The sequence below is a fragment of the Streptomyces specialis genome (assembly GCF_001493375.1).
GTDB lineage: Bacteria > Actinomycetota > Actinomycetes > Streptomycetales > Streptomycetaceae > Streptomyces > Streptomyces specialis.
Window position 1 is genome coordinate 50,708 of record NZ_LN929763.1, and the last position, 56,456, is coordinate 107,163.

General features: G+C 74.4%; 52 protein-coding genes and 1 pseudogene (1 of these 53 cut by a window edge). 21 read left to right on the top strand and 32 right to left on the bottom strand.

Translation table 11 applies throughout. The annotated features are described in order from the left end of the window. A partial coding sequence (locus tag BN2279_RS03910; protein WP_234347405.1) for a hypothetical protein occupies positions 1–788 on the top strand: 788 nt, incomplete at its 5' end. A gap of 41 nt (positions 789–829) precedes the next feature. Continuing rightward, positions 830–1,252 (top strand): YjbQ family protein, encoded by a 423-nt coding sequence (locus BN2279_RS03915; RefSeq protein ID WP_059006733.1) that lies wholly within the window; start codon positions 830–832, stop codon positions 1,250–1,252. A 44-nt stretch (positions 1,253–1,296) separates the two neighbouring features. Here the strand turns inward: BN2279_RS03915 and rpsR are convergent, their stop codons facing one another. After that, a complete protein-coding gene (gene rpsR, locus BN2279_RS03920) occupies positions 1,297–1,545 on the bottom strand; it encodes a 30S ribosomal protein S18 (RefSeq protein WP_059006448.1) in 249 nt (82 codons plus the stop codon). Positions 1,546–2,196: 651 nt separating this feature from the next. On the opposite strand from rpsR, the pseudogene BN2279_RS30185 reads away from it, so the two are divergent. After that, a pseudogene (locus BN2279_RS30185) lies at positions 2,197–2,262 on the top strand (YjbQ family protein); the annotation flags it as partial. A 39-nt stretch (positions 2,263–2,301) separates the two neighbouring features. Here BN2279_RS30185 and BN2279_RS03925 read toward each other — a convergent pair. From BN2279_RS03925 to BN2279_RS03955, 7 genes are all read right to left on the bottom strand, one after another. After that, positions 2,302–2,982, bottom strand: a complete 681-nt coding sequence (locus BN2279_RS03925; RefSeq protein ID WP_059006450.1) for a response regulator — start codon at positions 2,980–2,982, stop codon at positions 2,302–2,304. Beyond that, positions 2,979–4,115 (bottom strand): sensor histidine kinase, encoded by a 1,137-nt coding sequence (locus BN2279_RS03930; protein ID WP_059006451.1) that lies wholly within the window; start codon positions 4,113–4,115, stop codon positions 2,979–2,981. The genes BN2279_RS03925 and BN2279_RS03930 overlap by 4 nt, the downstream gene beginning before the upstream one ends. Positions 4,116–4,120: 5 nt before the next feature. After that, a complete protein-coding gene (locus BN2279_RS03935) occupies positions 4,121–5,032 on the bottom strand; it encodes a hypothetical protein (RefSeq protein ID WP_159037043.1) in 912 nt (303 codons plus the stop codon). Positions 5,033–5,173: 141 nt separating this feature from the next. Continuing rightward, positions 5,174–6,007 carry a universal stress protein gene (locus BN2279_RS03940; RefSeq protein ID WP_059006455.1) on the bottom strand — a complete coding sequence of 278 codons (834 nt, stop codon included), beginning with the start codon at positions 6,005–6,007 and terminating at the stop codon, positions 5,174–5,176. A 98-nt stretch (positions 6,008–6,105) separates the two neighbouring features. After that, complete coding sequence (locus BN2279_RS03945; protein ID WP_107115507.1) at positions 6,106–6,810, bottom strand: hypothetical protein; 705 nt, start codon at positions 6,808–6,810, stop codon at positions 6,106–6,108. A 130-nt stretch (positions 6,811–6,940) separates the two neighbouring features. Then, positions 6,941–7,630, bottom strand: coding sequence for a universal stress protein (locus tag BN2279_RS03950; RefSeq protein ID WP_059006457.1), 690 nt, complete (start codon positions 7,628–7,630; stop codon positions 6,941–6,943). A gap of 84 nt (positions 7,631–7,714) precedes the next feature. After that, the gene (locus tag BN2279_RS03955) at positions 7,715–8,287 is read right to left on the bottom strand and encodes an Rv1733c family protein (RefSeq protein ID WP_059006459.1); all 573 of its coding nucleotides are present in this window, start codon (positions 8,285–8,287) and stop codon (positions 7,715–7,717) included. 223 nt (positions 8,288–8,510) lie between these two features. On the opposite strand from BN2279_RS03955, the gene BN2279_RS03960 reads away from it, so the two are divergent. Together BN2279_RS03960 and BN2279_RS03965 are read left to right on the top strand one after the other, a co-directional pair. Then, on the top strand, positions 8,511–9,200 hold the full coding sequence (locus BN2279_RS03960) for a response regulator (RefSeq protein ID WP_059006460.1): 690 nt from the start codon (positions 8,511–8,513) through the stop codon (positions 9,198–9,200). A 16-nt stretch (positions 9,201–9,216) separates the two neighbouring features. After that, on the top strand, positions 9,217–10,236 hold the full coding sequence (locus BN2279_RS03965; protein WP_059006735.1) for a 2-hydroxyacid dehydrogenase: 1,020 nt from the start codon (positions 9,217–9,219) through the stop codon (positions 10,234–10,236). Positions 10,237–10,258: 22 nt separating this feature from the next. Here BN2279_RS03965 and BN2279_RS03970 read toward each other — a convergent pair whose 3' ends face one another. Next, positions 10,259–11,131 carry a universal stress protein gene (locus tag BN2279_RS03970; RefSeq protein ID WP_234347409.1) on the bottom strand — a complete coding sequence of 291 codons (873 nt, stop codon included), beginning with the start codon at positions 11,129–11,131 and terminating at the stop codon, positions 10,259–10,261. A gap of 207 nt (positions 11,132–11,338) precedes the next feature. On the opposite strand from BN2279_RS03970, the gene BN2279_RS03975 reads away from it, so the two are divergent. Continuing rightward, a complete protein-coding gene (locus BN2279_RS03975) occupies positions 11,339–12,016 on the top strand; it encodes a CBS domain-containing protein (protein ID WP_059006464.1) in 678 nt (225 codons plus the stop codon). 31 nt (positions 12,017–12,047) lie between these two features. After that, the gene (locus BN2279_RS28315) at positions 12,048–12,503 is read left to right on the top strand and encodes a Crp/Fnr family transcriptional regulator (RefSeq protein WP_059006737.1); all 456 of its coding nucleotides are present in this window, start codon (positions 12,048–12,050) and stop codon (positions 12,501–12,503) included. A gap of 5 nt (positions 12,504–12,508) precedes the next feature. Here BN2279_RS28315 and BN2279_RS03985 read toward each other — a convergent pair whose 3' ends face one another. The 3 genes from BN2279_RS03985 to BN2279_RS03995 all read right to left on the bottom strand — a co-directional run bounded on the left by BN2279_RS03985 (position 12,509) and on the right by BN2279_RS03995 (position 16,332). Next, a complete protein-coding gene (locus BN2279_RS03985) occupies positions 12,509–14,239 on the bottom strand; it encodes a sensor histidine kinase (protein WP_059006465.1) in 1,731 nt (576 codons plus the stop codon). A 124-nt stretch (positions 14,240–14,363) separates the two neighbouring features. Further along, positions 14,364–15,239, bottom strand: a complete 876-nt coding sequence (locus tag BN2279_RS03990; protein WP_059006467.1) for a universal stress protein — start codon at positions 15,237–15,239, stop codon at positions 14,364–14,366. 220 nt (positions 15,240–15,459) lie between these two features. Beyond that, positions 15,460–16,332: a helix-turn-helix transcriptional regulator gene (locus BN2279_RS03995; protein WP_059006469.1), complete on the bottom strand. Its 873-nt coding sequence runs from the start codon at positions 16,330–16,332 to the stop codon at positions 15,460–15,462. A 173-nt stretch (positions 16,333–16,505) separates the two neighbouring features. Here BN2279_RS03995 and BN2279_RS04000 point away from each other — a divergent pair, with 173 nt between their 5' ends. The 3 genes from BN2279_RS04000 to BN2279_RS04010 all read left to right on the top strand — a co-directional run bounded on the left by BN2279_RS04000 (position 16,506) and on the right by BN2279_RS04010 (position 22,080). Continuing rightward, positions 16,506–17,507, top strand: coding sequence for an aldo/keto reductase (locus BN2279_RS04000; RefSeq protein ID WP_104530927.1), 1,002 nt, complete (start codon positions 16,506–16,508; stop codon positions 17,505–17,507). A gap of 66 nt (positions 17,508–17,573) precedes the next feature. Next, positions 17,574–21,620, top strand: a complete 4,047-nt coding sequence (locus tag BN2279_RS04005; protein ID WP_059006471.1) for a CHAT domain-containing protein — start codon at positions 17,574–17,576, stop codon at positions 21,618–21,620. A gap of 76 nt (positions 21,621–21,696) precedes the next feature. Then, entirely contained in the window at positions 21,697–22,080 is a 384-nt protein-coding gene (locus BN2279_RS04010; protein ID WP_059006473.1) for a CATRA system-associated protein, read from the top strand. Between the two features lie 7 nt (positions 22,081–22,087). Here the strand turns inward: BN2279_RS04010 and BN2279_RS04015 are convergent, their stop codons facing one another. From BN2279_RS04015 to BN2279_RS04030, 4 genes are all read right to left on the bottom strand, one after another. Beyond that, on the bottom strand, positions 22,088–23,611 hold the full coding sequence (locus BN2279_RS04015; protein ID WP_059006474.1) for an asparagine synthetase B family protein: 1,524 nt from the start codon (positions 23,609–23,611) through the stop codon (positions 22,088–22,090). Further along, a complete protein-coding gene (grrM, locus tag BN2279_RS29070) occupies positions 23,608–24,738 on the bottom strand; it encodes a cyclophane-forming radical SAM/SPASM peptide maturase GrrM/OscB (RefSeq protein ID WP_059006476.1) in 1,131 nt (376 codons plus the stop codon). The genes BN2279_RS04015 and grrM overlap by 4 nt, the downstream gene beginning before the upstream one ends. Next, positions 24,735–25,574, bottom strand: a complete 840-nt coding sequence (locus tag BN2279_RS29075; protein WP_059006478.1) for a hypothetical protein — start codon at positions 25,572–25,574, stop codon at positions 24,735–24,737. The genes grrM and BN2279_RS29075 overlap by 4 nt, the downstream gene beginning before the upstream one ends. Positions 25,575–25,650: 76 nt before the next feature. Then, positions 25,651–25,848 carry a hypothetical protein gene (locus BN2279_RS04030; protein ID WP_059006480.1) on the bottom strand — a complete coding sequence of 66 codons (198 nt, stop codon included), beginning with the start codon at positions 25,846–25,848 and terminating at the stop codon, positions 25,651–25,653. 176 nt (positions 25,849–26,024) lie between these two features. Here BN2279_RS04030 and BN2279_RS04035 point away from each other — a divergent pair, with 176 nt between their 5' ends. The 3 genes from BN2279_RS04035 (at position 26,025) to BN2279_RS04045 (ending at position 29,408) form a co-directional block, all read left to right on the top strand. Next, a complete protein-coding gene (locus tag BN2279_RS04035) occupies positions 26,025–27,407 on the top strand; it encodes an AfsR/SARP family transcriptional regulator (protein ID WP_059006482.1) in 1,383 nt (460 codons plus the stop codon). Continuing rightward, positions 27,394–27,690 carry a CATRA system-associated protein gene (locus tag BN2279_RS04040; protein WP_059006484.1) on the top strand — a complete coding sequence of 99 codons (297 nt, stop codon included), beginning with the start codon at positions 27,394–27,396 and terminating at the stop codon, positions 27,688–27,690. The genes BN2279_RS04035 and BN2279_RS04040 overlap by 14 nt, the downstream gene beginning before the upstream one ends. 71 nt (positions 27,691–27,761) lie before the next feature. After that, entirely contained in the window at positions 27,762–29,408 is a 1,647-nt protein-coding gene (locus BN2279_RS04045; protein ID WP_059006487.1) for a CATRA conflict system CASPASE/TPR repeat-associated protein, read from the top strand. Between the two features lie 11 nt (positions 29,409–29,419). On the opposite strand, the gene BN2279_RS04050 is transcribed toward BN2279_RS04045, so the two are convergent. The 8 genes from BN2279_RS04050 to BN2279_RS04090 form a co-directional block, all read right to left on the bottom strand. Continuing rightward, positions 29,420–30,430 carry an AraC-like ligand-binding domain-containing protein gene (locus BN2279_RS04050; RefSeq protein ID WP_059006489.1) on the bottom strand — a complete coding sequence of 337 codons (1,011 nt, stop codon included), beginning with the start codon at positions 30,428–30,430 and terminating at the stop codon, positions 29,420–29,422. A 461-nt stretch (positions 30,431–30,891) separates the two neighbouring features. Beyond that, a complete protein-coding gene (locus tag BN2279_RS04060; RefSeq protein WP_059006494.1) occupies positions 30,892–31,818 on the bottom strand; it encodes a bacteriocin fulvocin C-related protein in 927 nt (308 codons plus the stop codon). Between the two features lie 221 nt (positions 31,819–32,039). Beyond that, positions 32,040–32,585: a peptidase inhibitor family I36 protein gene (locus BN2279_RS04065; protein ID WP_159037044.1), complete on the bottom strand. Its 546-nt coding sequence runs from the start codon at positions 32,583–32,585 to the stop codon at positions 32,040–32,042. A 397-nt stretch (positions 32,586–32,982) separates the two neighbouring features. Further along, complete coding sequence (locus BN2279_RS04070; RefSeq protein ID WP_234347415.1) at positions 32,983–35,874, bottom strand: SpoIIE family protein phosphatase; 2,892 nt, start codon at positions 35,872–35,874, stop codon at positions 32,983–32,985. Between the two features lie 171 nt (positions 35,875–36,045). Continuing rightward, positions 36,046–36,951, bottom strand: coding sequence for a class I SAM-dependent methyltransferase (locus tag BN2279_RS04075; RefSeq protein ID WP_059006498.1), 906 nt, complete (start codon positions 36,949–36,951; stop codon positions 36,046–36,048). A 26-nt stretch (positions 36,952–36,977) separates the two neighbouring features. Next, positions 36,978–38,081: an NAD(P)-dependent alcohol dehydrogenase gene (locus tag BN2279_RS04080; RefSeq protein ID WP_059006499.1), complete on the bottom strand. Its 1,104-nt coding sequence runs from the start codon at positions 38,079–38,081 to the stop codon at positions 36,978–36,980. After that, positions 38,078–39,481, bottom strand: coding sequence for an aldehyde dehydrogenase family protein (locus BN2279_RS04085; protein ID WP_059006501.1), 1,404 nt, complete (start codon positions 39,479–39,481; stop codon positions 38,078–38,080). The genes BN2279_RS04080 and BN2279_RS04085 overlap by 4 nt, the downstream gene beginning before the upstream one ends. 8 nt (positions 39,482–39,489) lie before the next feature. Continuing rightward, positions 39,490–40,245: a (5-formylfuran-3-yl)methyl phosphate synthase gene (locus tag BN2279_RS04090; RefSeq protein ID WP_059006744.1), complete on the bottom strand. Its 756-nt coding sequence runs from the start codon at positions 40,243–40,245 to the stop codon at positions 39,490–39,492. 554 nt (positions 40,246–40,799) lie between these two features. On the opposite strand from BN2279_RS04090, the gene BN2279_RS04095 reads away from it, so the two are divergent. Next, a complete protein-coding gene (locus BN2279_RS04095) occupies positions 40,800–41,270 on the top strand; it encodes a hypothetical protein (RefSeq protein ID WP_059006503.1) in 471 nt (156 codons plus the stop codon). A 25-nt stretch (positions 41,271–41,295) separates the two neighbouring features. Here the strand turns inward: BN2279_RS04095 and BN2279_RS04100 are convergent, their stop codons facing one another. Then, positions 41,296–41,988, bottom strand: coding sequence for a FadR/GntR family transcriptional regulator (locus BN2279_RS04100; RefSeq protein WP_059006746.1), 693 nt, complete (start codon positions 41,986–41,988; stop codon positions 41,296–41,298). A gap of 290 nt (positions 41,989–42,278) precedes the next feature. Here BN2279_RS04100 and BN2279_RS04105 point away from each other — a divergent pair, with 290 nt between their 5' ends. Both BN2279_RS04105 and BN2279_RS04110 read left to right on the top strand, forming a co-directional pair. Further along, positions 42,279–43,988: a 2-isopropylmalate synthase gene (locus BN2279_RS04105; protein ID WP_059006505.1), complete on the top strand. Its 1,710-nt coding sequence runs from the start codon at positions 42,279–42,281 to the stop codon at positions 43,986–43,988. Beyond that, the gene (locus tag BN2279_RS04110; protein ID WP_059006507.1) at positions 43,985–44,800 is read left to right on the top strand and encodes an ABC transporter ATP-binding protein; all 816 of its coding nucleotides are present in this window, start codon (positions 43,985–43,987) and stop codon (positions 44,798–44,800) included. Before BN2279_RS04105 ends, BN2279_RS04110 begins: the two co-directional genes overlap by 4 nt. Positions 44,801–44,815: 15 nt before the next feature. Here the strand turns inward: BN2279_RS04110 and BN2279_RS04115 are convergent, their stop codons facing one another. Further along, positions 44,816–45,286, bottom strand: a complete 471-nt coding sequence (locus BN2279_RS04115; RefSeq protein WP_234347439.1) for a GNAT family N-acetyltransferase — start codon at positions 45,284–45,286, stop codon at positions 44,816–44,818. A gap of 109 nt (positions 45,287–45,395) precedes the next feature. Between BN2279_RS04115 and BN2279_RS04120 the strand changes: the two genes are divergently transcribed. Further along, a complete protein-coding gene (locus BN2279_RS04120; RefSeq protein WP_059006510.1) occupies positions 45,396–46,040 on the top strand; it encodes a LysE family translocator in 645 nt (214 codons plus the stop codon). 83 nt (positions 46,041–46,123) lie between these two features. On the opposite strand, the gene BN2279_RS04125 is transcribed toward BN2279_RS04120, so the two are convergent. Continuing rightward, positions 46,124–46,756: a DUF6801 domain-containing protein gene (locus BN2279_RS04125; RefSeq protein ID WP_159037045.1), complete on the bottom strand. Its 633-nt coding sequence runs from the start codon at positions 46,754–46,756 to the stop codon at positions 46,124–46,126. A gap of 584 nt (positions 46,757–47,340) precedes the next feature. Continuing rightward, positions 47,341–48,903, bottom strand: a complete 1,563-nt coding sequence (locus BN2279_RS04130; RefSeq protein ID WP_234347416.1) for an MFS transporter — start codon at positions 48,901–48,903, stop codon at positions 47,341–47,343. A 113-nt stretch (positions 48,904–49,016) separates the two neighbouring features. Here BN2279_RS04130 and BN2279_RS04135 point away from each other — a divergent pair, with 113 nt between their 5' ends. Next, positions 49,017–49,916: a helix-turn-helix transcriptional regulator gene (locus BN2279_RS04135; protein ID WP_059006514.1), complete on the top strand. Its 900-nt coding sequence runs from the start codon at positions 49,017–49,019 to the stop codon at positions 49,914–49,916. Positions 49,917–49,991: 75 nt separating this feature from the next. Here BN2279_RS04135 and BN2279_RS04140 read toward each other — a convergent pair whose 3' ends face one another. Next, a complete protein-coding gene (locus BN2279_RS04140; RefSeq protein ID WP_059006516.1) occupies positions 49,992–50,642 on the bottom strand; it encodes an SGNH/GDSL hydrolase family protein in 651 nt (216 codons plus the stop codon). 54 nt (positions 50,643–50,696) lie between these two features. After that, on the bottom strand, positions 50,697–51,716 hold the full coding sequence (locus BN2279_RS04145) for a DUF7973 family transport facilitator (RefSeq protein ID WP_059006519.1): 1,020 nt from the start codon (positions 51,714–51,716) through the stop codon (positions 50,697–50,699). Positions 51,717–52,442: 726 nt separating this feature from the next. On the opposite strand from BN2279_RS04145, the gene BN2279_RS04150 reads away from it, so the two are divergent. Further along, the gene (locus BN2279_RS04150; protein WP_059006520.1) at positions 52,443–52,829 is read left to right on the top strand and encodes a hypothetical protein; all 387 of its coding nucleotides are present in this window, start codon (positions 52,443–52,445) and stop codon (positions 52,827–52,829) included. Then, entirely contained in the window at positions 52,819–53,181 is a 363-nt protein-coding gene (locus BN2279_RS04155; RefSeq protein WP_059006523.1) for a hypothetical protein, read from the top strand. Before BN2279_RS04150 ends, BN2279_RS04155 begins: the two co-directional genes overlap by 11 nt. Before the next feature lie 120 nt (positions 53,182–53,301). On the opposite strand, the gene BN2279_RS04160 is transcribed toward BN2279_RS04155, so the two are convergent. Next, positions 53,302–53,697: a RidA family protein gene (locus BN2279_RS04160; protein WP_059006525.1), complete on the bottom strand. Its 396-nt coding sequence runs from the start codon at positions 53,695–53,697 to the stop codon at positions 53,302–53,304. A 137-nt stretch (positions 53,698–53,834) separates the two neighbouring features. Here BN2279_RS04160 and BN2279_RS04165 point away from each other — a divergent pair, with 137 nt between their 5' ends. Then, positions 53,835–54,851 carry a helix-turn-helix transcriptional regulator gene (locus tag BN2279_RS04165; RefSeq protein WP_059006527.1) on the top strand — a complete coding sequence of 339 codons (1,017 nt, stop codon included), beginning with the start codon at positions 53,835–53,837 and terminating at the stop codon, positions 54,849–54,851. A 59-nt stretch (positions 54,852–54,910) separates the two neighbouring features. Here BN2279_RS04165 and BN2279_RS04170 read toward each other — a convergent pair whose 3' ends face one another. Next, on the bottom strand, positions 54,911–56,456 hold the 3' portion of the coding sequence (locus BN2279_RS04170; RefSeq protein ID WP_059006528.1) for an SdrD B-like domain-containing protein. 959 nt of this gene lie beyond the right edge of the window; 1,546 of the gene's 2,505 nt are visible here — the last part of the coding sequence; its start codon lies off the right edge, out of view; the stop codon is at positions 54,911–54,913.

Here is a 56,456-nt window from a genome sequence, read left to right on the forward strand (position 1 = left end):
GCGCTCCGGGGTCCGTCGGCCGGCGGCGGGCGGCGCTTTGGGAGGTGCGGAGGGCCGGGGCCGGGGCGGTCGCGGATTCGTTGCCGGTGGGGGACCGGTGGCGCATGCCGGCGGGCGGGCCCGGTGGCGGGACCGTCCCGCCCGGCCCCCTGACGTGGGGCCCCAACCGCCTGCCCGTCCCCGTGGCCGCCGCGTGGAGCGCGGAAACCCTCGAACTGGCGCCCGCCCTCACGATCCACCCCCACGGAACCGGCCTGGCCTACCGCGCCGAGCGGCCCGGCGACCGGGACCGCCACGGCGTGCTGTGGCTACGGTGCCGCGACACGCCCGGCCAGGGACGCCCCCAGTTCCGCGCCATGCACCCGGCCCGGCAGCGCGCGGCGATGCTGAACCGGCTGTGTCAGGTCTGTGCCGGCCCCGCCAGCCGCACCTCCCGCGGCTGGCTGTTCCTCGTCCAGCACACCGAAACCCGGGAGCAGCCGGCGGACTGGCCCGACGGCGTGCTGTGCACCAAGCCCCCGATCTGCCTGCCCTGCGCCGCCCTGGCCCTCCGCCACTGCCCCCACCTCACCGAACCCGTGGCCATCCGCTCCCGCAAACCCCGCGTCTGGGGCGTCTTCGGCGGCCACTACCTCCCCACCACCGACAACCGCCTCACCCAGGTCCCGGACGACGCCTACCTCTCCTACGGCTCCCCGACCGCACCGTGGTTCGTCGCCCAGCAACTCGTCGTCGAACTCCAACGCTGCACCGTGATCGATCTCGTGGCGGAGTTGGCCGCGGCGTGACCGACGAGACGAAGAAGGCCGGTGACCCGGATCATGGAGGCATGTCTGACGCCTTCACCACACGAGTGATCGACATCGCGACCGGGTCCGAGGAGAACGTCCACGACCTCACCGAACGCTGCGCCGCCTTCCTCCGCGAGGTGGCGGACGGGCGGGACGGCCTGCTGAACGTGTTCGTGCCCCACGCCACGATGGGCGTGGCGCTGATCGAGACCGGGGCCGGGAGCGACGACGACCTGCTGGCCGCACTGCGGGACCTGCTCCCGGCCGACGACCGCTGGCGCCACCGGCACGGGAGCCCGGGCCACGGCCGGGACCACGTACTCCCCGCGATCGTCCCGCCGCACGCCACCCTGCCGGTGATCGACGGCGCCCTGGCCCTGGGCACCTGGCAGTCCGTATGCCTGGTCGACACCAACCGGGACACCCCCCGCCGACAGGTGCGGCTCAGCTTCCTCGGCTGAAGCGGCCCCGTCCCGTCCGCCGCGTCATGCCAGGGGCACGGTGGTCAGCGGGGGGGCGGTGTCGGCGGGTAGGGCAGGAGGGGCATCTCCCCGGCGTTCTTGATGGCCCGGGCCATCTCCCCCTGCTGCCGGACGGGCAGCCGGGGGACGCGGCGACTGCGGATCTTCCCGCGGTCGGAGATGAACTTCCGCAGCAGGTTGGTGTCCTTGTAGTCGATGTACGTGATGCCTGCCGCCTCAAGGGGGTTGGGGCGGGGGCGCTGTTCGTTGCCCCGGCGTGTCTGCCTGGCCATAGGAGTGGCTCGCTTTCCGCGCTGCCCGGGTTCGCCGGCCGGTGGGAACGGCGACCTCAGATGAAAATGATTGTCGTTTATTTATAACACCAGCGCGGCGCGTGCCGCTCGACGGCCCCCCACAGGGCTCCCGGCCCCGGGTGGTGAGCGCCTGCACCGCGCTGTTCGGCGTGGCTTCCGTCCTGGGGGTCGCGCCCGGACCTCCGGGCAGTTGATCGCCGCTTGGGCCGGTGATGAGCCGTTCCAGCCGATCGACTGCTTGCCGGAAGCGTCAGAGCGTGGAAGCCGGGAGTGAACCGCCAACGGGTCTTGTGGGCCGGTCGGCATGAGGTGTTCCGGGGTGAGTGGGAGGGTGAGGAGTGGCGGGACTGGTCCGCCGCGCGGCGCTGGAGGGTCCGGTCAAGGGCGTGGAGCGGTACCTGGTCCAGGTGTGGCCGGTGGGATGACCGGTCGGTGCACGCCCCGGCCCCCCGGGGCGCGCACCGACTGCGGTCCGGGCCAACTGATCCTGACGACGAAGGCGTCCTGTGATCCGTCGATGATCCGGTTCTTGTCGTAGAACTGGCCCAGGAGCTGGCCCGCCTGCTGGTTGTCGGCGGCCGGCAGCGGGAATGCCGAGCAGTCGGTGGTGGGTACCGACGGGTCGTACCCGTCTGCCTGGTCGACACCAACCGGGACAACCCCCACCGACAGGTGCGGCTCAGCTTCCTCGGCTGAAGCGGGTCGGCCCGCTCCCGCTCGCGGAACGGGCTGGTGTCAGTGCCCGCCGGGGGGCACCAGGCCGGTGCGGTAGGCGAGGACGACGGCTTGGGCGCGGTCTCTGGCGCCGATTTTCGCCAGGATTCGCTTCACGTGGGTCTTGGCGGTGGACTCGGCGATGACGAGGAGGTCCGCGATCTCCTCGTTCGACAGGCCCTGCGCGACCAGGCACAGGACCTGCGTCTCCCGTTGCGTGAGCCCGGCGAGCCGCTGTCGCTCCCCGGTGGCCGCGGGGCCGGGCTCGCGGCCACCGGCGCCGAGCACGAAGTGTTCGACGAGATCGCGGGTGACCGCCGGGTCCAGCAGGGTTTCGCCGGCCGCCACCGTGCGTACGGCGTCGACCAGACGCTCGGGCGAGGCTCGCTTGAGCAGGAATCCGCTGGCGCCGCCGCGCAGCGCGCCCCATACGTATTCGTCGTGCTGAAAGGTGGTCAGGACCAGCACCTTCGTCGGAAGTCCGGCCGCGACGATGCGCCGGGTGGCCTCGATGCCGTCGATGCCGGGCATCCGCACGTCCATGAGCACCACATCGGGGGCCAGCGTCCGGCACAGCTCGACGGCCCGGACGCCGTCGGCGGCCTCGTCGGCCACCTCGATGCCGGCGGCGTTGCCGAGGATGACGCCGAGGCCGGCCCGGAGGAGCGCGTCGTCGTCGGCGAGCAGCACGCGGAGCGTCATGCCAGGTCCCCCGTGCGCGGCAGAGGGAGCACGGCCCGTACGCGGAACCCGGCGCCGTCACCGCTTCCGTGCTCCACGGAGCCGCCGAACACGGCCACCCGCTCCGAGATCCCGAGCAGCCCGCGGCCCGGCCGGTAGCCCGGCTGCGGGCCGCGCCCGTCGTCCTGGACCTCCACCTCCACGCTCCGCCCGCCGCACCGCACGACGACGGTGGCCGAGGCCGCCTTGCCGTGCCGGAAGGCGTTGGTCAGTGCCTCCTGCACGATCCGGTAGGCCGACAGGTCGATGCTGCCCGGCAGTCGCGGCTGCGGCGGATCGACCCGCACCGTCACGGCCAGCCCCGCTTCCGCCGTCCGCCGCACCAGGCGGGGCAGTTCGGCGAGGCCGGGGTGCGGGGCGACGCTGGTGTCGCGGCGCAGCAGGCCCAGCACACTGTCCAACTCGTCCAGGGCCTCCCGCCCGGTCCGCTCCACCCCGGCCAGGATCTCGCGGGCCTGCTCCGGGTCGTTGTCGAGCACCACGCGGGCCGCGCCGGTCCGCACCAGCATGACGCTCATGGTGTGGCCCACGATGTCGTGCAGTTCGCGGGCGATCCGGTTGCGCTCGTCGATGACGGCGTCCCGGCTCATCAGCCGCCGGTCGTTCGCCTGCCGTTCCCGCCGGCGGGCACCGGCATAGCCGACGGCCCAGGTGAGCAGCCACACGACCACCACACCGGCGGGCACGGCGGGCGGCGGCGAAGGCTCGTCGCCGACGAAGTACGCCGCGGCGCCCGGCAGCGCGATCACCGGCCCCCACAGGGTCCGCCGCGGGGTCGCGCAGTGGCCGACGGAGTACAGGCCGATCAGGTTCGCCAGCGGGGACAGCGCGTCGGCCGTCGAGTACAGGGCCTCCACGGCGAGCGCCGCCGTTCCCGCCGCGTAGGCCGTCACCGGCATGAGCCGGCGGACGGCGAGGCTGCCGCCGATCACCACGGCCAGCGCCACGGACGCCAGCAGCCGCGCGCCGGGCGATGGCATGGTGGCCAGCCGGTCGCTGACCAGCACCGCGACCGCGACGCCCGCCAGTGCGGCGTCCACGGTCCGGGCGGGAAGGCCGTTGCCCCACGAGACGATCGCGGCGAGCCGGTTCATGGGGGCTACCTCATCACCTCGGCGGGCCACCGCTCAACGCCGGACAGCAGCCGCCGCGCCACGACGACGGACACCGCCAGCACCGCGACGACCCCGGCCAGGGCCAGCAGCGCCGGCCACGGGCCGGGTGACGTCCAGGGCCGGCCGGCGTACGCGGTGGCCGTCACCGAGGCGAACACCGCCCCGTAGCCGACGACGGCGGAGACCATCAACCGGGTCTGGGTACGGGCGGGCGCCGGCCGCAGGCCGAGGCCGATGGCCAGCAGGCCCAGCACCTGAAGCCCGTGCAGGCCGATGGCGTGCGCCAGCTTGGCGCTGCCCTCGGCGCCGAACTCCACCGAGTCGGGCACCTGGCCGGTGGCTTCCACCGCGGCCTCGCCCTCCGCGGCCATGCCGAACCCGATGTATCCGCTGACCAGGACGCCCAGCAGACCCGCCACGACGGCGACGCGGGCAGCGGGCGCGCCCCGGAACCGCGCCAGTGACCACGCCAGCAACAGGACCACGGCGAGCACCACGAGGATCACCACCTGGGCCATCACCGACCAGACCGCCGTGTCGAAGGCCGTCTCCTCGTTGAAGTGCGACGCCTCCCCGCGCCACCGCTGCATCGTGATCATGGCCACCTCGACGAGGGAGCCGCCGCCCAGCAGCCCGGCCGGCAGCCACCCCCAGCGCCGGACGGGAAGCTGGCGCATCACCCACACCGCCGACCAGCACAGGATGCCGAACGACATCCCGAACTCCACCGGCTTGCGCCACGACACCGCGCCCCACCACGGCGCCTGGTCCACCACCGCGACCACCGCGTGCACCGCGCCGGACGCCGTCAGCAGCGTCCCGCACCACCACAGAAACCGTTGCTGCGCGGTCACCGGACGGACCGCCGACCACACCTGCCGAAGAATCACCCTCATGACCGCGGACGCTACGGCCGGGGCAAGCGGCGAACGTCCCCTCAGCGGAGTCGCTCACCGTACCCCCCTCGGGGTACGGCCAAGCGCCGGACGGCCGAGGGGAGTTCCCGCGTCGGCACGTCACCGGACGGGCGGAACTCGTCAGGCCGCGACGCGCGCTTCAGTCGTGGGGGACGACGGCGACGGGGGTGGGGCTGTGGTGGAGCTGCGGCGGCCGACCACCAGCAGGGCGGCCGTGGCGGCGGCTTCGGTCAGGTGCCGTGCGGCGTTGCCGCTCACGATGTCCTCGGTGACCTTGACGTGCGGGTACCGGTGTCGCCAAGGGCTCAGGGCGTCGCCGAGGGCGCGGCCCCTGGCGGCGGCGACGTCGGTGTGGCGGTCCGGGTCGGGCACCATGGCGAAGCTCTCCGCGGACGGCAGGTCGTAGCTGTGGATGACTCGCAGCGTGGCGCCGCGCAGGGCGGCGGACTCGAAGGCGAACGCGAGCAGGTCGTCGCACGGGTGGGTGACGTCCACACCCAGGACGACGTCGCCGGCGTCGTGTCGCGCGGCGTCGTGGCCGGGGGCCCGGACCAGGACGGCGGGACGCCGGGTGCGGGCGACGACGGCCAGGGCGATCGAGCCGACGAGGAAACCGGTCACCGTGCCCAGGGCACGGGAGCCGAGGACCAGGAGGCCGGCGTCACCGGCGGACCGCGCGAGGACGGCTTCGGGGAAGCCGGGGATCACGTCGGTGATCACCGTCAGGCCGGGGTGCCCGGCCTTGAGTTCGTCGGCCACCCGCTTCAGCAGATGCTCCGGGCCGTGCGCGAGTTCCCCGGCGCCGGAGAAGGACAGACGGGTGTACGGGTCGATCTCGCGGACGTGGACCAGCCGCACCGGCAGGTCCCGTCGGGCTGCCTCGTCGGCTGCCCAGGTGGCGGCGGCGCGGCTTTCGGGGGTGTGGTCGAGGCCCGCGACGACGGTGGGGTTCATGGCGTGCTCCTTCTCGGGTGTCGAGGCGGGCACCTGTCTCTTTTAAACATCTTACGCTGCCGTCGAAGAGGAGAGGGGTGAGCTTGGTGGGCGCGGGGTCACTTAAACAAAAAAAATGAGATAACACAAAAGCGTCGGACGAGGAATCTGAGACTCAGGTGATGTAGAGCGAATTGCAAACATCCATCGCGACAACACAGAAGTCCGCAAGCGCGCACGACGGGGAGGCGTTCCCAGCGGGCTCCCAGGCCCCAGGTGCGGCCCGCGTGGACGGCCGCCAGGGCGACCAGGACGGCGGCGTAGACGACGTGGTAGTCGACCAGCGGATTGGTCGACATGCTGGGGGTGCCGTCCGCGAGGGTCTGGTCCAGCGGCCATTCCGCCGCCCACATCAGCGCCATCATCGCCACGCCGCCCAGGGCGGCCAGCCGCAGGGCCACGCCGGTGGTGAGGGCGAGGCCGATGGCGAGCAGGCCGAGCATGAACGACCAGTCGGCCCAGGCGTCCCCGGCCCAGGAACGGAACGTGCCGTCCATCGGGCCGACGGCGACGTGGCTGAGGAAGCCCTCGGTCGGCGACCCGCCGTCGATCCAGCCGGCGCCCGAGGGGGTGCTGTACTGCCAGCCGAAGGTCTTGTCGAGGAACGCCCACAGGAAGACGAACCCGGTCAGGACGCGGACCGACGCGAAGAGGTGCGCGGTGGTCGCTCGCGCCGCGGCCCGGGTCGTGGTGGCGCCGGTGGCCTTGCGCCACGTGGGCAGGTGCGGACCGCCGTGTCGGCGGAAGTGCTGCTGGATGGCCATGGTGTCCGTCCTTCCGGATGCGTCGGTGCGAGTTCCGCTCGCGGCTTCACTGTCCCGCCGCCGGGGGGTCGGCCCCAGGGGTCGCGGGTCCCGGCCGCCGGGGCCGAACGGCCCTGACCGGTGGGCCCGTTCAGTCCGCGCGGGCGGTGACGGGCACGGGGACCAGCAGCACCGGCACGGGCGAGTGGCGCAGCAGGGCCTCGGTCACGCGGTCGAGGTGGGGCCCGACGCGTGGGTCCCGGTGCAGGGCGACGACGACGAGGGCGGAGCCGAGGGCCGCCCGGAGCACGGCGTGCACCATTCCCGGGCGTGTGGTCCGCAACCGCACGCCCGCGCCCAGGCGTTCGGCCTCCGCGAACGCGACCGCCGCGGCCTCGGCGTCGCCGTTGCTCCCGACGCACAGCAGCACGTCACCGTGGTCGGGGGAGTGCCGCAGCTCGCGCGGATCACCGCGTACGACCAGCAGCGGGCCGTTGGTCCGCTCGGCCAGGCCCTGGGCGACCGAAGCCGGCAGGTGCCCGGCCGGGCCGCTCAGACCGCGGGTGCCGACCACGGTGAGCAGCGCGTCACGGCTCCGTTCGGCCAGCACCGCCGCCGGCGCGCCGGGAACGGGCACCGGCAGCGCGATCAGCGCGGGATGCCGGTCGTGGACGCGGGCCAGGGCGGCCGACAGGATCGGCCCCGCCGCGTCCGGGTCCGGCAGGGCGTTCACGATGTGCAGTACGGCATCGCGCCGCTCCGCTTCCTCCGCCGCCCGGTCGAGCGCCCGGAACGCGGTGGCGGTGTCGTCGATTCCGGCGACGACGTGGGGTCGGGTCATGGCCGTGTCCTCTCTCCATGTCTGTTTCGGGGGTCTGTTTCGAGGGCCGGGCCGGTCGGGCCGGTGGCCGGTGTCCTGCGGCCGTCAGGCGTGCTGGGACCAGCCGGGGGCCGCTTCGGCCCAGGCGCGTTCCCAGGCGGCCGTGCGGCGGATGTCCAGCCGGTTCCGCGCGCCGGCACTCGCGGCGACGGCCAGCAGGCAGACACCCGCCGCGGCGGAAGCTCCCAGGAGCGCTCCGGCCGCCCAGGCGGTGGTCGTCGCGACGGGCGGCCGGCGCAGCTCGCCGGAGTCGTCGATCCACACGTCGACGCGGTCGCCGGGCCGGGTGGAGGCATCGGCCCAGGTGGAGCCCGTGCGGGTGGTGCCGTCGGGTGTCGTCCAGTCGACGGTCACGACGGTCCTGTCGTGGCCCGGGTGGCCGACGGTGGCCGCGTCCGCCTCGGCGGCGGAGCCGGTGACCAGGGCGGCCGTCTCGTTCAGGTCCGTACCCGGCGCCAGCATGATGTGGGCCGTCCCGGCGGTGGTCGCCGCGCCGGCGAGGGGGGCGCCGAGGGCGATGACCAGGCCGGTGGCCAGGCCGAGCCATCCCTCGGCGATGTCGGAACGACGCCTGGGCGGGTTGCGCCGCCAGCGCCACAGCCGGATCGTGCCTTCCATGTCCCCCGTCCCCGCCTCGTGTGTCGCCGCGGCGTTCCGTGGCCCGTGACGGGACCGTCCCACGCCCGGACGGCGCGGCGCTGGAGCCGGTCGGGCCTCGGCCGCCGGGGCGTCCGGCCTTCCGGCACGGGCGCCGATGGGGCCGTTCGGCCCTGGCATCCGGCCGGTGCGCGGGGTGACCATCGGTGCTACGAGGCCGGAACGGACACGAGGAACACACGACATGGGCGACGCACCCCAGTTCTCCCCGCAGGCGCCGATCAGGGTGTTCCTGCTGGACGATCACGAGGTGGTCCGGCGAGGGGTGCACGACCTGCTCGACGCCGAGCCGGACATCGAGGTCGTCGGCGAGGCGTCGACGGCCGACCAGGCCCTGGCCCGTGGCCCGGCACTGCGCCCGCATGTGGCGATCCTCGACGTGCGGCTGACCGACGGCGACGGGATCACCGTCTGCCGGGAACTGCGCTCGCGCATGCCGGAGCTGGCGTGCCTGATGCTCACCTCGTTCGACGACGACGACGCGCTGCTGGACGCCATCATGGCGGGCGCGGCGGGGTACGTGCTGAAGCAGATCAAGGGCTCCGACCTGATCGCCGCGGTGCGGACCGTCGCCTCCGGGCAGTCGATGCTCGACCCGGCGACCACCGCGCGGCTGATGAGCAGCCTGCGCGGCGACGACACGCGGCCGGCCGAACCGCAGGACGCGGCCCTGGCCGCGCTGTCACCCCGCGAGCGGGAGATCCTGATCCTCATCGGCGAGGGACTGACCAACCGCCAGATCGGCCAGCGACTCTTCCTGTCCGAGAAGACGGTCAAGAACCACATCTCCCGGCTGCTGGCCAAGCTCGGCGTCGAACGCCGCGTCCAGGCGGCCGTGCTGGCGAGCAAGGTCACCCCACCGCCCGCGAAGTGAGGCTACGGTGACCGGCGTGAACACGGATGCGACGGACATCATCGCCTACGGGGTGACAGCCGACGAACGACCCTTGCTCCAGGCCGCGTTCGACGGACAGCACCGGCTGCGCTGCCTGGACCTCACGCTCGACGCGGACACCGTGACGACCGCCGTCGGCCACCGGATCGTGTGCAGCGGCGTCAACGACGTGCTGGACGCCGCGGTGCTGCGCGCGCTCGCCGCCGGTGGCACCCGCATGATCACCCAGCGCGCCACCGGCTACAACAACATCGACCTGGAAGCGGCCCGGACGGCCGGCATCGGCGTGGCGAGAGTGTCGTACTACTCCCCGTACGCGGTCGCCGAGTTCGCCTGGGCCCTGGCCCTGGCGGCCAACCGGCGGGTGCCGCGGGCCGTGACCCGCACGCGCGACTTCGACTTCCGCCTCACCGGCCTGATGGGCCGCGACTTCCACGGCCGGACCGCCGGGATTCTCGGCACCGGCAAGATCGGGACCGCGTTCGCCCGCATCGCCGCCGGCTTCGGCATGCGGCTGCTGGGCCACGACGTCGCACCGAGCGAGGAGTGCCTGGCCCTGGGCATGAAGTACGCCGGGACCGATCGCCTGTTCGCGGAGGCGGACCTGATCAGTCTCCACCTGCCGCTCCTGCCGGAGACCCACCATCTGGTCGACGCGGCTGCCCTGGCCAGGATGAAGGACGACGCGATCCTGATCAACACCAGCAGGGGCGGCCTGATCGACGCCCAGGCGCTGGTGGAGACGCTGCGGGCGGGCAGGCTGGACGGTGTCGGTCTGGACGTCTACGAGGAGGAGGCCGGTGTCTTCTTCTTCGACCACTCGCTGGACGTGATGACCGACGACGTCCTCGCGCGCCTGATGACGTTCCGCAACGTGCTGGTCAGCTCCCACCAGGCGTACTTCACGCGGGACGCCGTCGGCCAGATCGTCGAGGCGACCGCCCGGAACGTCGCGGACTACCTCGCCGGCCGCACCGGGGAGAACACCCTGGTGCCGCCCGCCGGCTCCTCCTGAGCCGGCGGGGGGCCAGGGCGCGTCACGGGTGCGGGACGACGATCACGGGCGCGATCGCGTGGTGCATCACCGCGTGGGTGACCGGCCCGATGTGCCAGCCGGTGCGCGCCCGGCGGGCCCGGCGGCCGACGATCAGCACCGCCGCGTCGCGCGCGGCCTCGGCGAGCTCACGGCCCGGCCGTCCCATCACCGGCTGCTCCACCACCTCCACACCCGGGTACTTCGCCCGCCAGGGGCGCAGCGCGTCCGCCAGCTCCCTGGCCACGTCCTCGGCGAAGACAGCCGCGATGCCGGGCTCCACGGTGGCGGCCGAGAACCCGTACACCGGCGGCACCCGCCAGGCGTGGACCACCCGCAGCCGGGCGCCGCGCCGGGCGGCGGCGTCGAAGGCGTGGTCGATCAGCGCGGCGGGCGGATCCGCCACGTCCAGCCCGAGCACGACATCGGTCGCGGCCGGTGCGGCGGCCTCCCCGTCGGCGCCGGGCCTGACCAGCGCGACGGGGCCGTGGGCGTGCGCGACGGCGGACTGCGCCACCGAGCCGAGCAGGAAGCCGGTGAGGCCGCCCAGCCCCCGGGTGCCCAGCACCAGCATCCCGGACCCCTCCGCCGTCTCCCCGGTCAGCACCCGCGCCGGGGCACCGGTGAACTGCTCGTAGGAGATGTCCACTCCGGGGAACCGGGACCGCAGATCCTCGGCGGCCTCACGCGGTATCCGCTCCGCCCAGTACCGCAGGGTCCGGCCGTCCACCGAGGGCAGCGCGGAGTACGCGCCCGCCTCCCACACGTGCACCAGCCGCAGCGGCAGCCCCCGACGCCGCGCCTCGCCCGCCGCCCATCCGGCGGCGGCGAGACTCTCCGAAGAACCATCCAGACCCACAGTGACCGTCGGGAACACGGGGCCGCCTCCTTCGTTCGATGACATGCCCTCAGCGTCCCGCCGGGCCGGACACCCGCGGCAGGGGCCACAGGTCCCCGCGGACGGGCCGCAAGGGACTCCCCCCGGGCCCGTTCGGCCCTAGGGAGCGGAGGCTCAGGGGACGCACGGTGGGAACCGACGCGCGGACCCGCGTCCGCGCCCTTCCACCGGAATCGAGGACATGTCATGAAGCAACGCATGGTCGGCACGGTGATGACCGGTGACGTCGTCTCGGTCACGCCCGAGGTGCCGTTCAAGCGGGTGGCCGAACTGCTCGCGGAGCACCGCGTCAGCGGAATGCCCGTGGTGGACGATGACGAGAAGGTGCTCGGGATCGTGTCCGAGCAGGACCTCATGGCCCGTCAGGCACAGGGCGGACGGCGGCCCCACTGGTCACCGACCCGCGCCGCGCGCCGGGAAACGGCCCTGGCCGGCGCCATGACGGCGGGCGAGCTGATGACCGCCCCCGCCGTCACCGTCCGGGCCGTGGACTCCGTGGCGCGCGCCGCCCGCGTCATGGCCGACCGCCACGTCAAACGGCTGCCCGTGCTCGACGAGGAAGGCCGCCTGGGCGGCATCGTCAGCCGCCGCGACGTGCTGGGCGTCTTCCTGCGCCCCGACGCCGAGATCCGCGAAACCGTCATCGACGAGGTGCTGATCCGTTCCCTGTGGCTGCCCAGGGACGCCGTGCGCGTCACCGTCGAGGACGGCGTCGTCACGCTCGACGGCGTCGTGGAGCGGGAGAGCGAGATTCCCATCGCGCTCGGTCTCACCGGACGGATGGAAGGCGTCGTCGGCGTCGTGGACCGCCTCACGGCCGCCCGTGACGGCGGCCCCGAACCCCACGATGCCGCCGACCACTGACCGCGCGAACCACCGGAAGAAGACGGACGCCATGGGACCCACCACGAAGCACTTCCTGGCCGCTCTGCCCGAGGCGGGCACCGGCCACCTCCTCGCGTACGCCCGCGAGGTCTCCTACCCCGCCGGGACCCGCCTGTTCGAGGAAGGACGCCGGGCCGACCGGTTCTGGGTCCTCGGATCCGGCACGGTCACCCTCGACCTCCACCGGCCCGGCCGCCGGGCGGCGGTCGTGGACTCCGTCGGGCCCGGGGAACTGCTGGGCTGGTCCTGGCTGTTCCCGCCGCACACCTGGGAACTGGGCGGCGAGACACTCAGCCCGGTCCGGGCCATGGAGTTCGACGCGCTCGCCGTGCGAGCCCTGTGCGACTCCGACCCGGTTCTGGGCCGCGCGGTCTACCGGCATGTCGCGCGGACCGTCGTCCGGCGCCTGCGCGCTTCCCGTGCCCGGCTCCTCGACACGGGCGCCGCCCGCGGAGACGGGGGCTGAACGGGTCAGCTCCCGGTCAGCGGTACCCGCCACTCCAGACGGGTGCCGCCGGAGGGCCCGGGGCCGGTCGTCAGAGAGCCGCCGAGCCCCTGCGCCCGCTCGGCGAGATTCCGCAACCCGCTGCGCCGCCCGCCCTCCGGGACACCCGTACCGTCGTCCACCACGGCCAAGGCGAACACGCCGTCCCCCACCGTCACCGACACACTCGCGGCACCGGCCCGCGCGTGCCGGGCGACGTTGGACAGCGCCTCCCGCAGCACGGCGACGGCATGGTCGGCGACCTCGGCCGGGACATCGGTGTCGACCAGGCCCTCCATCCGCAGCGACGGCGTGAACCCGAGCGTGGGCACGGCCTCCTCCACCGTTCTCGCCACCCGCACCCGCAACCCCTGCGCGGCCGGGCCGCCTTCGTGGACCCGCAGCCCGAAGATCGTGGACCGGATGATCTTGATGGTCTCGTCCAGGTCGTCCACCGAACGGGTGAGCCGCTCCGACGCCTGCGGATGCTCCACGAACCGCAGGGTGCTCTGCAACGTCATGCCGGTCGCGAACAGACGCTGGATCGCCAGATCGTGCAGATCGCGGGCGATCCGGTCCCGGTCCTCCAGCAGCGCCATCTGCTCGGCGGCCCGCCTGCGTTCGGCCAGCTCCAGCGCCAGCGCCGCCTGGCCGGCGAACGCCAGCAGCGGCGCCGTCTCCCGACCGGTGAAATGCGCCTGCCCCCGCTCGCGGGCCAGCACCAGCGCCCCGCGCAGCCCGCCACTGGTCCCCATGGGCACCGCCACGGCCGGACCCAGCCCGGACCAGTCCTCCGGCCCGGCCGCGCGGCGGGCGTCGGTGCCGATGTCCGAGGTGAGCACGGGCTCCCCGGAGATGACGGCGGCGCCGGCGAACGAACTCTCGCGCGGCAGCACCAGACCCGCGTGGGCGGCGGCGTGCGAGCCCGTGGCCAGGGCGACGCGCAGCGGACCCGAGCCCTCCTCGGCCAGGCAGAGAACGCCGAGGTCCGCGCCCAGGATGCGGCGGGCGTGTCCGACGATCAGCTCCAGCACTCGCGCCTCACCGGCCCCGGACAGCAGGTTCCCGACGACCTCGGCGTTCGCCTCCAGCCACCGCTGCCGGTCCCGCGCCTCCTCGTACAACCGGGCGTTCTCGATCGCGACACCCGCCGCGACCGCGAGTGTCGACAGCAGCGTCTCGTCCTCCGCGTCGAACTCCCGCCCTCCGCGCTTCTCCGTGAGGTAGAGGTTGCCGAACACCTCGTCCCGGACCCGGATCGGCACCCCCAGGAAGGAGTGCATCGGCGGGTGATTCGCCGGGAAACCGTAGGACGCCCGGTGCTCCGACAGCTCCCGCAGCCGCAGCGGCTTCGGGTGCCGGATCAGCTCGCCCAGCAGACCGTGTCCCGACGGCAGCGGCCCGATCGCCTCGATCCGGTCCTCCTGGATGCCCACCGGCACGAACTGCGACAGCCGCTGCTCGTGCTCCTTGTCGATGACTCCCAGCGCGCCGTACTCCGCGTCCACCAGCACGACGGCGGCCTCCACGATCCCGCGCAGCACCTGGGACAGGTCCAGCTCCCGGCCCACGGACAGGACGGCCTCCAGCAGCCCGTGCACCCGGTCGCGGGTGCCGCGCACCTCGTCGATACGGACCTGGAGCTCCTCCAGCAGCTCGTCCAGCCGCAGCCGCGGCAGCGGCCCGCCATCGCTCCCCGACGCGCCGCCGTTCCCCACCGTCTTCTCCGTCCGAGTGCCCGGCACGATCCGCCGACAGCCTACGACCCGCCGCCCGGCCGCGTCGGCCCGGCCCCGGACCGCGCCCGGCACGGGCCGGGCGGCCGGTCCCGACCCGACGCGGTCAGCTCCCGCCGGCCACGACGACGGGGCAGTGCGCGTGGTGCAGCAGCGCCTGGCTGACGGAACCGAGCAACAGCCCGGCGAACCCGCCACGTCCGCGCGTCCCGACGACGACGAGCTGAGCAGCAGCGCTCGCCTCGATCAGTGCCTCGCGCGCGTCGGCCCGCACCACCCGGTGCTCGACCCGGATGTCCGGGTACTTCGCGCACCAGCCCGCGAGCGCCTCGGCCGGCAGCCGCGCCTCGTGCTCCGCCAGCGCGCCCGGCTCGTTCGCGAACGGCGCCGACGGATCCCCGGGCGGCGGCATCGGGGCGTCCCACGGCGTCCAGGCGTGCAGCGCCACGATGCCGGCGCCGCGCGAGTCCGCTTCGTCGAACGCGAACCCGACCGCCTCGTCGCCGGCCGCCGATCCGTCGACACCCAGCACGATCGGGCCGTCCGGCGCGGGCCGGCCCCGCCCCCCCACCCCCGGGCACCCGCCGTGCGCGGCCAGCCCCACCGCCGTGGACCCGATCAGCAGTCCGGTGAAGGCTCCCAGTCCCCGGCTGCCGACGACCACCAGCCCGGCGGTACGCGACTGCGCCTCCAGGACGGGCAACGGCGCACCGGCGACCAGCACCTCGGTGACCTTCACCTCCGGCGCGAGCGAGCGTGCCCGGCCGGCGGCGTCGGCCAGCACACGCTCGGCCGCGTTGCGCAACCCGCCGTCGGCCGGGCCCGGCACGGGCGCCCCCAGGGGCACGTGCATCAGCGGCCAGACGAACGCGTGCACCACCCGCAGCTCCACGCCCCGCGACCGCGCCACTCCGGCCGCCGCCTCCACGGCGGCGAGGCCCGACTCCGAGCCGTCCACTCCCACAACCACCGGGCCGCTCATCGCTGACTCCCTCGGATCGTCTCCACGGCCGCCCCGCGGGCGGCCGGCGGTGGACGCGTTCCACGCCGCCGCTCCTTGCCCCAGGCTCGCCCGCACGACCGCCGCCGGCCTAGGGCCGAGTGGCTCGCGCACAGGGCCATCCGGCCCCCCGACGTCTGACCGGGCCGCGCATGCGGTGGGCGGTTCGCCCGCGACGCGGGCGGGGTGGGGTGGCTGGCTCTTATTCACATCTTCCCGCCCCCCAGACAGGGCGAAAACTCGGATGCCGTCCGTTTGTCGGTCGTGATGCAGCGTTGGACAGAGCGCCAACCCGCGAGAACTGGAAGAAGAGGCAGGTCGGCAGCGTCAGATGTGTAGAAGAGGCAGGCAGCAGCGCCACGTAGTCCAGCTCCAGCGGGCCGACCAGCGGGTGCACGAACCGCTTGCGCCCGATGCTCGGTCCCTTCACGTCGTGCCGGGCCCACCAGTCGCGGAACTCCGCGCTGTGCACGGCCAGTTCGCCGACCAGCGCGCTGTTCGCGGGGTCGTCGGGGGCGCGGCCGGTGGCCGTCCTGAGCTGCGCGATGCCGTGCCGGGCCGCCAGCTCCCAGTCGGCGTACAGGGTGCGGGCGAGCGGGTCGCGGAAGGTGAACCAGAGCAGGTTCCTCCGCGCCTGCGGCAGCGCCGCGAAGTCGGTGACCAGCGCGGCGGCCATCGCGTTCCACGCCAGCACGTCCAGGCGGCCGTTGAGCACGTAGGCGGGCACCGGCCCGATGGCCGTGAGCAGCCGGGCGACCTCCGGCCGGACCCGGGACGAGGCCGGGCGGCGCGGCGGAACGGACCCGGCGCGCGCCAGGCGGTACAGGTGGTCGCGTTCGTCGTCGTCCAGCCGCAGCGCGCGGGCCAGACCGTCCAGCACCGAGGCGGAGGGGCGGCCGTCGCGGCCCTGCTCCAGGCGCATGTAGTAGTCCGGGCTGATCCCGGCGAGCTGCGCCACCTCGGCGCGGCGCAGCCCCGGCGAGCGCCGCCGCCCGCCCTCGGGCAGGCCGACGGCCGCCGGCGGGAGCCGGTCGCGGCGGCTGCGCAGGAACGCCGCCAGTTCGGGGGAGGGCATGACGTCCAGTGTGCCGGGTCCGTCGCGCGGGTGGGTAGCCCTGGCGTTACTGGCCTCGCGGGGGCTGGCTCCCAGCGGGTCCTGGCTAGCCGGGGGCCGGTGACGGACGATCAGGGACGTGTCCCGCCGCGTCGGGCGCGGACACGCGAAGACCCGACTGGAAGGGAACCGGCGTGTACGAGCGCGCACTGGGAGAGCACGGACCGAAGGTATCGGCGCTGGGGTTCGGCGCCATGACGCTGGCCGGCGGCATCTACGGGGAGGTGGAAGGGGCGCAGGCCGAGGCCACCCTGCGGGCGGCGCTGGACGCGGGCATCACGTTCCTCGACACCGCCGACATCTACGGCGCGGACGGCGCCAGCGAGCGGGTGATCGGCCGCGTTCTGAAGGGCCGCCGGGAGGACGTCGTCCTGGCCACCAAGTTCGGCGGCAACCAGGACGCCGACGGGCTGCTGGTGCCCGGCATGGGCCGGCGGGCCTACCTGCGCGGTGCCCTGGAGGCCAGCCTCCGGCGGCTGGAGACGGATCACGTGGACCTGTACTACCTCCACCGCCTGGACCCGACCACGCCCGTGGAGGAGACGATGGGCGCGCTGGCTGAGCTGGTCCAGGAGGGAACGATCCGGTACATCGGGCTGTCGGAGGTCTCCGCCGCCACCCTGCGCCGCGCCCACGCGGTGCACCCGGTGACCGCGCTCCAGACCGAGTACTCCCTCTTCCACCGCGACCCGGAGGACGAGGTGCTCCCGGCCTGCCGGGAGCTGGGCGTCGGCTTCGTGGCCTACAGCCCGCTGGGCCGGGGCCTGCTCGGCGGCGCGGTGCGGAGCGACGCCGACCTGGAGCGGGACGACTGGCGGCGGGGCAACCCCCGTTTCCAGGGCGGCAATCTGCACAGCAACGTCGCTCTGGTCGACGCGCTGGCCACGCTGGCCGCCGCGCACGGCGTGACCACCGCGCAACTGGCGCTGGCCTGGACCCTGCACCGGGACACCGTCCCGATCCCCGGCACCCGCCGGGCGGCCAACGTCCGGGCCAACGCCGCCGCAGCCGACCTGGCCCGGACGCTGGACGCGGAGGTCTTCCGGCAGCTGGAGGAGCTGGTGCCGCGCGGCGCGGTGGCCGGGCCGCAGGGCGACGCCCGGTACCTCGCCAACCTCGACACCACCGGACGCTGATCCCCGCCCCGGGCGGGTACGGTGCTGCCACGGTCGCCCGACGCGTCGCGGATTCCAGGGGGTTGGATGCGGGAGGAACGGCTGGCGCCGGTGGTCGCCCGGCTGCGGCGGATCACCGCGGACGGCGACCTCCGGCCCGTTCTGGAACCCGAGGCGCTCGCCGAGGCGGAACGTCTCGCGGAGCTGCTCGACGGCTCCGGGGCCGATCTGCGGGCCGGGTTCACGCTCGGCTGGTTCCACTGGTACCGCGTGCTGGCGTTGCCCCCCGGGCAGGAACAGGACGCTCTCGAAGCCGCCATCCAGGCGTTCACGCCCTGGTTCGCCCTCACCTGCGACGGCCTGCCGCCCGAGCTGATCCCGGCGCTGGCGAGCGCCGCCGCCCTGACCGCCGCCCGCGCCCTCCTGGAGGCGGGGCGTTCCCCCGACCCGGACCGCGCGTCCGCCGCCGTCCGGTCCTGGCGGCGGGTGCTCCGGGCGGCAACGGACACCGACCCCGCGTACCCGATGTACCGGTACGCCCTCGGTGTGGCGCTGGCCCACCGTTTCCGGCTGACAGGGGCGGCGGAGGACCGGGACGAGGCCATCGACGCGCTCCGGGCGACGGCGGACGCGGGCGGCGCGTACCTTCCGGCGGACTCCCAGGTGCGGTACCAGCTCGGGACCCTGCTGGCGGTCCGGTACGCCGCGTCGGAATCGCCGGCCGATCTCGACGAGGCGATCGAACGGCTGCGCGCGTCCGCGCGGACCGCGCCCCCCGACAGCCCGCACCGCGCGACCGCCTGGGCCGCCCTGGGCTCGGCCTCGGCGGCGCGCTTCGCCCGCACGGGCGCGCCCGCGGACCTCGACGCCGCGATCGAGGCCGGGCGGAACGCGGTGGACGCCACCGGGGACGGGGACCCCGACCACGCGCTGCGCCTCTTCCGCCTCGCGGCCGCCCACCGGCAACGGGCCGGGCACGCGGACTCCGGCCGGGACGCGGACCTGGCCGTCGCGTGCCTGCGGGAGTCGCTCCGGGTGGCGCCCGCCGGGCACCACACCACCGGGGCGCCCGCGGCGACGCTCGCCGACGCCCTCCTCGCCCGCTTCGGCGCGCGCGGGGAGCCCGCCGATCTGGACGCCGCCGTCGACCGGTTGCGCGAGGCGGCACGCGGTACGCCACCCGGCCACCCCCTCCGGGCGACGTGTCTGTCGGATCTCGGTGCGGCGCTGGCGCTGCGGGCGGGGCGGACCGGGAACGCGGACGACGCGGAGGCGGGCATCGCCGCCCAGCGGCAGGCCCTGGACGCCACCCCGCCCGGTCATCCCGCCCGGCCGGGCCTCCTGTCGGATCTCGGTGCGGCGTTGACGCTGCGGGCGGGGCGGACCGGGAACGCCGACGACGCGGAGGCGGGCATCGCCGCCCAGCAGGAGGCCGTGGACGCCACCCCGCCCGACCACCCGGCCAGAGGCCGCCGCCTCTCCCTCCTCGGCAGCGCCCTGCGCGCCCGGTTCGACCTCTCGGGCGACGCCGCCGCCCTCGACGCCGCCGCCGCTGCCGTGCGGGAGGCGGTCGGTCTTACCGCGCGGGGGGCGCACCCGCACCACGTGGGCGCCGTCCTCGGCGGCCTCTCCGCCGGCACCGGACGCGAAGCGGACGCGGACGCCGCCATCGACGCCCTCCGCACGGCGGTCACCGGCTACAGCGACCCCCTCGAACGCGCGCAGTGCCTGACCAACCTCGGCGCGGCCCTGCTGCTGCGCGGTGAACGCGAGAGCGGGGACGCCGACCTCGACGCCGCCCTGGACGCCCTGCGGGAGGCGGCGGACCTCCTGCCCTCCGCCCATCCGGACCGCGGCTGGACCCTCGGGCTGCTCGGCACCGCGCTGGCGGCGCGCGCCGAACGGTCCGGCCGCCCGGCCGACCTCGACGCCGCGATCCGGGCCCACCGGCGCTCGGTGAACGCGACCCCGGCCGGGCATCCCGACCGGGCCGGGCGGCTCACCGCGCTGGGCGGCGCGCTGGCGGAGCGGTACCGGCACTCGGGGGACCAGGCCGACGTGGAGGCCGGGATCGGCCTGCTCCGCGCGGCCCTCCGGGCCGTCGCCGACGACGATCCGCGCCGTCCCTTCCACGCCGCCGCTCTCGGCCGGGCACTGCTGGCGCGCCGCGAGCCGCCGGGGCCCCCGGCGGACCCGGCGAACCCAGCGAACCCAGCGAACCCGGCGGACACGGACACCGCCATCGGCCTCCTCGACGACGCCGTACGGGCCCTCGGCCCCCTCCATCCGGGCCGTGGCCCGCTGGGCGCGGATCTCGGGGACGCCCTGTGGGCCCGTCACGAGCACACCGGGGACGCGACGGACCGGGAACGCGCCGTGGACGCCTGGCTGGCGGCGGCGCGCGTCCCGACGGCCCCGACGACGTCCCGCGTCCGGGCGGCCCGTGCCGCCGCCACGGCACTCGCGGACCCGGACCCCGGGCGGGCGGCGGAGGCGGCCGAGCTGGCGGTGCGGCTGCTGCCGCTCGTGTCGTCGCGCCGCCTGGGGCGGGGGGACCAGCAGCGCCTGGCCGGTGCGTTCGCGGGCCTCGCCGGTGAGGCCGCGGCGCTGGCGCTGACCGCGTCCGGCGGCACGCCGGACGGCGCGGCGCGGGCCCTGCGCCTCCTGGAGACCGGGCGGGCGGTGCTGATGTCGGCGTCGCTGGACGTCCGGGGGGACCTGACCGGGCTGTGGGAGCGTCACCCCCACCTCGCGCTGCGCTTCCTCGACCTGCGGGACCGGCTCGACCGCCCCGTCCCGGCACTTCCCCGGACGACGGAACCGGCCGGACAGCGCGCCGGGGACGCGCGGCGGCGCCACGACCGCGAGACCGCCGACCGCCAGACCCTCGCCGCCGAGTTCGCCGCGCTCCTGGACACCATCCGCGCCGAGGAAGGATTCGCGACGTTCGCCGCGCCACCCACCGACGAGGAACTCCTGGCCCAGGCGTCCGAGGGGCCGATCGTCGTGTTCAACGTGACGCCCCGCCGCGGCGACGCCCTGCTGGTCACCGCGACCGGTGTCACCGCCCTTCCCCTGCCCCGGCTCGGCTGGGACGACGTGCGCGAGCGCGGCGACTCCTTCCGCGACGCGCTGCGCGCCACGGCGGACGCCCCCGACCCGATGCGGCCCCAGGCCGAGCTGGCGAAGATCCTCGCCTGGCTCTGGGACGCCGCGGCCGAACCGGTGCTGCGGGCCCTGGGCCTGGTGACCACCCCGGCCGGTGACGCCGGTTCGTGGCCCCGGATCTGGTGGGTGCCGGGCGGGCCGCTGAGCACGCTGCCCCTGCACGCCGCCGGCCACCACACCCCGGCCGAGGACCCGGCGGCACCCCGGTCCGTGCTGGACCGGGTCGTCTCCTCCTACACCCCCACCATCCGCGCCCTCCACCACGCCCGGGACCTGGCCCGCCGCCCGGTGGCCGGCGGCCCGCCGGGCCCCGCCCGCCGGCTGATCGTGGCCATGCCCGTCACCCCCGGCTTCCCCGACGGCGGCCGGCTCCGTTTCGTACCGGCCGAGGCCGCCATGCTCCGCGCGCACTGGCCCGACGCCGTGCTGCTGACGGAGCCCGACCCCGGCCCGGCCGGCGGCCCGCCGCCCGGGCCGGCGGACCTGCCCACCAAGGCCAACGTCCTGGCCCACCTGGCCGCGTCCGACATCGTCCACTTCGGCTGCCACGCGGACAGCCATCCCGCCGACCCGTCCCTCAGCCGCCTCTTCCTCCACGACCACGCGGAGGACCCGTTCACCGTCGCCGGACTCGTTCCCGTCACCCTCGACCGGGCCCGGCTGGTCTACATCTCCGCCTGCCGGACGGCCGCCGTCGACGCGGCGGCGCTGCGGGACGAGGCGATCCACCTGGCCGCCACGTTCCAGCTCGCCGGGTTCCCGCACGTCGTCGGCACCCAGTGGGAGGTCGGCGACCTGGCCGCCACCACCCTCTCCACCGCGTTCTACGCGCACCTCCACGACGGTCGCGGCACGGCACGGCCCGAGCGTGCCGCCCACGCCCTGCACACGGCGGTGCGTTCCGCCCGCCGGCTCCTGTGGGCCACTCCGTCCCTGTGGGCGGCCCACCTCCATTCGGGTGCCTGAGCGCCGGGCCCACCGCCGCCGGCGCATTGTCGGTGAACGCCCACCGCGCGGCCTGACGTCTCGTTAGCATGCGGGCATGGAGGCATCCGAGGAGCGCGCCACGGCCGGGTCCGGCCGTCCTCCCCTGTGGACCGAAACGCTTGACGCCGTGCTCGGCCTGGTGCGCGACATGCCGGAGTGGACGCTGACGGAGGACCGCTGGACCTGGGCGGGAGACCGGCTGGACGCCGTGGGCGCCGCCGTGACGGCCGGGGACCTCGCGGCCCTGCAACAGGCCCTCGCCGGGCTCATGGTGCTGGACGACAGCCGGTTCAAGCCGCTCGGCACCGCGCCCCGGGTCCCGATCCCGCCCCGGGTGCGGGAGCGGGTCGGGCCCACCGCGGACCAGGTGGCCGACGCGCGCGACGAGCCGCCGCAGGCGCCGGAGGAACACGCTCCCGCGCCCGGCGACAAGCGCTGACCGGCCGTCACGGGCCGGCGGAACGCCGCCAGCAGGACAGGGCGCCCAGGGCGAAGCACAGATGCGGACGCGGCGCGCCGCTCATCTGCTCCGCGATCAGTTCGCCGGCCAGGGCCGGGTCGAGCAGGTCCCCGAGACCGTGACCGGCGTGCCGGCCGAGGAAGTCCATGACGGGGCCGGGGCCGAGCAGCGGGCGCTGGTCGGCGTAGTACGGGGTGCGGGGCCTCCCGGGCCCGGCGAGCCAGTGGCGCGGTGAGGGGCGCGGCGCCGTGCGGCGGCCGTAGCCCTCCTCCGGGTAGTCCAGCAGCCGTGGCCACAGGCGGCCGATCGCCCACCGGTGCCAGCGGTCGCCGAGCTTCCAGCGGCCGGGCAGGGCGCCGGCGGCGTCGGCCCAGTCGGGGTCCAGGAACGGGACGCGCCACGCGGTGAACTCGCCGATCGCCGCGAGATTGGCGCCGATCTTCCGGCGCCCGTACTGGGCGCGGAAGAACGCCTCGGTGGCGCCGAGGAGCGTCCCCGTGGCCGGCAGCACCGCGCGTACCCGCTCCTCCAGGGCCTCCCGGCCCAGCGCCGCGCTCAGGCCGGGGGCCAGCCGGGCGTGTTCGGCCTTCCGGAACGGGTCGCCGGAGCGGCCGAGGAGATGGGCGGGCGCGTGCGCCGCCGGACGCCGCGCGAGGGCCGCCGCGGACCGTACGGCGGCGGGCAGGTAGTACCCGCGGGCCAGTTCGCCGTGGTAGCCGAGGAGCGCCGGCTCCGGCGACGGGTCCTCGGCGAGATGGGCCATCCCGGCCCAGTTGCTCAGGGGCAGCAGCCCGTCGGTCGCCCGCGCGACGCGGGCCGCGCCGTACGGCAGCCGCGCCGCCGTGACCGCGTGGACGGTGTGGCGCAGGCCGAGGTCGCGGGCGACGGCCGTGGCGACCATCCGGTCGAACGAGCCCGGCACGCCCGCGATCAGCAGCCGGGGACGGTGTCCGTCCGCCAGCAGCGCGGCGAGCAGCAGCCGGGCGTCCAGCCCGCCCGACATCGACAGCGCGCATCCGCCGTCCGCCGCGCGCCGCACGGACGCGACGAACGCCGCCAGCGCCGCGTCCGGTGTCGCCACGGGCGCGTCGGCCGGCCGGGAGGCGCGGATCTCCCCGCCGGAACGGGTGAGGACCACGACCGATCCCGCCGGGACCCGGCGGATGTCGCGGTCCAGGGTCGCCTCGCCGAGCGGGTGGCCGAAGACCAGATGGTCGGCCACCGCGCCGTGGTCCCAGCGCAGCGGGCGCCCGGCCGCCGTCAGCACCTCGTCCAGGCACGCGCCGTGGGCCCTCGGCACCCGCGTGTCGTAGAAGTGGCCGACCGCGCCGGACCGCGAGCTGATCAGCGTGGTCCGCCCGGTCTCCTCCGCGACGATCACGAAGTCGCCGGGCAGCGCGGTCAGCGACGCCGCCCGGCCCCGTGCGACGAGGGCGGCGACGGCCTCCGGCCGTGCCGGGCAGTGGCCGCGCACGGTGACCCGGGGGGACGCCGGGGCGCGACCGCTCACCGGCGCGCGCCCTCCAGCTCGTCGAGGACGACATCCGCGACGGCCATCACCCCCAGCGCGCAGAACCGGGTGCGGGTGCCGGTGAACGCCTGGTGCTCCGCCCACTTGTTGGCGGGCGCCCCGCCCCCGCACAGGGCGAAGTACCCGCAGGAACGCGCGCAGTCTCGCCGTCCCTGGGCCACCTCGTCGGCCAGCCTGGCGAAGCCGGGCCGCCACGCGTCGAGCCGGAAACCGGGGTCGCGCAGGTCGCCGAGGACGAAGTCGCCGTGGTCGGGGCTCCGCCAGCCGAACAGCTCCGGGGAGAAGGAGGAGACGCCGCCGTCGGTGCCGACCGTGACGATGGACAGCGGCTCGTTCTGCGTGTTCCGGACGGGCAGGCGGTGGGAGAGCACATGCTCGCGCATCCGCTCCAGCTCCCGTACGGCGACGCCCGTGCGGGCCGACCACGCCGCCACGGACCGCAGGAAGGCGCGGTAGCGCGGCTCGAAGCCGGAGGAGCGGTGGAGCGTGGAGGAGTTGCCTCCCTCGGTCTCCTCGGGATTCAGCCCCAGCGAGCGGGGGCGCAGCCGGGCCATGAAGTCGAGGTACGCCTCCTGGTGGAGCAGGGTGACCGGAGTGATCACCGAGATGACGTCGCAGTCGAGGCCGGCGGCCCGCAGCCGTTCCACTCCCCTCATGGCGCGGGACAGCGTGCCCCGGTCGTTCCGCGTGCGCCGGTACGCGTCGTGGACGTGCGCCGGGCCGTCCAGGCTGACGCCGACGCGGACGTCCTCCCGGCGGAAGAAGGAGCACCACGCGTCGTCGATCAGCAGACCGTTCGTCTGGAGCGAGAAGCGCGGGACGGTGATCCCGGCCAGGGTCCGGCGCAGGATCTCGTGGGCGCGGGCGTAGAAGTCCCGGGGCGCGGTGAGGGGTTCCCCGGCGTGCCAGCGGATCTCCACCTCGTCGTCGAGCATGCCGGACGAGGCCAGGGCGCGGGCGGCGGCGGAGACGACGTCGAGCGGCATCACCGTGCGGGTCAGGCGGTCCGGCAGGTAGCAGTACCGGCAGTCGATGTTGCAGAAGCCGGTGGCCTGGAGGACGATCTGCCGGACCGGACCGGCCGGGTGTCCGCTCACCTCGCTCACCGGGCCGGGCTCGGCTCGGCGACGGACAGCGCGTTGGCCGACAGCAGCGACACGTCGGGCAGGCCGCGGTCGTTGGTGGCGCCGTCGTGCAGGACGTCCTGGGTGTTGACCAGGTACGCCTGCCCCGGGCGGAGCCGCACGCGCAGCACCGGGCAGGAGGGGTGGGCGGCGAAGAAGGCGTTCTTCAGGGCGTGCGTCGTGGCCGGGATCCCGTGCCCGGCCTCGCGGAGCATCGCGCACAGGGCGGTGACCCGCAGGTTCACGAAGTGCACGTAGCGGTCGGCGAATCCCAGGTTCACCACGGTCAGCGGATAGGCGAGATGGCGTTCCGTCAGCGCGTGGTCCTGGTGGTTGTCCAGGTGCAGCCCCATGAAGAAGCGCCGGTCGTAGTTGTAGGCGGTGGAGAGCCGGCCCGGCCGGTGCACGACCGCGTCGGCGGGACCGACGGTCTCGCAGGTGATCCCGCCGCGGCGCGCCAGCGTGGCGAGGAGCCGGTCGCAGACCTCGCGGATCGCCGCCTTCCGCGGCTCCGCCGGCCCGGTCGGCTCGCGGGACTCGCTCGCCCCGGCGAGCAGGGGCAGCAGGCGGCGCTGGCTCCGTTCCAGATCGCCGGGATCCAGGTCCACCAGCGTCATCCGGTCGTACAGGGGGACGGGGGCGCCGGGCGACAGCACGGCGAACTCGTCGTCGGTGAGGGGGCGCCAGTCGTCCCGGGGGACGAGGGCGGACTCCGCGGCGGCCGGGCCGGGCAGCGGCCGGACACCGGAGCTGATCATGATGTCGGACGGCCCGAACAGGTCGGACAGGACACTGAGGGTGATTCCGGGGAGAAGCACGGCGTCTGCTTTCGCTGGTCGGAGAGGGGAGGCCCGTGGCCGGCGGACGGCACCGGCCACGGGTCGCGCGTCGGGGTCAGTCGCCCCAGGCGGTGTAGCCCGGGTGGCACGAGCCCCGGCTGCCGGACCGCTCGGTGGTGCGGATGCGCTGCACGCGGTCCTCGACCGACCGCACCCGGCCGGTGTCGGCGGACACCGAGACCGGGGCCGGGTCGTCCGCCGGCGCGGCGAGCATCCGCCGCGCCAGGTCCTGCTGCCATTCGGTGATCTGCACGTCGCTCTCCTTGGTGAGGGGTCGTTCGGGCGACTCCCAGCAGACCGGTCCACGCGCTGCCGGGGAAAGCCCCGGAGCGCTTCCGGACCGCTTCCGGCGCGCTGCTGTGTGTGCATGACAGCTCGTTAGACTGTGCGCCGGGATTCTTCGGCATCGGGGGTGACGGGAGACCGGGCGTGGGGGACGTGTGGCTGACGATGCTGGGCTCGACGACCGTCACCGTCGGCGGGCGACAGGTCAGGCCGCCACCGACGACGACGGCGGTGCTGGCCCGGCTCGTCGTCGCGGAGGGGGAGCCGGTCACCGTGGACGAGCTGTTCCACGACGTGTGGGGCGGCACCGGCGCGGGCACACGCCGCGAGGACCGGGTGAGCGTCCAGAAACGCGTGCTGGAACTCCGGCGCCTGCTCGACCCGGACCGCCCGGGCGGCGCCTCCGGCGTCCTGCTGACCGAGCGGGGCCGGGTTTCCGCGTACCGCCTCGTGCTGCGCCGGGACCAGGTGGACCTGTTCGCCTTCCGCGACCTCGTGGAACGGGCCCGGCGGACGGCTCCGACCACCTCGGCCGAACTGCTGACGGCCGCGCTGGAACTGTGGGGCGGACGCCCCCTGTTCGACGTGGAGGACCGCCCCTTCGCCCGGGAGCCGATCCGGCGCCTGAAGGCCCTGCACGAGATCGCCCGACGCGAACTCCTGCGCGCCCGCGCGGAGATGGGGCAGGTCCGGGAGGCACTCGACACGGGCGAGGGCCTGGCGAGGGACTTCCCCGGCGACACGGAACTCGCCGGGACGGTCGACGAGTTGCGGGAACGGGCACGGGCCCGTGCCGGAGGGGTGCTGCGCCGCGACTTCCCCGGAACCGGCACCTCGGTCGTCGTGACCGCCGGCGACCTGTTCGCGCAGGACGACGCCCACCTGGCGGTCGGCTTCACCGACACCTTCGACACCGCGACCGACCACGACGTGGTGATCAGCGCGCGGAGCGTCCAGGGCCAGATGACGCGGTCGCTGTACGGCGACGACCGGGCCCGCCTGGACCGCGACCTGCGCAACGCCCTGCGCGGTCTCCCCGCCGTCGCCGTCGAGCGGAGGGCGGACAAACGCCACGGCAAGCTGACCCGGTACCCCGTCGGCACGGTCCTCCCGCTGCGCCGCGAGGGCCGCAGGATCTTCGCCGTGGCCTACAGCCGGATGGGCAACGACCTGATCGCCCGGTCCAGCCTGGCCGATCTGCTCCTCGGCCTCGACCACCTGTGGGACGCGATGTATCTCCACGGCCAGCGCAGGACCCTGGCCGTCCCCCTCCTCGGGTCGGGACTGGCACGCATCGACGGCCATACGCGCGAGGACCTGCTCGCCGCGATCATCGGGTCCTTCCTCACCGACGCCCGGCACCGCCTCGTCAGCCGCGAGCTGCGCGTCGTGCTCCGGCCCGCCGACCTGCCCGCGCTGTCGATGGCGACGGTCGCCAGGCACCTCGGCGACTGGCCGGACGTCACCAGGGACACGACGCCTCCCACCGGGGAGCGGAAGGGGACGCGCACGGATGCCGACACCTGACGAGGCGCACCCCGGCGGATCCTTCGCGGACACCGTCGCGCTGCTGACCGGCCTGCCGGACTGGTCGTTGCCGCCGGACGGCTGGGCGGACGTCGACGCCCTGCTCGACGCCCTCGCGCGCGCCCGGCGGGCGGGAGACGGGCCCGCCGTGCGCCGCCTGACGGCCGGACTCGCCCGCTGGGCTCCCGGCGCGGCGGACTCCCCGGCCCTGCCGTCCGGCAGGCGTCCGCCCCCGCCGGACCTGCCGGAGCGCGTACGGGACCTGTCTCCTGTACCCCTCTGACGCCCGCCGCGCAGAGGGGCGCGTCAGGCCCGGCCGACGGGGTGCGCTCCGATGACGACAACCCACCGCGGGTGGTCCATCTGTACGCCCCCCTGGAGGGCCTGCGGGCGGCGACCGCCTACCACGCGCTGCGCGACCTCTGGCTGGCGTGCCGGTACCTGTTCGCGATGGACGCGGCCGTGGCCGGCACGGGACTGCCGAGGGACCTTCCCGCGGCGGCGGCCGAACCCCCCGTGACGCACCGCGACCCCGGGGAGTCGGCCCTCGCGGCGCAGGGGGACGACGACCGCGACTGCCAGGCGGGGCTGCGGCGTCACCATGACGTTCTCGTCCTGTCGGTGGCACTGGCACCGCGAACCGGAACCGCGCCGGGCTGGCGGCGGCTGGACGGTCAGTGGGACGCGCTCACGGTCGGCCGCCTGGGACCGTTCCTCGGCGAGACCCGGATACGGCTCGGCCTCGTGCCCGGCCCCCTCGCCCCGGGCGGGGCGGCGGACGCCGGGCTGACGGCCCGTCTGGCCGGGGCGCTGCCGCCCATGACGGGGGGCCGGCTCCGGCCGGAGGACGGCGTCGTCGTGCGGGACCGGCTCGCGGTCTGGGAGACGACACCGGGCGAGGACACGCGGGTCCGCCGCGATCTGGTCGTCGCCACGACCGCGGACGGGGACGACGAGGCGAGCGCGTGGCTGTGGTCCACGGACGGGATCGCGATCCCGCCGCTGGCCCGCTACCTGCTGCACGCCGCGAAACTCGGACACCAGCTCCGCGTCTGGACGCGCGACAGCCCGCGCGTCGCCGAGGTGCGGGCCGCGCTGGACGCGAGCACCGTTCCCGGAGGGCCGGGGACGACACGGGAAGCACGCCGGGCGGCCTTCGACGCGAGGATCATGATCACCCGCCTCCGCGACCTGCGCCGCACGGTCGACATCGCCGCCGACAACATGGAGCGCTCCCTGCACGGCGGGCCCCCCGCGCACGGCTTCTTCCGCGACGACCGCGACCTGGCGCGCTGGTTCCTGTCCCGGCTCGACGACGAGACCGGATACTTGGAGGCGGCCCCCGAGCGTGCCGAGCATGTCCTGGCGGCCCGAACGGAGCCGGAGCGGCCCGCCCCCGCGCCTTCCCCGGACATCGCGCCGGCCGTGCCCGCCGCCGGGCCCGTGTCCTCGGCCGACACCCGGCGCACCGTCTTCGTCGTCCACGGCCGCGACGAGCAGGTCCGCGCGGGCATGTTCGACTTCCTGCGGGCGATCGACCTGCGCCCGCTGGAATGGGAGAACGTCGTCGAGCCCACGGGCACGATCAGCCCCTACCTGGGGGAGGTCATCGCCCAGGGCATCGCCAGGGCCCAGGCCGTGGTGGTCCTGCTGCCCCCCGACGACGTCGTCCGCCTGCACCCGAGCCTGTGCGTCCCTTCCGACGGCCGCGAGGAGAGGGAGCCGGGCATGCAGGCCCGGCCCAACGTGCTGCTGGAACTGGGCATGGCCCTCGGCGTGGCGCCCGAGCGGACGCTCATCGTCAAGGTGGGCGCGCACCGCGCCGTCGCGGACCTGGGAGGCCGCAACTTCATCCAGCTCAGCGACACCGCCGCGTGCAGGCGGAAGATCGCGCAGCGGCTGCGGGTCGCCGGTTGCCCGGTGGACGACCGGGGTCAGGACTGGCTGACCGCCGGCCGGTTCACCGGTCTGACCGCCGACACCCGGCATCCCGCCGGATGAGGCGCCCCCGCTCAACCCGCCTCGCCGTCCGGCGGCGGGGGCGGGGGATCGACGGCGGGCTGGGCCCGGTGGCGGTAGTCGCGCGGGGTCATGCCGTACGCGGTTTTGAACACCCGGGTGAACACCGAGTGTTCGGAGAAGCCGCAGGCCGCCGCGATGTGGCCCACCGGGACGTCCCGCCAGGCGGGGTCCGTCAGGAGGCGGCGGGCGCGCTCCAGGCGCAGGTGGCGCAGATGGGCGGCGACGGTCTCCGACTCGTCGCGGAACAGGCTGTGCAGATGGCGGACGGAGATGTGGTGGGCGGCGGCGATCACGCTCGGGGTGAGGCCGGGGTCGTGCAGGTTCTCCCGCAGGAAGGCCCGGATGCGCAGCCGCAGGGCGTTGTGGCGGGTTTCCGGGGGCAGCGCCGCCCGTGTGTCCAGGACATGCGCGAACAGGGAGGACACCAGATCGGCGGCGATGCCCGCCAGATGGGGTCCGTCGTCGGGTCCGAAGGAGGCGGTGTCGTCGGTCAGCCGGACGAGGAACTGCGCCAGGAGGCCCCCGAACCCCTCCCGGCTGGACAGCCGGTATCCGGTGAGTCTGTCCAGACCGTCGCGGGGCAGCGTCAGCAGCGCCCTGGGCAGCTCCAGGCCGATGCCCGCCTGGGGCGCCGGGCCGTCCCCGGCGTGCACCTCGATGGGGCGGGACGAGTCGATCACGCACAGACTGCCCGGAGCGTAGGCGATCTCGTGGCCGTTGCGGGTGACCCGCAGAACTCCCCGCACCGGCAGGGACACGTGCACGCCTTCCGGGTCGGACTGGCGGATCAGCTTGGGCGTGCGCACGAAGCGCGCCGGCTGGAAGTCGGTCGGCCACACCCGGGCGGTGCCCAGGTCCAGCAGCCGCTGGGTGGCACGGAAGTCCCGCGGGTCGTCGGTCGAGATGTCCAGCGGCGCGTGCGTGCGGGCCATCAGCTCACGCCAGAGCGGGAACCGGTCCGCCGGAGCCACGTCCTCACTGCGGAACACTGTTTCGATCACCGGAGCACCCCCCTGCCACGCTGCCCCTCGATGGTGACCGACCGGCCCCGCCGGAACCAGACGAGAACGGGCCGAATGGCTTTGCGACAGACAACGGCCTGAAGGTCATCTTCGCAGACCCGGATCGGGACCAGTAGGAAGACCACGGTGACGACGACGACCCGGCCGATGCGTTCGGGAACGCCGTACCGATACGGGCGCCCGTGCGGGAAGGTCCGGGCGCGCGGCGGGTGCCGGGGGCGCGCGGGGCCTCGCCCGGCACGAGCCGGGTGGGTCCCGGCGCCCGGGTCCACCACGGGACCGGCCGGGGAAGCGCCTTTGGCTGCGGTCCGTCACCGACCGCTTCCGGCCATCGGCGGCGTGCCGGGAAGCCCGGACGATCACGAAAGTGGCCGACATCGGGCGCCCGATCGCCCCGGCGGTGTCCGTCCCCACCCGGTGCGCCCGACGCCCGTCCACCGCTAACAGGTACCGTAGCAGCGGTAGTTGAAGAACAGTCCGCAGCCGGCCGAGGTGCGGGTGCACCAGCACGGCTTGCCGTCGACGCAGCACGTGCACCCATCCGAGCACCAGTCGTCGCCGCAGTTGCACTCGCAGTTGGCGTCCTCGGCGGCGGTGGGGGCGGGACCGAGGGTCGCCAGCGCCGCCCTGGCCTCGTCCAGACCGAACGCCGCCACGGCGTCGGCCTTCAGCGCCTGGTACTCCCCGTGCAGCTCATCGGTCACCTCGCCGACGAAGGCCGAGTCGCGGCGGAGAAACGCCTCGGCGCGGTCCAGCACGCCGCGCTGCTCGGCGCCGAGACCGGGGTGGGCGGCCCGGTAACGGGACAGGTGCTCCCGCCACAGGGCGGCGCGGTCGGCCGGGTCCAGCTCGCGGAAGATCGCCCGCCGGTACGCCATCGGATGGGCGGTCACCCCGTCGTAGTCCCGCGGCAGCTCGGCCAGGTTCGCCCGCACCCATTCCTGGGCCCGGTCGGTGGCGCGCGCGGCGGGCGCGGCACCCAGCACGGCCGCCGCGCCGAGGCCGGCCAGCAGCAGGAACCGGCCGCGGCCGATGCCGTCCGGCGCCCGCTCCGCGCTCCGCGCCGCTCCCAGGGCGCGCAGCACGCGGGCGGTCCGGCGTGGCCCGAGACGCAGCGCGAGGCGCACCCCCAGGGTCCATCCGGTCCAGGCGCGGGGCGGCTTCCCGCCGTCCTGGGGGACGCGCAGCAGCGTGGGCGCGTGCGGCGGCTCCGCGCCGAGTGCCGCTTCCCGCCAGGAGCGGACCTCCGGGTCCTCCAGCGGCATGATGTCGAGCCGCCGGCCGCTCGCGTCCCGCACGTCGTGGGCCAGCGACCGGCAGCGGCAGCAGTCGGCGTCGAACGCGAGGATCCAGCGGATGGCGACCATGGGGAACTCCCGGGGCGAACGGTGCGGCCTTCTCCGGGATTCTCGGTCGCCGGGTCGTTCCGGAAACGGCGCCCGGAAGCCCACCCGGGCGCGTGCGGCTTCCCGGGGAGCCCCGCGCGTCGACGGGCCCGACGCCGTCGGTGTCGGCATCAGGCCCGTCGCGGTCAGCGCTGCGTGGTCAGCGCGTGGTGGTCACCGTGGGGGTGGGGCTTGTGGCCCGCTCAGAAGATGGCGAGGTCGGCGCGGTCGTTCCAGGTGCCGCCGTAGGGGTGGCTGAGGGTGTTCAGGTCCGAGTACTGGCTGCCGGGCGCGACCGCCAGGGAGGGGAAGTCGGAGTAGTCGTTGTCGAAGAGCTGCGCGAAGTACACCGAGCGGTTGTAGACGCTGGAGGCGCGGTCCTCGAAGCCGTAGTTGCTCAGGAGGTCGAGGAACGTGTCCATCGGCAGTTCGAGCCGGGCGCCGGTGAAGTTGGCCCCGTCCCACAGGCAGAAGTAGGACGCCGTGCAGTCGCTCGCTGCCTGAATGCCGACCTCGGAGCCGGCCGCGGTCAGAGCCTCGTCGGCCTCGTCCCAGCAGTTCAGCTCACCGCTCGCCTGTTGCCGGCAGACGTCGGCGCCTTCCCAGCTCTCCGCCAGGTTGATCGTCTTGCCCTCGTACTGGGCGAGGGCACCGGTCTCCTCGGCGCTGTCCTGGCCCGCCGCGGCGGTCGAGACACCGCCCGCGGCCAACGCGGCGGTCAGGCCCAGCAGCATGGCCGTCCTCTTCATTGCGCGCATAGTGCTCACCCATTTCTTTCCCGGGCGCACCGGATCGGTGACGCCCTGGTCGACTCAGTGAGAAACAGACCGACAGCGGATTCCGCCGCTTCCGCGATGAATGATTCCGCGCGTGGCTCGCTACGGAATCGGTGCCGTGGGGGGAGCTCCAGCCCTGTCCCGTGGGGTGGAAGGACTCGTGCGTGCGCCTGCGTCGCGGTCCGGCAAGGAGCGAGCCGTTTCCGGTCCGGTGGTGACCGGCCGGGCTCGGCGGAACCCTTGCCTGTGTCTAGAGCATGCCAAAGCCGTGCCGGGAAGTCCTTGACGATCGGACCAGGGTGCTTCGACTTTCCGTGCTCGGAATTCCTTCCTCACACACTCTCTGCGCGGCGCATCACCGGTGGAACGCTCAGCCGGAGAGGGGCTGTTCGGTCCAGATGCATTTACCGGTCGGTGTGTAGCGGGTGCCCCAGCGTTGGGCCATCGCGGCCACGAGTCGCAGGCCGCGACCGCCCTCGTCCGCCAGGGACGTGTGGCGGATGTGGGGGGTGGTCAGGCTGCCGTCCGACACCTCGCAGATCAAGGTGCGGCTGCGCAGCACGCGGAGGGTGACCGGTCCCTTGGCGTGGCGGACGACGTTGCCGACGAGTTCGCTGACGAGGAGTTCGGCGGTCATCGTGGTGTCGTCGCCCAGGCCCCATGCCGCGAGCTGCCGGCGGACGTGGTCGCGGGCCTCGCCCGCGGCCCGGGGGTCCTCGGGCAGCGGCCAGACGGCGATGGCCTCGGGCGGCAGCCGGCTGGTGCGGGCGATCAGGAGCGCGGCGTCGTCGCTGATGCGGTCCTGGCTGGGCAGGAGGCCCGCGGTGACCGTGTCACAGAGGGCGTCGAGGTCGTCGGTACGTCCCTGGCCCAGCAGCCGGGCCAGGTGGGCCATGCCGTCCTCGACATCGCGGGTGCGGGACTCGACCAGGCCGTCGGTGTACAGGGCCAGCACACTCCCCGCGGGCAGACGGATCTCGATCGTGTCGTACGGCGGCGCCGCGACGCCGAGCGGGGGGTTGGGGAAGGTCCCGGGGTAGGTGACGGAGCCGTCGGGGCGGACGGTGGCGGGCGGCGGGTGACCCGCGCTGGCGTAGCGGAAATGGCCGTCGACCGGGTCGTAGATCCCGTACAGGCAGGTCGCGAACCGGTCCTCGCTCAGCTCGGCGACGATGTCGTTGAGGTGCGCGAGGATGTCCTCGGGCGGCAGCTCCAGCTCCGACAGGGTGCGGGCGGCGGTGCGCAGCCGGCCCATGGTGGCGGCCTCCGACATGCCGTGGCCCATCACGTCGCCGACGACCAGTGCGACCCGGTCGGACGACAGGGGGATGACGTCGTACCAGTCGCCGCCGACCTCCGTGCCCTCCCCGGCCGGCAGGTAGCGGGCCGCCGCGGTGACCGCCGGGAGCGACGGCAGGACGCGGGGCAGGAGCGCGCGCTGGAGTGCCCGGGCGCGGGTGAGGGCGTCGTCGTAGAGGCCCGCCCGCTCCAGGGCCTGGGCGACGAGGCTGCTCAGCGCGGTCAGCAGCGTGCGCTCGTCCTCGCTGAAGTGCCGCGGCTGGTCGAAGGAGATCGCGGCGCTGCCGATGGGGCGGCCGGACGCGATCAGCGGCAGGATCACCCATGCCCGCTTCCCGCCGGCCGCCACCAGGCGGGTCAGCCTCGGGTGGGGGGCGACGAAGTCGTCCGCCGATTCGGTGAACAGCGGCGCGCGGGTCCGCAGCACCTCGTCGGTGGACGCGGTCACCACCCGGGTCCGCAGGAGCCGGTCGACGAACGCGCGGGAGTGGCCGACGGAGCCGACGATGTGCGGGCGGCCGTCGCCCAGGGTCGCGACGAGCAGCCCGCTGGCGCCGAAGGCGGGCAGCACGCTGTCGGCGACGGCGGCGACCACGTCCTGGGCGGTGACCGCCTCGGCCAGCGCGCGGGTCAGGCCGCCGACCAGGGCCGCCCGGTCGGCGGCGGCCCGTTCCGCCGCCTTCCGCTCGGCCTCCCGGCGGCGCCTCTCGGTGATGTCGGCGACATAGACGGTCAGCCCGTCCGGAACGGGCACCAGCCGCAGGTGGTACCACTGGTCGCGGTCGGGACCCGGCATCTCGAAGCTCGTGGGCTCGCCCTCGGCGACCGCGCCTCGGCACCGTTCCTCCACACCGGGCACGTCCCGCAGCGTGGGCACCTCCCACAGTCGATGGCCGACGATGTCCTGCGCGGCGCCGAGCAGACGCTCCGCCGCCTCGTTGACGAAGCCGATCCGCCAGTCGCCGCTCATGGACAGGAAACCGTCGCTCATGTGGAGCAGGGCGCGGCCCACCGACTCCAGCGCGGGGTGCGTCTGGCTGGTGTTCCACGTGGTGCCGTCCATGCGGACCGGTTCGCCGTTCTCGTCGGTGACGACCTGGCCGCGGGTCCGCACCCAGCCGTAGGTGCCGTCCGCGCGGCGGACCCGGTACTCGCAGTCCTGCACGCCGCGGGTGCGGATCGCCCGGTCGCCGGCCTCCGTCACCCACGGCAGGTCCTCCGGGTGGATGAGGTTGGTCCAGGTCTCGATCCGCCCGTCGAGGTTCTTCCGGTCCACACCGATCGCCTCGAACGCGCCCTCGCTCACCGTGAGCCGGCCCGCCCGCAGGTCCCACTCCCAGGTGCCCGCGACCATGGCGTGGCTCGGCTCGCCGGGTTCAGGACCCGGCAGCAGGGTGGGAGCCAGCCCCTCGGGGCTGGGCGGCGACAGCCGCAGCCGCCCGGCGGCCCAGCGGGCCACCTCGTGGAGGAACTCCCACCGCGCGGGGGTGGGCTCACCGCCCGGAGGGGTCACCACGCACAGCGCGCCGACCGGGCCCTCCGGCCCCGGCAGCGGCACCGCCGCCATCCCGGCGGCGGCCAGGACGGCGGCCGTGGTGAGGACGACCGGCCGCCGGCCCCGCATCTGCTCGGGCGCGGCGGTGGTGGGCAGGTACGTGGCCCCGCCGTTGCGCACGGCCAGGGCGGGGGCCACCGGGGCACCCTCGAAGACGTGGTACCAGAGCCGGACGAATGCCTGCGGCAACCCGGCGCTCACCAGCAGTTGCAGATCCCACACCTCGCTGCGGGCGCGCAGATACGCCATCGCGCCGAGCCCGCCCAGCTCGACGGTCGCGTGCTGGACGGCGGCCATCAGCACATCGCTGTCGGTGGAGTCCTTGTCCAGCGCCGCGAGGAGACGCAGTCGGTCGGCCCGCACGGGCTCCGGCCGTTCGGCCGGGTCCGCGTCACGCCCGACGCCCATCGCCGCCTCCGTCCATCGCTCACCCGCCTCGTTCCACCATCTCCTCCCCGGCGGCTCGGCGCCCCTCCGGTTAGTGCGTTCGGCCCGGCCGGGCAGGCGGTCCGGGCCCCGGGAGAAGCGGCGCGGCAGGGGGACGGCGGTGGCGGGCGGCGCCGGCGGGCTCCGTATCCGTCATGGCCGGGGCTTGTGCGCGAAGATCCACCTGTTTCCCTCCAGCGCGTCGTTCGGCTCGGGAAGGGGGCCGCGTCCGTGCCGGTGGGTGTAGTCGAAGGGGGTGTGGACCGCCGTGGACCAGCCCCTGGCCGCGAGGTGGCCCGCGGAGTCGGGCCGTGGTCCCTTGTCGAAGAGGTGGAGCAGGTCGATGCCGATCTGTTCTCGCGTCGCCGTGTAGATCGCGCTGTCGCGGTACTCCAGCAGGTCCTTCTCCAGCTTGGCCTCGAAGGCGAACGCGCTGCCCTCGGTGGTCAGCCGGTCCACCGTGTCCACGAGGTACGTCTCGGCGGGGCTCGGCAGGTAGAACAGAAGCCCCTCGGCCAGCCAGACGCTCGGTGCCGCCGGGTCGAACCCCGCGGTGGTCAGCGCGGTGACCCAGTCGGCGCGCAGATCGACCGGCACGGGGACGCGCTTGGCCCTCGGGGAGGCCGACAGGTCCGTGAGCACCCGGTGCTTGAACGCCAGCACGGCCGCCCTGTCGATCTCGAAGACCACGCAGTCGGAGGGCCAGTCCAGCCGGAAGGCGCGCGTGTCCAGCCCGGCGCCCAGCAGGACCACCTGGCGGGTGCCGTTCCGGACGGACCGCAGGAGGAAGTCGTCGAGGACCCTGGTGCGCAGGCCGAAGTAGCGGGTGAACCGCCCCCACAGCGGGTTGTCGTCCCCGTCCGGGACCTGCTGAAGGCGCACCGGCCACTGCGCGCAGGCCGGCGCGGCGCGCACGAAGTGCTCCGCGTAGGCGTCCTGGGCCAGGCTGTCGTGACGGTGGGTCTCGATCGCCCGTGCCGCGGCGACCAGGAGGGCGGTCAGCCCCACGCCTCCGTCCACGCCTTCCCCGTCCGTGTGCCGCGGCGCCGTGCCGGCCATGTGTCCTCCGTTGCTGCGTGCCTCGCTCATCGGCTTCCTCTTTCCGGGAGCAGGACGGGTTTGACCACGCGGCCCGCGTCGCAGTCGCGTTCGGCCTCGTTGATGTCGGCCAGGGGGTAGGTGCGGACGAGCTGGTCGAAGGGGAAGCGTCCGGCCCGCCACAGCCGGATCAGCCGGGGGATCAGCAGTCCGGGCACGGCGTCGCCCTCGCAGATGTGGCGGATGCCGCGGCCTCGGTCCAGCGTGCCCGGGGCGAGCGGCAGCGCGGTGTGGAGCCGTGCCACCAGGCCGAGGCTGCCGGTGGGGCGCAGTGCCCGGAGCGCGTCGTTGACGAGCGGGGGCGAGGCCGGGGTGTCCAGCGCGTACTGCGCGCCGCCGTCGGTCAGCCGCCGGATCCGCTCGGGCAGTCCCGCTGTTCCGGCCGGCAGCGGGATCGCGCCGAACCGCTCGGCCAGGGCCAGCCGTTGGGGGTGCCGGTCGACGGCCACGGTCAGCGCGCCGGCGGCGCCGGCCGCCATCACCGCGGCCAGGCCCACCGCTCCCGCGCCGAAGACCGCGACGGTGTCGCCCGGGCCCGCGCCGAAGGCGTTCAGCACGGCCCCGGCGCCCGAGAGGAAGCCGCAGCCGAGCGGTCCGAGCAGCTCGATGGGCAGCGCGGGGTCGACCCGGACGGCGTTGCGGGCCGGGACGAGCGCGTACTCGGCGAACGACGACTGGCCGAACCACCGGGGAGCCAGCGCTTCCCCGCGCGCGTCGGTGAGCCGCGGGGCGTCCTCCTCGCGTCCTCCGAAAAGGTTGAGGGAGGCGAAGGAGTCGCAGTAGGCGGGGGCCGCGCCGCGGCAGCTCCGGCAGTGGCCGCAGGAGTCGAAACTCAGCACGACGTGGTCACCGACGCCGATCGCGGCGTCCGGGGCGCCGGTTCGCACCACGACCCCGGCCCCCTCGTGGCCGAGCACCGCGGGCAGCGGGGAGCGCCCGGCGGATCGCCGGACCGCGAGATCGGTCCGGCACATGCCGCAGCCCGCGATCTCGACCAGGATCTCGCCGTCGGCGGGCTCCGTGCGCAAGCTCACCTCCTCGACCGCGAACGGGCCTGCGTACGAGCGCAGCACGGCCGCCTGGAACCTCACCGTCGTCCCACCTCGTCGTCCTCCCGAGGGCGATGGACGACGAACGGCCGGAGGTTGCCGTACAGCCCCCACGGTCCGCCCGCGACGCCGACGCCGCTGTGCTTGGCGCCCGCGAAGGGCTGGGCGAGGGACAGCTCGGCATGGTGGTTGATCCAGGCCGTGCCGCATTCGAGCCGGTCGGCCACCGCCTCGGCCCGGTCCAGATCGGTGCCCCACACGGAGCCGCCCAGCCCGAAGGCGGTGCCGTTGGCCGCCTCGACGGCTTCGTCGACGCTCCGGTAGGGCAGCACCGGCAGGACGGGCCCGAACTGCTCCTCGGTCACCACCGGGCTGCCGGGCGGGACATCGGTGAGGATCGTGGGAGCGAAGAAGTAGCCCGGCCCGTCCAGCCGGTGGCCACCGGCCGCCGCGCGGGCGCCGTCCGCCAGGGCCTGCCGCGTGACCTGTTCGACGCGGGTGAGCTGGGGGGCGTTGTTGACCGGGCCCAGCCGGGTGTCCGGGTCGAGGCCGGGCCCGACGGGGACGGTCTTCGCGCGCTGGGCGAGGGCCTCGACGACCTCGGCGTGCAGCCGGGCCGGGGCGTAGACGCGTTTGACCGCCATGCAGACCTGCCCGCAGTTGCGGAACGCGGCCCAGAACAGCCGGTCCGCGATCCGGTCCACCTCGACGTCGTCCAGCAGGACGGCGGCGTCGTTGCCGCCCAGCTCCAGGGTGACCCGGGCGAGCGAGGCCGCCGCCGCCCCGGCGACGGCCCGCCCGGTGGGCACCGAGCCGGTGAAGGTGACGTGACGGATGCCCGGGTGGGAGGCGAGGCGGGCGCCGAGGGGTTCGCGGCCGGTGACGACGGTCAGCACGTCCTCGGGCAGGGCCGTGGCGAGGACGGAGCCGAGCAGCCGGGTGGCGAGCGGGGTGAAGGGGGACGGTTTGAGGACCACGGTGTTGCCCGCCGCGAGCGCGGGCGCGAACTTCGCCGCCGCGAGCTGGAGGGGAAAGTTCCACGGCACGATCGCGGCGACGGGCCCGAGGGATCGCCAGCGGATCTCGCTGTGCACCGGGCGGCCGTCGGTGATCCGCCGGGTGCCGGGGGGCAGGTCCGCGAAATAGCGCAGGCGGGCCGCCGTACGGGCGACCTCCGCGTGCGACTCGGCCAGGGGCTTGCCCTGCTCCCGGGTGAGCAGCCGGGCGAGGTCGTCACCGGCCGCCTCCACGGCGTCGGCCGCCGCGCGCAACGCGGTGGTGCGGGCGGCGGGGTCGGCGCGCCAGCCGGGCCAGGCCCGGCCGGCCCGGTCGATCACGGCGTCCAGCTCGTCCGCCCGCTGGTCGGGGGCCTCGTCGAAGGTCTCCCCGGTGGCCGGGTCGACGACGGGGAAACGCGCGTCCCGGCGTCCGGAGGCCGGCATCCCGGCGGTCACCTCACGAGGGGGATGTCGGCCGCGTGGGCCCGGGCCTGCCGGTCCATCTCCGCCCGGAAGGCGGCCACCAGATGCGGCTGGATCCTTCCGGCATCGCGGTCGCCGCCTTCGCAGACCGCTCCGCGCACCCCCACGATGTCCGTGCCCATGCGGGTCAGCGGACCGAGGTCGTCCCGCTTGACGCTGCCCGCGAGAGCGGCGAGCAGACCGGAGGCGTGGGCCAGCCGGACGAACTCGGCGCAGACCTCCGGAGGAACGTGGTCGAACAGCCGCGTCCCGTCCTTGACGGCGGTGTCCAGCATGGCCGCGTCGGCACCGGAGCGGGCGGCGATGTCCGGCAGGGCGAGCGGGTTGACGCAGCCGATCCGGTGGGAGTCGGCGTACCCCGAGGCGACGACGAGCGCTTCGGGGCGGTGGTCCTTCACCGCCCGGACGACCGCGCGCATCACCTCGATGCCCTGATCGGGCGTCGTGCATCCGTAGAGGCCGACCTTGATATAGGTGGCCCCGGACACGACCGCCCCGAGCGCGGCCTGAGCCACCGTGCCGGGCTTGTACGGCACGTCCCCCACGGTGGCGGACACCGGCTTGTCCTCCGGTACCGCGTCACGGATCTCCCTGATCACCCACGGGAAGTTGGCACCGAGCGACCCCTCGTCGGGCTTCTTCACATCGACGATGTCGAGATGCTCCGCCGCCTTCACGCAGTCGAGGGCCTCCTCGACACTGTCCGGGGAAATGAGAAGCAACACCACGGGCTCCTTCCACCGCGCGACCACCTGGCGCGCGGTGCGCTCATCATTTCCACGCCCGAACGGCCACCGGTAGGGCGCACCGCACCCCCGGGGCGCGCACGCGGGAGCGCACGGACCTGGCAGGCGAGCAACCCCCGCAGACGGGGGACCAGGTCCCGGGCGTGGCCGGCGGCGTCACGCGGCGGCCGGAGACCGCGCGGGAGGTGTGCCCGCATGCCCTCACCGCTCCGGCCACGGACGGCGCGGGGGTGGGCGCGACGGCGACGCCGGGGGGCGTGTGCCCGCGTTCCCGCGCCGTCCGGGGAGTTCCGCGTGCTCCCGCCGCTCGCCCCGTGCCGGTCTCTGCGGGGCGGCAGCGGGGCATGACCCGCACGTCGCCGGCGCGAGGGAAGGCGACCGGCGCCGCCGTGGCCGGAACGCGGGCACGTCCCGAGTGAGCAGGAGGACATGCAGCCATGGGAGAAAGACGCCGCCCGGCGCACGGAACCAGGGCCCCGCGCGGGCGCGTGATATCCGTGCTCGGAGCCGTTCTCTGCCTTCTCGCCCTTCAGATGACGGCGGTCGGCCCGGGGGCGCGAGCCGCGGACGACCCGGCCCCGCCGCTGGTGTGCCAGGGAACGGTGACCGTCACCTACGACCCCCCGCTGACCTACGTCCCGAAGCCGACGACGGTGTCCGGCCGGGAGGACTTCGTCTGCGCCGGCGGCGGCGTCACCGGGGGCTTCGCGGCCGACACGTACCAGACCACGGCCGGCTGCACCTCCCTCCGGCTGTTCACCGTGTCGACCACGACGTACCACTGGGACACCGGGCAGACCAGCCAGGCCACCTACACGATCACCGCGATCGAACGCCTGCTGAACGGGACCGTGCTGGTCACCGAGCAGGGCACCGTGACCAGCGGGCTGCACGCGGGCCGGACCGCGATCTACCAGATGGTCCTGCCGCAACTCGACCTCCTGGCCTGTCTGGGCGCCGGGGTCGGCCACCTGTCCGGCACCGAGGTGCTGACCTTCCTCTGAGGAACGCCGCGGTCCGCGGCGGCGTTCAGCGGCCCGCCCGCAACCGGTCGAGGGTGCGGTGCAGATCGTCCCGCAACAGGCGGGCCGCGCCGTCCGCGTCGCCGTCCGCGATGGCGTCGACCAGTGCCGCGTGCTCCGCGTCGCCGTGGTTGGGATCTCCCCGGCGGACCTCCAGCAGGTCCAGCATGTCGATCAGCCCCTCGCGCAGCGGAGGCGCGAACTCCGCGAACAGGCCGGTCAGCACCGGGTTGTGCGCCGAGGCGACGACAGCGGCGTGCAGCGCGATGTCGGCGTCGACGAACGCGGCGTTGTCCCCGTCCGCGGCGGCGCGGCGCCCGGCGAGGGCGTCGCGCAGCGCGGACAGGTCCTCGCCGGTGCGGCGGCGCGCGGCCAGGCGCGCGGCCTCGACCTCCATCAGGACGCGGACCTCGTAGACGTCGGTGATGGCCGCGCGGCGCAGTCGCGTGGTCCACGCCTCCTCCGGCTCGGTGGCGACGACGAAGACGCCCGCGCCCTGCCGCGCCCGCACGAGACCGGCACCGGCGAGCGCGCGCAGCGCCTCGCGGACCGTGGAACGGCCCACGCCCAGCGCGGCGGCCAGGGTGGTCTCCCCGGGCAGCTTGGTGCCGACGGGCCACTCACCGCCGGTGATCTGCCGCCGCAACCGGTCCGTCGCCTGCTCGACCAGGGGCGACGGCCGCAACGAGCCCAGTGCCACGGGCCACACACCCTTCCAACCTGTCAGCTTGTCTGAGGACTTGACGTGGTCTACGGTACCCGACGTGACGCCGCACGCGATTCTTCTCCTCGTCGGCCGCCGCGGGACCTGACCACGACCGGCCCCCGCGGCGGGGTTCCGTGCCGCGCCGGTCGTCCCCAGGGGCCGGTGCCACCGCCGGCCCGCGGCAAGAGGAAAGACACGTGCCCACGACTCGTTCCCGTTCCCTCACCTCCTCCGACGCGGCCGACGCGCCCGCGCCGGCCTGGAATCCGCAGCGGCCCAGTCCCATGCCGTACCACCGCTACCGTGCCGTGCACGACCGCGTCGCGCTGCCCCTGGACGGCCGCGCCTGGCCGGACCGGCGCCTGACCCGCGCGCCGCTGTGGGTACCGGTCGACCTGCGCGACGGCAACCAGGCCCTCGCGGAGCCCATGGACACGCCCCGCAAACGACGCATGTTCGACCTGCTGACCACGCTGGGCTTCAAGGAGATCGAGGTCGGCTACCCCTCGGCGAGCAGCACCGACTTCGACTTCGTGCGCCACCTCGCGACGAGCGGCGCGGTGCCGGAGGATGTGACCGTCTCCGTGTTCACCCCGGCCCGCGAGGACCTGATCGAACGGACCGTCGCCGCCGTCGAGGGCCTGCCCCGCGTCCTGCTCCACCTGTACACCCCGACCGCGCCGGTCTGGCGCGATGTCGTGCTCGGCCGGTCCCGCGCCGAGACCAGGGCGCTGATCCGGCGGGCCGCGACCCACCTCCTGCGGTGCGCCGACGGACGGCGCGGGGGCGGGGAGACCCGGTTCGAGTTCTCGCCGGAGGTGTTCAACCTGACCGAGCCGGACTTCGTCCTGGAGATCTGCGACGACCTGACCTCGGTGTGGGACGCGAGCCCCGACCGGCCGGTCGTCCACAACCTGCCCGCCACCGTCGAGGTAGCCACCCCGAACGTGTACGCCGACCAGATCGAGTACATGCACCGCCACCTGGCGCGGCGCGACAGCGTCATCCTGTCCGTCCACCCGCACAACGACCGCGGCACCGGCGTGGCCTGCGCCGAACTCGCCGTGCTGGCCGGTGCCCAGCGCGTGGAGGGATGCCTGTTCGGCAACGGGGAACGCACCGGCAACGTCGATCTGGTGACGCTGGCGCTGAACCTGTTCGCCCAGGGTGTCGACCCGATGATCGACCTCTCCGACCTCGATACCGTGCGCGAGGTCGTGGAGAGCTGCAACCGCCTGCCCGTCCACCCCCGCCACCCCTACGGCGGCGATCTGGTGCACACCGCGTTCTCCGGCACCCACCAGGACGCCATCGCCAAGGGCCTGGAACACCACGTCCGGCAGGCCGGCGAGCTGGGCCTGCCGCCGGGCGAGGCGCCGTGGGCGGTGCCGTATCTGCCGGTCGACCCGGCCGACCTCGGCCGCACGTACGAGGCCGTGATCCGCCTCAACTCCCAGTCGGGCAAGGGAGGCGTCGCGCACCTGCTGCGCACCCACCACGGCGTGGACCTGCCCCAGGCGATGCGGCCCGACTTCTCGCGCGCCGTGCAGACGGTGACGGACGCCACCGGGCGGGAGCTGACCACCCGCGACCTGTGGCGGCTCTTCCGGGAGACCTACCTGCTGCCCGGCGCGGACGGCCGGGTCCGGCTCGCCGGATGGACCCTGCGCGAGGGGGAACCGGACGGGCCAGGACACGAGTTCACCGGCACGCTGCGTGTGGACGGCGAGGAACGGCACTGCCGCGGCACCGGCGGCACACCGCTGTCCGCCCTGGCCGACGCCCTCACCCGCGCCGGTGTCCCGGTCGAGGTCGTCACCCACGAACGGCAGGCCCCCACCCCCGGCCAGGACGACGCGCCCACCACCGTCTACGCGGAGTGCCGCGTCGGCGAGGCGACGTCCTGGGGCGCGGGCCGCGACCCGTCCGCGCCGACGGCGACGGTCAACGCGCTCCTGTCCGCCGTCAACCGCGCCCGGGGAGGCCGGTCATGACGACCTCCGCGCTCCCCGCCGAGGTGCTCGACGTCCGCGACGCCGACCTCGTCCGCGACGGCACCGCCCTCCTGCACCGGGTGTCGCTGACCGTCCGCCCCGGCGAGCACTGGGCGCTGCTCGGCGCCAACGGCGCGGGCAAGAGCACCCTCCTCGGCCTCCTCGGCGCGCTCACCCACCCCACGCGGGGCACCGTGCGCGTGCTGGGCCACGAACTCGGCCGCGTGGACCTGCGCACGCTCCGCTCGTACGTCGGCCACGTCAACCCCAGGCACCCGCTGCGGTCGCCCCTCACGGTGCGGGACGTCGTCCTGACGGGCCTCACCAACTCGGTGGAGCCGGTGCCGCGTTGGCGTCCCACGGCCGAGCAGGAAACGGAAGCCGACCGGCTCGTCCAGCTCATGGGCCTCGGACACCGTCGCGAGGCCCGCTGGCCGACGCTGTCGCAGGGGGAACGGAGCCGGACGCTCATCGCGCGCGCCCTCATGCCCAGCCCGCGCCTGCTGCTGCTCGACGAACCGGCGACCGGCCTCGACGTCGCGGGCCGCGAGCAGCTCGTGGAACGGCTCGACACCCTCCGCACGGCCTACCCGGAGCTGGCGTCCGTCCTCGTCACGCACCACGTGGAGGAGCTGCCGCCCGGCACGACCCACGCGCTGCTGCTGCGCGACGGCCGGGTCCTGGCGTCCGGCCCGGCCGACGACGTCCTGACCGGGGAGCTGATCAGCGTCTGCTTCGACCACCCCGTGACGCTGTCACGCGTCGAGGGCCGCTGGAACGTACGCGCCCGCCACCGGTCCACCACGGGCTGACCGCCGCCCGGCGCCCTATCCGGCGGTCGCCGGGGGCTCACCCCCCGGACCCGGTACGCCCGCGCCCGGTCGGCGCACCATGAAGACGTCGACCGGGTCCTGGGCCTCCACGGTGAACCCGTGGCGCTCGTACAGCCGCCGGGCGGCGCTGCCCCGCAGGACGTTCAGCCGGAGGAGCACGCCCTCGGCGTCGATGCGCGCCAGCACCGTTCGCAGGACGGCGGTTCCCAGGCCCCGGCCCTGGAGGTCCGGAGCGAGATAGAAATGCTCCAGCCACCGCCCGTCCTCGCCCGGGCGCACGGTGACGGAGCCGGCGAAGGCGCCGTCCGCAACGATGACCGACGTGTGCCGAGGGAGGTAGGAGTCCCGCAGCCGCTGCCGGACCCGGTGCTCGTCGTATCGTCCCAACCGCTCCAGGTCCGGGCGCATCACCGTCGCCCGCAGCTCCGCTATCGCCTCGACGTCCGCCGGCTCCGCGCGCCGCAGCGCCCACGTCCTCGTACTCCTGTCCACAGCCGGAAGTATCCCTGAGCCCCGCGCCGATCGTTGAAAATATGACTGGTGCGCCACGGCGCTTGTCCGTGATGCTGGACCGATGATCACCACAGGCGCGGTGGCCGGCGTCGCAGCAGTCGCCCTCGGGATGGTGCTGACGCCCGGGCCCAACATGATCTACCTCGTGTCGCGGAGCATCACCCAGGGCCGGCGCGCCGGGCTGGTGTCGCTGAGCGGCGTGGCACTGGGGTTCCTCATCTATCTGACGGCGGCGAACCTCGGCCTGTCCGTCGTCTTCGCGGTCGTTCCCGGCCTGTACCTCGCGGTGAAACTGGCCGGTGCCGGCTATCTCGCCTGGCTGGCGTGGAAGGCGCTGCGGCCGGGCGGGACGGCGGTGTTCGCCCGGCGGGAACTGCCGGCCGAGTCCTCGCGCCGCCTGTTCGCCATGGGGCTGATGACCTGTCTGCTCAACCCCAAGATCGCCCTCATGTACCTGTCCCTCATCCCCCAGTTCGTGGACCCGGAAGCGGGGAACGTCATGGCGCAGGGGTTCCTCCTCGGCGGCGTCCAGGTGGTCATCGGGGTGGCCGTGAACGGGACGTTCGTGCTGGCCGCGGGAGCGATCGCGGTGATCCTCGGGCGGCGCCCGGGCTGGCTGCGCGCCCAGCGGTACGTCATGGGCACGGTGCTCGGCGGCCTGGCGGCGCACCTGGCCCTGGACAACTCCCGGCCCGCCAGGGCCTGACCGGCCCGGCGGCGTGCGCCCGCGGGCGCACAGCGCGGCGGCGGGCCCGGAGCGATACGCTCCGGGCCCGCCGAGGGGACGCGTTACTCCGCTTCCCGCTGCGCCGGCTGCGCGGCGGCCGAACCGCCCTCCGTGACCTCGAACTGGGCCAGGACGGTCTCCTGACCCTCGTCGAGGGTGCAGGCCGACTCGAACGTCTTGAGCCCGGTCTCGGAGCCGTCGGCCTTCTTCGGCGTGAGCGTCAGGGCGATGTCGCCGACGGTGATCTCACCCTGGCCCGGCTCGCTGAAGCTGACCGACGGGGCCTCGCCACTGGCGTTGATCGGGAACTCCGTGTACGGCGGAGCCTCCGGGACCTCCTGCGACGGGACGTCGATCGGCACCTCCAGCGGCAGCTCGACGCCGGGTGCCGTGATGTTCGCGTTGGCGACGACGCTGCCCTCGATGGAGGCGGCGCTCACCGTCTTCAGACCCTGGTGGGTCTCCGCGTTGGCGGTGGCGACCGCCTCGATGGCGATCGGGGGCGTCTCCTCGCCCACCCCGATGGAGCCGGGGATGTCCGTGTTGATCTCCACCTTGAGCGGCTGCTCGCCGATCAGGGGGAACGGGCAGGTGTAGTTCAGCGTCAGGGACGCCGGGTCCGCCGAGGCGGAGTTCCCCGCGAAGGCGATGAGCCCGCCTCCGACGAGGGCGGAAGCGGATATCGCTGCCGCCACCTTCATCTTCCTGCTGTTCTTCCGAGCTCCCATGAGCTACCTCTCGTGTAGCGAGGGAGAGACACCACGTGATGCCGCTCGCTTCGCTGAGAACGGATCGCTGACTGAGCACGCAATCGGCCGGAACAAACCGACTCGAAAACGTTTCTGATTCGGAAGTTATCCCCGGGAATTTCGGCGGTCAAGGTTGCGGAAGTCATCTTTACAAGCCTCCCCGAGCGAGACGGTTGTGTGACAGGAGGGGTGACCCTTCACGCTTTCTCCATAAGTCGCGGAGGTCATCACCGCAGGTCAGAGGCAACTGGCCACGCCGACCCGGGACAATCTACGCGCCCGGAGAATGCGCCGCGAGAAGCGTGCGGCCCGCTCGAATTCACTGCTGATAAGGCACTTTCCCCGCCCCGTGCCGCAGTCCGGCCGGACGGGACCACCACATCGAGGACTTCCGGGGAACGCGGGATCGGCACTCGTGACCTTCTCGCGCAGGGCGGGAAAACAGGGGTTTGGCGAAAACAATCGGGGACAGAAGTGGCTGGTCATTCCCTTGTCCGCCTGGCCCGGTGACGCCGCCCGCGCAGGCGGCGTCAGCGCTGTCCGGTGGCACGGCGGGGCGCGAGCGCGAGGTAGGTGAGGACCGCGCCGAGCGCGGACAGGACCGCGAGAACGACGCCGAGGGTGTGGAAGGCGTCGGTGAAGCCCGCGGCCAGCGTTGTGCGGTGCGTCCCGGCCACCTGCCCCTGAACGGCTTGTCCGGCGAGTCGGGTCGCGTCGTCGGAGGGCAGGCCGCTGTCGCCGAGCCGGGCGGCGGTGAGCGTGGTGAGCAGGGCCGCGGCACCGGCGACGGCGACGGACTCGCCGGTGATGCGCATGGTGTTGAAGACGCCGGCCGCGGCTCCGGCGTTCTCGACCGGGACCGTGCTCACGGCGGCGTTGTCCATGACCCCGAACGCCAGACCCACTCCGGCGCCGAAGGGCAGCAGGGGCAGCGCCAGGTCCAGCCATGTCCCGTCGCTGCGCAGGGTCGTCAGCAGCAGGGCGCCGACCGCGATCAGCGCCGAGGCGCAGGTCAGCACGGCGCGCACGGAGGTGCGCGCGGCGAGATGGCCGGCGGCGAGCGGCAGGAGCAGGACCGGGGCGGTCATCGGCAGCAGGAGCACACCGCTGGCCAGAACGGTGCGGTCGGCGACGCCTTGCAGATAGGCGGGCAGATACACCAGCAGGATCACGAAGCCGAGCGTGACCGTGAAGGGCTGGCACACCACCGCGGCGAACTCGGGCCCGCGGAACAGGCGCACGTCGAACATCGCGCGGTCGGCCAGCCGGATCTCCACCACGGCGAACAGCGCGACCAGCACCACGGCCGCGGCCAGCGGCAGCAGCGTGCCGGCCGCGCCCCAGCCCATGGCGGTGGCCTGCACGAAGGCGAAGGAGAAGCAGGCCAGCCCGGCGGTGAAGGTCACCAGACCGGCCACGTCGAGGGCCGGCGGGTCGGGGTTGCGGGATTCGGGGGCCCGGGTCGCGCACAGCCACGCGGGTAGGGACATCACCGCGACCAGGAGGAACACCGACCGCCAGCCGGCCGTTTCGACCAGGGCCCCGGCGACCAGCGGCCCGATCGCCAGGCCCGTGCCGAAAGCGGTGCCGAGGATGCCGAACGCCACCTGCCGCCGCCGCCCGGAGGTGGAGTGCGCCAGCACCGCCGCCCCCGAGGCCACCACGGCCGCGGCCCCGCATCCCTGAACCGCCCTGGCCACGTCGGCCACCGCCATCGAAGGCGCCAGTGCGAGCAGCAGGGACAGCCCTCCCACCAGCGCGATGCCGGTCAGCAGGACGCGGCGCCTGCCGAGCCGGTCCGCCAGACCGCCCGCCGCGAGCGGCAGGGCGGCGAAGGTGATGTTGAAGGCGTTCAGCATCCATTGCGCGGCGCCGATCGAGGAGTCCAGGTGTTCCGCCATGTTCGGCAGGGCCACCGCGGCCCCGGTCACGGAGAACGGCAGCATCATGCTGGCGGACCCGACCGCGATCACCGTGGGCCAGTAGTCGCGCCCGCTGTCGTCCGCCGGCCGGGCCGGGGCCGCCCCGGCCGCTCCACGTGCGCGGTCCGGGCCGGGTCGGCGGCTGCCGTCGAGAGAGGAAGGTGTGGTCATGCCCACGATCCTTCGCGCGGGCCACCAGAGGATGAAGAGATCCCGGTTCCCTGGGAACGACAGGGCCACCTTGGGGCAACCGCACCGCCGTCGCCGCCCCCATACTGGGGCGCATGGCCCACACCAGCACGCTCGCCACCAGCCTCGGCGACTACCTCCGGGCCCGGCGGGCCCTGGTGTCCCCGGCGGACGTCGGCCTGCCGGCGACCGGCCGCCGCCGTGTGCCCGGCCTGCGCCGCGAAGAGGTGGCGGAACTGGTCGGTCTCAGCACCGACTACTACGTACGGCTGGAGCAGGGGCGCGCCGACCGCCCCTCCGCCGAGGTCCTCGACGCGCTCAGCAGGGCCTTGCGGCTCGGGTCCGCCGAGCGCGCCCACCTGTACGACCTGGCCCGGCCACCCCGCCGCACCGCGGCGGCACCATCGGTCCACGGACGGGGCGACGCGCTGCGTCCCGCGCTGCGGCAGGTCGTCGAGGCCATCCCGACCGCCCCCGCCGTGATCATGAACGATCGCAACGACGTCCTGGCCTGGAACCGGCTGGCAGCCGCGTTGATCGCGGACTTCCCGAACCTCCCGGCACCCGAGCGGAACATGGCCCGCCGGATCTTCCTCGACCCGGACGCGCGGCGGATCCACCTCGACTGGGACGAAGCCGCGCGCACCACGGTCGGCATCCTGCGCATGGCCGCCGGACGTCGCCCGCACGACCCGGAACTCGTGCGCCTGGTCGGCGAACTGTCGCTGGGCAGCGACACCTTCCGCACGCTGTGGGCCGGCCACCACGTCCACGAGAAGACCCACGGGTCCAAGCGGTTCCGGCACCCCACCGTCGGGGACGTGACGCTCACCTACGAGACTTTCCAGGTGCCCGGCGCGGCCCACCACCTTCTCGTCGTCTACACGGCCCCGCCCGGCAGCCCTGCCGAGGAGGCGCTGAGTTTCCTCGGCAGCTTCACCGTCCCCGAGGCGGCCGGGCCCGCCCGCCCCAGGGCGAGGACCGAGGGGAGCTGACCCGGACCGGCCGGTGCGGCGACCGGGCGGCCTCCTGCCCGGACGGGGAGGTCCGGGGGCAGGAGGCCGGCGTGCTCAGACGGGGATCTCGTTGGCGAGGGCGGCGCCGAGGGCGGCGTTGTTCTCCGGGGTGAAGTGGATGCCGTCCACCCCGTCCGTGGTCAGGACCCGGCCGGCGTCGAAGAAGGAGACACCGGTGAAGTCGGCCAGCGAACGGTAGTGGCGGGCCAGTTCCGCCGTCTTCTCCCGGCCGCCGCGGAAGAGTTCGGCGAACCACGGGTCGGGTATCTCGCCCAGGGCCGGCGGCGCCACCAGCAGGACGGCCGGCGCCGGATAGGCGGTGCCGACGCCACCGGCCGACGCGGCGACCTGCCCGATGAGGGTGGCCGCTCCCGTGGCGATGCCGAAGGGGGTGCGGTCGAAGTAGACCTTGGTGTCGTTGGTGCCCAGCATGATGACGACCAGGTCCAGCGGCAGGTGCGCGGCGAGCGCGGTGGGGAGGTGGGCCGCTCCGTTGAGACGGGGGTCGGTCGGGTCGTCGGCGTTGGTGGTCCGTCCGCTCAGCCCCTCCTCCACGATCTCGTAGCCGGACCCGAGCGCGGCGGCCATGACTCCGGTCCATCTCTCGGCGGAGGGATAGCGCTGTGTGGGCACGGCATGCGGCACGGGGATCCAGCCCCAGGTGAGGGAGTCGCCGTAGCAGAGAACACGTCGGGGGGCGGTCATGATCAGGGCTCCTTGGAGGTTCGCGGGAGGGGACGGCGGGTTCGGTGGCGGGAGTCAGGCGGCGGCGGGGCGCGTCGTGGTCGAAGTGCGGCGTTTCAGCGCCCACGTGGCGGCGAAGCCGAGTCCGGTGAGGGCCACCACGCCGACGGTGGGCCAGACGGTGCCCGGATCGTCCGGAAGGGCGGGCGCGAGGAGCACGGCCAGCACCCAGGTGCCGAGGAGGGCGACCGAGGGCGGGTCGATGACGGTGTCGCCGCGGTAGACCAGCAGGCAGGCGGCCAGCTCGCCGAGGAACGCGGCGAAGACGCCCAGGGCGATGCCCCAGCCGGGACCGCCCAGGACGGTCACGCCGATGACGGCGGACAGCGCGATGTGATGGGCGACCGGCACCTTGTGGCCCAGCACCAGGAAGACGAGCATGGCGGCGGTCAGGGCCAGCGGGAGGTCGAAGCCGAGCGCGGGCACCCGGTCGGTGACATAGGCGACGGGGAGCGCGAACGCGAGGCCGATCGTGAGCACCTGGGCGGGCCGGGACTGCCAGGGAATCCAGTTCGCCGTCTCGGTCGGGACCCAGCGGGACTCGCCCGGGGGCACCGTGCCGAACAGGCCGGAGCGGCCGAAGATCAGCCGCGCGGCGACGTTGCTGGCGACGATCGCGGTGACCACGGGCGTGAGCAGGATGTTCCCGTCGACCGTGGGCGAGTACTCGGTGAACAGCCACTGAAGCGCGTAACCCAGGCCGCCGAACGCGCCGCCGACGAAGAGCACCGCCGGCGCGTCGAGACCGGCCAGCGGCACGGCCGCGTCCTTGCCGGAGGGCAGCAGACCGCGCCGCCCGGCGTAGGCGGCGGCGGCGACGCCGCCGGCGAAGGCGATGTGCGGGCTGAGCAGGGGGCCGAAGGGCACCAGATCGCTCAGCGGGGCGGCGGCCGGATCGTTGCCCGTCGCGACGTTGTAGGCGAACGTGCCCGCGGCCAGGAAACCGACCAGGACGAACGCCGGGACGGCTCCGACCGCGGCGCCGAGCATGCCGCCGCCTATGGAGGCGAGAAGCCTCATCAGTTCGAAGTCCACGGACAGCTCCTTGCGTACGGAGGAGGTGAGGGCAGGGCAGGGGAGGGCGGCGGCGGCAGCGGTGACACCAGGGACACGGGAATGGCTCACCGTGGCCGCCGCCGCCCCCTTCGCGACAGCCGGTCGGGTCCTCCGCCAAGGGCGGGGAACGCCACGGCTGAGGCGGTCTTCGGCGCGGCCCGCGCACGCGTGGGGCGGGCTTCGCGGCTTCCGCTCAGACGTGGTGCGGGCAGGGGGCGCGTAACGCCCCGCCGCCCATCGCGCGGCCGGCGACGGCGAACCGGTCGCCGACGGTCGGCTTCCGGGCGAGGGACCCGGACACGACGGCCCCCGGCCCGGGCCGGAGCCTGCGGCGATGGAGCCGGCATCGCATGGGGAACTCCCTCGTTTCGTGGCGAGCGCCGGGGGGCGGCCCACGGCGGCTCCGCTCGTGATGAGCGAACAGGCGGGACGCTACAATGACGACTCACGTTCGACAATGCCGAACGCGGTATCAGTTCGGATTCGCCGCTCACCGGCCCCTCGCGGCGTCGCGCGCACCGCGGTCGCTCGTCAGCCTTGCCGTCCGTCCCGTTGTGTGAGATGAACTACCCGAGGCCGAGGGCGTGTTGGCCTTCGCGGGGCGGGCGCCGGACGGCCTCGCGGCCGGGGCACGGGCAAGGGGGGCTTTCCGTGGAGCTGTGGCAGTACGCGCTCCTCGGAGCGTGCGGGGGCGGTCTGATCTAGGTGGTCGCGCTGTTCAACCGGCTCGGTGAGTGGCAGACGGCCCGCCGGACGCCCACCGGTCGTGTCCGGCGGAACCCGCCGGGCTTCACCAGCTACATCGACATCGGCCCGGTCCTGGCCATCGCCGCGACCCGGCTCACGCTGGGGGCGGCCGTCGCCATGGCGTTCGGCGGCAGCGGCCAGATCAACGGCGGCTACGCGGCGATCACGGTGGGCGCCACCGCGCCCGCGCTGCTCGCCCAGCTCGGCCAGATCCCCGGCGTCCGCAACGCGCTGGGCGACGCGCCGGTGCCGGGAGAGCCGTCCGCGCCGGTGATGCCCGCGCCGCTGAACGTCGCCGTCCCCCCGATCGTGCCCAGCCAGGGAGAAGTCGCAAGTGAGCAGTGAGAAGTCCTTCGGGGCGCGGTACTTCGCCGGACTGGTCGGCGCGTCGAACAACGTCAACATCGGCCCCGTCACCGCCTCCGTCCCGTCGCGCGTCCCCGCGAACGCGCGGCTGGCCGAGGCGGTCGCCGCCCTGCGGGCGGAGCTGGTGCGGGCGTGGGACGCCGTACCGCCCGCCGACCGCGTCGACGCGTTGGAGGCCCTGGACGACCTTCAGGCTCTCCTCGCCGATCCCGCTGCCGAGCGCGGCAGGCTGCGCCGCCGCATCGACATGATCACCGACGCCCTCGCCCAGGTCCCGTCCCTGACAGCGGCGGTATCCGCCCTGGTGGCCGCCCGCCCCCAGGACGACTGACCCCACCGTGCCCCCACGGGCCTCCGCCGGCCCGGCCGGATGTTTAGCAGCGCCCCCCCCCCCCTTCCCCCCGTGGCCGCGCCGGTTCGCGACGCGCGGTCCGGGCGGCGGGCCTTGGGGTCACGCGACGGCGGTTCCCTCGAGTTCGACCATCAGCGTCGGGATCGCCAGCCGTGTCACGCCGAGCATCGTCATGGTCGGCGCCACCCCGGCCGCGCCCAGCCGCGACGCCAGCACGCCGTAGTGCCGGAAGAGCAGATCGACGTCGGTGGTGTAGACGCTGAGCCGGACGAGATGCGCGAGGGACATGCCGGCCTCGCCGAGAACGGCCTCCAGATTGTCGAGGCTCAGCGCCACCTGCGCCGCCATGTCACCGGCGTGCAGAGGCTCACCGTCGCCGCCCATCGCGGTCTGCCCGGCGCAGTACAGGGTCCGGGCGGGCCCGGAGACGACCTCGCCCTGGCTGTACCCCAGCCCCACCGACCACGTCCACGGGTTGACCGTCGTACGCTCCATAGCCGCACCAGCTCCATTCGATCCAACGACAGTGACGTACGTCCCCGGCCCGGCAGCCGCCCGGCGCCGACGTCGTGGTGGAAGCCTCCCAACCCATACACGACACCCTGTGTCACGTATGCCGGTAGGGTTTTCCCATGCGCGCCGACCGGTTGGTATCGCTGGTGCTGCTGCTGCGACAGCACGGCCGGCTGTCCGCGACCGCGCTGGCCCGCGAGCTGGAGGTGTCCACCCGCACCGTGCTGCGCGACATGGACGCGCTGTCCGCGGCCGGTGTCCCGGTCTACGCAGAACGCGGCCGGCACGGCGGTTTCGCGCTGCTGCCCGGCTTCCGGACCGAACTCACCGGGCTGAACCACGACGAGGCACTCGCCCTGCTGGTCGCCGGATCACGGCGCGGCGCGCAGGCGTTCGGCCTCGGCTCGGCGCTCGCCTCGGCGATGCTCAAGGGGGGGGACGCGCTGCCCGAAAGCCAACGGGCCGCCGCGGCCGGCGTCGCCGAACGCCTGCTCATCGACCCGGAGACCGACCTCCTCTCGCGCCGGCTGGTCGCCGAGGAGGTGCCCGACGCCGTCATGACCGAGATCCGCCGCGCGGTGTTCGCCGGACACAGGCTGCGCATCCACTACGCGGCCGTGGGCCGTTCCCCGGCGTGGCGCACGGTGGACCCGATCGGCCTGGTCACCGTGCGCGACCAGGGCTACTTGCTGGCCACGAGGTCCGGCGAAGACCGCACCTACCGGCTGTCCCGAGTCCTGGCCGCCGAGGAACTCGCCGAACCCGCACAGCGGCCGGACCGGGTCGACCTGGACCGGGCCTGGCAGGAACGCGGCACGCGGTTCCGGACCGGCGGCGACCAGGTCACCGTGCTCGTACGGATCGACCCGGCGCGCCGGGAGGAACTGGTGGGCACCGCGCTGGCCGTCCGCGCCGAACACGCCGACGCGGACGGCCGGCTGCGGCTGGAGGTGACCTTCCAGGACCCGCGCCACGCCGAATGGGCGCTGTGGCAGCTCGCCACGCACGCGGAAGCCCTGTCCCCGCGGTGGCTGCGCGACGCCCTGCGCGACCGCGCCGTCGCGATCGCCACCCGCTACGGACCGCCGTCCTGCCGCTCGCGATCCGCCGCCGATGAGCGCCACGCCACCGGGTGATCGCGCCGGTCAGGCCGGCGGGCCGGTGCGGCGCACCGGCCCGCCGGGGGTTTCCGGTGTCAGCGGTGTCGTGCGCGCCGCTGACGGGTGATGAAGACCGCTGTCGTGCCCGCGCCGAGCAGCACGGCGGTGAGGGCGATGACGCCTCCGAGGCCGGACATACCGGTTTCGGCGAGGCCGCCGCCCGGGGACCGTCCGGCCGGTGCCGGGGTGTTGGGGGCCGGGCTCGTCGGCTGCGCCGGGGGCGGTGTCGGTGTCGGGGATTCGGGCGACGTGGGTGTGGGAGTGGGTGTGGGGGTCGGTGTCGGTGTCGGGGATTCCGGCTCCGGGATGTGGACGCCGGCGTCGATCGTGTGATCGACCTCTCCCGGTGCGTCCGGCGCGGTGACCGGGGCGTAGCCGTTGCAGAGCGGGCCGGAGGTCGGCGGGGTCACATTGGAGTCATGGACCGGGTCGTCACCGGCGCGCGGCAGGGTGAACCGCAGGTCGGTGGCGGCCGGCTGGCCCGGCACCCCGCTGGTATCCGCCGTGCAGACATCGAACTGCACGGTGTACTCGGCGCCCGGGGTCAGCTCGTAGTCCGCGCCGACGCCGCCGAAGTAGTACTCACCGTTGGCATCGGTCGTGGTCGTGGCGACCTGTTCCCCATCGGCGTCCAGGAGGTTGATCGTCGCGCCCGGCAGCAGTACGTGCCCCGGGTCCTGGAGGCCGTTGCGGTCACCGTCGTACCAGACCACGTTGCCGATCTGGATCGGCGCGTTCGCGGCGGCGTACGCGATGTCGCCGAGGCCGCCGGCCTTGCCGAACCCGTTCTGGTTCGGGCCGACGAACTCGTACGCGTTGTGGACCGGGTCGTTGCCGGGGCCGAGGCCGGTGGCGACGTCGTAGTAGCCGGTTCCGCTGGTGACGACCCGGCCGGCCGGGTCCATCTGGGTGCTGACGACCCACTGCTGCTGCGGGATGTAGGCGACCGATCCCAGGGCGGACTCCTGGTGCGGCCCGGACTGGGTCGCGGAGCCGCCGTTCGGGAAGAAGTCACCCGGGAAGTACTCGACGACGCTGCCGGGCTGGACCCCGTCGAGGGTCGGGTCCGTGGCGTGGTCGGGGCAGATCCCGGTGCCTTCCCAGTCGTACCCGCCGTCGGGCCTGGCGCAGGCCATGTTGATGTCGCCGCCGGACATCCCGTTCTGCGGCGTGTCGTTGCCCGGCCTCGGGTCCAGCCCGCCCCAGCTCACGACATCCATGAACCGGTCACGGAAGCCGAGGATCAGCGAGCCGTCGCGGGTGAAGGCCATACTGGCCAGCTCCGGCTGCGGATTGATCATCGCCCCGCCCACCTGGAAGGAGTCCCAGTCCGCCAGGTCGGTGTTCCACGGGTTCCAGTGGTTGACCTGGTCGCGGCCGGAGTTGTTGGTGAACACTTCGCCGCGCTCGAAGTCCAGCGGCTGGGACAGCACGGTGGTGAACTCCTCGCCGTCATAGGTGGCGACGACGGCCTTCAGATCCGCACGGTCCTGTGTGCTCTCGGCGCTGCACACGCCTCCGACATACAGACTGCCGTCGTGGGCGGCCACACTGAACGGACGCCAGTCCCCGGCCGCCGCG

Excerpts from the sequence above, each read along its gene's own strand:
- BN2279_RS04060 (WP_059006494.1), bottom strand. The coding sequence starts at position 31,818 with ATGGTCGCCATCCGCTGGATCCTCGCGTTCGACGCCGACTGCTGCCGC.
- BN2279_RS04005 (WP_059006471.1), top strand. The coding sequence starts at position 17,574 with ATGCGGGAGGAACGGCTGGCGCCGGTGGTCGCCCGGCTGCGGCGGATC.
- BN2279_RS03925 (WP_059006450.1), bottom strand. The coding sequence starts at position 2,982 with ATGACGCTCCGCGTGCTGCTCGCCGACGACGACGCGCTCCTCCGGGCC.
- BN2279_RS03945 (WP_107115507.1), bottom strand. The coding sequence starts at position 6,810 with ATGGCCATCCAGCAGCACTTCCGCCGACACGGCGGTCCGCACCTGCCC.
- rpsR (WP_059006448.1), bottom strand. The coding sequence starts at position 1,545 with ATGGCCAGGCAGACACGCCGGGGCAACGAACAGCGCCCCCGCCCCAAC.
- BN2279_RS04165 (WP_059006527.1), top strand. The coding sequence starts at position 53,835 with ATGCGCGCCGACCGGTTGGTATCGCTGGTGCTGCTGCTGCGACAGCAC.
- BN2279_RS03915 (WP_059006733.1), top strand. The coding sequence starts at position 830 with ATGTCTGACGCCTTCACCACACGAGTGATCGACATCGCGACCGGGTCC.
- BN2279_RS03935 (WP_159037043.1), bottom strand. The coding sequence starts at position 5,032 with ATGAGGGTGATTCTTCGGCAGGTGTGGTCGGCGGTCCGTCCGGTGACC.
- BN2279_RS03990 (WP_059006467.1), bottom strand. The coding sequence starts at position 15,239 with ATGAGCGGCCCGGTGGTTGTGGGAGTGGACGGCTCGGAGTCGGGCCTC.
- BN2279_RS04010 (WP_059006473.1), top strand. The coding sequence starts at position 21,697 with ATGGAGGCATCCGAGGAGCGCGCCACGGCCGGGTCCGGCCGTCCTCCC.
- BN2279_RS04075 (WP_059006498.1), bottom strand. The coding sequence starts at position 36,951 with ATGGCCGGCACGGCGCCGCGGCACACGGACGGGGAAGGCGTGGACGGA.
- BN2279_RS04095 (WP_059006503.1), top strand. The coding sequence starts at position 40,800 with ATGACGGCGGTCGGCCCGGGGGCGCGAGCCGCGGACGACCCGGCCCCG.
- BN2279_RS04085 (WP_059006501.1), bottom strand. The coding sequence starts at position 39,481 with ATGCCGGCCTCCGGACGCCGGGACGCGCGTTTCCCCGTCGTCGACCCG.
- BN2279_RS04160 (WP_059006525.1), bottom strand. The coding sequence starts at position 53,697 with ATGGAGCGTACGACGGTCAACCCGTGGACGTGGTCGGTGGGGCTGGGG.
- BN2279_RS04135 (WP_059006514.1), top strand. The coding sequence starts at position 49,017 with ATGGCCCACACCAGCACGCTCGCCACCAGCCTCGGCGACTACCTCCGG.
- BN2279_RS04110 (WP_059006507.1), top strand. The coding sequence starts at position 43,985 with ATGACGACCTCCGCGCTCCCCGCCGAGGTGCTCGACGTCCGCGACGCC.
- BN2279_RS04105 (WP_059006505.1), top strand. The coding sequence starts at position 42,279 with ATGCCGTACCACCGCTACCGTGCCGTGCACGACCGCGTCGCGCTGCCC.
- BN2279_RS04130 (WP_234347416.1), bottom strand. The coding sequence starts at position 48,903 with ATGACCACACCTTCCTCTCTCGACGGCAGCCGCCGACCCGGCCCGGAC.
- BN2279_RS03960 (WP_059006460.1), top strand. The coding sequence starts at position 8,511 with ATGGGCGACGCACCCCAGTTCTCCCCGCAGGCGCCGATCAGGGTGTTC.
- BN2279_RS03955 (WP_059006459.1), bottom strand. The coding sequence starts at position 8,287 with ATGGAAGGCACGATCCGGCTGTGGCGCTGGCGGCGCAACCCGCCCAGG.
- BN2279_RS03995 (WP_059006469.1), bottom strand. The coding sequence starts at position 16,332 with ATGCCCTCCCCCGAACTGGCGGCGTTCCTGCGCAGCCGCCGCGACCGG.
- BN2279_RS28315 (WP_059006737.1), top strand. The coding sequence starts at position 12,048 with ATGGGACCCACCACGAAGCACTTCCTGGCCGCTCTGCCCGAGGCGGGC.
- BN2279_RS03930 (WP_059006451.1), bottom strand. The coding sequence starts at position 4,115 with ATGAACCGGCTCGCCGCGATCGTCTCGTGGGGCAACGGCCTTCCCGCC.
- BN2279_RS04040 (WP_059006484.1), top strand. The coding sequence starts at position 27,394 with ATGCCGACACCTGACGAGGCGCACCCCGGCGGATCCTTCGCGGACACC.
- BN2279_RS03950 (WP_059006457.1), bottom strand. The coding sequence starts at position 7,630 with ATGACCCGACCCCACGTCGTCGCCGGAATCGACGACACCGCCACCGCG.
- BN2279_RS04120 (WP_059006510.1), top strand. The coding sequence starts at position 45,396 with ATGATCACCACAGGCGCGGTGGCCGGCGTCGCAGCAGTCGCCCTCGGG.
- BN2279_RS04070 (WP_234347415.1), bottom strand. The coding sequence starts at position 35,874 with ATGGGCGTCGGGCGTGACGCGGACCCGGCCGAACGGCCGGAGCCCGTG.
- BN2279_RS04140 (WP_059006516.1), bottom strand. The coding sequence starts at position 50,642 with ATGACCGCCCCCCGACGTGTTCTCTGCTACGGCGACTCCCTCACCTGG.
- BN2279_RS03940 (WP_059006455.1), bottom strand. The coding sequence starts at position 6,007 with ATGAACCCCACCGTCGTCGCGGGCCTCGACCACACCCCCGAAAGCCGC.
- BN2279_RS04065 (WP_159037044.1), bottom strand. The coding sequence starts at position 32,585 with ATGAAGAGGACGGCCATGCTGCTGGGCCTGACCGCCGCGTTGGCCGCG.
- BN2279_RS03975 (WP_059006464.1), top strand. The coding sequence starts at position 11,339 with ATGAAGCAACGCATGGTCGGCACGGTGATGACCGGTGACGTCGTCTCG.